Origin of the sequence: Paraburkholderia dinghuensis (genome assembly GCF_003837865.1) — a bacterium.
Classification (GTDB): Bacteria; Pseudomonadota; Gammaproteobacteria; order Burkholderiales; family Burkholderiaceae; genus Paraburkholderia; species Paraburkholderia dinghuensis.
Genome location: NZ_RQIS01000002.1, coordinates 346029 through 397781, shown reverse-complemented (window position 1 = coordinate 397781; position 51753 = coordinate 346029). Strand labels below are relative to the sequence as shown.

Here is a 51753-nt window from a genome sequence, read left to right as displayed (position 1 = left end):
CGACACCGGCCGAGGCCGAGGCCGACACGCTCGTGATATTGCTGTTCGTCGTGGACAGACCGGTCGACAGCGAGTCGACGCTCGTCGATGACGACGCCGACAGGCTGGTGATCGTGCTGTTCGACGTGTCGAGGCTGGTCGACAGCGACGATGCCGCCGTCGACGTGGACGACGACACGCTCGTGAGCACGCTATTAGTCGAATCGAGGCCGGTCGACAACGACGCAACGCCGGCCGACGCCGAACTCGACACGCTCGTGAGCGTGCTGTTCGTCGTGTCGAGGTTGGTCGACAGCGACGCGATGCCAGTCGAAGCGGACGCCGACACCGTGTCGAGGCCAGTCGACAGCGACGTGACGCCGCTCGCCGCACCGGCAACACCGGTCGACAGCGAGCTGACGCTCGCCGCCGTCGACGTCGACAGATTCGAGATGTTGCTGGTGACCGAATCGAGGCCCGTCGACAGCGACGCAGCGCTCGTCGACGAAGATGCGGACAGATCAGCAATGCTGCTGTTCGTGGTCGTCAGACCCGTCGACAGCGAATCGACACCGGCCGACGTGGACGCCGACACGCTCGTGAGCGTGCTGTTCGTCGTGTCGAGACCGCTCGACAGCGACGCGATGCCGGTCGACGCGGACGCCGACGCCGTATTGAGGCCAGCCGACAGCGAAGTGACGCTGCTCGTCGCGCCGGCGAGGCCGGTCGACAGCGAACTCACGTTGGTCGCCGTGGAAGTGGACAAGCCGGTCACATCGCTCGTCAGCGTGTCGACGCTCGTCGACAGCGACGCCGCGCTCGTCGAATTCGAAACCGACAAGCTGGCGACCGTGCTATTCGTCGTGGCGAGGCCACTCGACAACGAACTCACACCGGTCGAAGCCGATGCCGACACAGCCGTGAGCGTGCTTGCAGTCGTATCGAGGCCGGTCGACAGCGAATCGACGCTCGTCGACAGCGACGTGATGCTGCTCGTCGCGCCAACAAGGCCCGTCGACAGCGAGGTCACGCTCGTTGCAGTCGAAACCGACAGGCCGGTCAGGTCGCTGTTGGTCGTGCTGAGGCCGCTCGACAGCGACGCGATGCCCGAGGAACTCGACGACGACAGACTGTCGAGGTTGCTGCTGGTCGCGGACAGGCTGGTCGTCAGCGCATCGGCGCTCGTCGAAGCCGACGCGGACACGCTTGTGATCGCGTTATTGGTCGTGTCGAGACTGCTCGACAGCGACGCGACGTTGCTGTTGGTCGTGACAAGACCGCTGGACAGCGACGTCACATTGTCGGTGACCGTCGACAGGCTGCCCGACAGCGATGCAAGGCCCGTCGAAGCGGAAAGCGACAGCGTATTGACGTTGCTGTTGGCCGAATCGAGCCCGGTCGACAGCGTCGTGAGACCCGTCGACGTCGACATCGACAGCGAATCGATGCCGGTGGACAGCGAACCGATACCGGAAGTCGCGGTGGACAGACCCGACGACAGCGACGCCACACTGCTCGACGTCGAACCGGACAGGCTCGCGAGGTTGCTGTTGGTCGTGGACACGCTTTGCGAGAGCGACGCGCCGCTCGTCGACGCCGACGCCGACACGCTGGCGACGGTGCTATTCGTCGTCGACAGACTCGTCGTCAGCAGATCGATCCCGCTCGACGTCGACGACGACAGGCTGGCCAGATTGCTGTTGGTCGTATCGAGCGACGAAGACACGCTCGATATGTTGCTGTTCGTGGTCGAGATGCCGCTCGACAGACTGCCGAGGCCGCTTTCGACCGTCGAGATGCCGCTCGACGTCGACGCGGACAGACCGTCGATGCTCGTCGACAGCGACATGACGCTGGTCGACGTCGAAGTCGACAGGCTGAACACGTTACTCGTCGTCGTGGCCAGGCCCGTGGACAGCGAGGTCAAACCGGTCGAGCTGGAAACCGACAGGCTGAACACGTTGCTATCGGTCGTGCTGAGCGCCGTCGAGAGCGACGTGACGCTGGTGGACGCGGACACCGACAGGCTCGACACGTTGCTGACCGCCGACGACACGCTCGTCGACAGCGACGAGATACCCGAAGACGTCGAGGTCGACAGGTTCGTCATGTTGGTGTTCGTATCGGCGAGACCCGTCGAGGTCGACGTCGACAGGCTGTCGACGCTCGTCGACACCGACGCAAAGCCCACCGACATCGACTGAGACACGCTCGCGACACTGTTCGACACGTCGACCAGACCGGACGACAGCGAACCGACGCTGGTCGACGTGGACTGCGACATGCTCGTCAGGTTGCTGTTGGTCGTAAAGAGGCCGGCGGACAGCGAATCGACACCGGTCGAAAGCGTTGTCATCGTCGTCGACAGCGAGCCGATGCCGGTCGAACTCGACACCGACAGGCTGCCGATCAAACTGGCGGTCGTGTCGATCCCGGACGACAACGATGCGATTCCCGAGGACGTCGAATTCGACAGGTTCGTCACGCCGGTGCTAAGCGAGCCAGCCGCGTTCGAGGTGGACATCGACAGCGTATTCAAGCCTGTCGACAGCGATGCGATGCCGGTCGACACCTGCGTGTTCACGCCGTCGAGCGCGGTAGACAACGGCGCGATCGCGGAGGATGCGGAAACCGACAACGAAGTGAGGTTGCTCGTCGTCGTCGACAGGCTGGCGGACAAGCCGCTCACCGTCGTCGACACCGACGACACGCCGGACGACAACGAATTAACGCTGGACGACGTGGACGACGAAAGCACAGCCATGCTCGAGTTGGTCGAGCTGATGCTCGTGTTCAACCCTGCAATGCTGGTGGACGTCGAATCGGTAAGATTCAGGAGCGACGAGCTGAGCGCGGAGATACCGTTCGAACTGGACAGCGACAGCGCTGTCAACGAACTGTTGGTGGTCGCGATGCCGCTCGACGTCGACGCGGACAGGCTCGTGATGGAGTCGGTCGTGGTCGAGAAGCTGCTCGACGTCGAACTGGACAGATCGGCCATCGAACTGTTGGTCGAACTCAGGCTCGTGGTCAATGAGCTGATGCTCGCGCCCGCCATCGTGGACAGTGAGGTGAGCGAGCTGTTCACGCCATACAGGCCGGTCGAGGTCGAGTCGGACAACGTGCTCAGGCTGGCGTCGGTCGAATCCAGACCCGAACTCAGGCTCGCAATGCCGCCCGATGCGGACGCCGACACCGACGTGAGCGTGCTGTTTGTCGTATCCAGGCTCGTCGACAGTCCGCTGATTCCAGAGGACGTCGACGCCGTCAGGACCATGATCGAGCTATTCGTTGAGCTGAGGCTTGTATTAAGCGAAGCGATGCCGCTCGACGTAGAGGTCGAGAGCACCGTCATGTTGGAGTTGGTTGTGGAGAGCCCAGTGGAAACCGAAGAGATCGCAGTGGACAGGCTGCTGTCGCTGGTGCTCAACTGGTGGACGGTTACCGCGTCCTGCTGTGCCGAGCCGTCGGCCACGTTCGTGACGCGGCGCAGCGTCGTATCGTTGCCGACCGACACCTCACCGTTAGCCGTCGTGCCGGTCAGATAAGCCGTCGTCATCGGCGCCGTTGCGCTTGTCGTGCTGCCGGCGCCAATCGCCACGCTGTTGGCGTACTGTGCGTTCGCGCCGCTGCCGATTGCGACAGCGTTCGTCGCGGTATTCGTGGTGCCGTTGCCGAGCGCAATCGCCCCAACGGCAGTCGCGGTAACATTGTTGCCCAGTGCAATCGCACCCGCGCCAATAGCCGAGTTCGAGCTACCAAGCGCAACCGCGCCATCCCCATCAGCGAACTGTGCACGACCAACGGCCACCGCACCGCCGTTCACCGTATCGCCGTTCGCATAGGTATTGGCTGAACCGATTGCCACGTTCTGACCGGTTCCATCCGCAACGGAGCTGTCGCCTTCCGCGATCCCGTACGCGCCCTTTACGGTCGCCGCCTGGCCGATCGCGATACCCGAAGTCGCGTCGCTGCCTCCGTCGCCGGCGACAGTCGCGGCCGCGCCGAGCGCAATGCTGCTCGTACCGGCCGCCGTGGCAAGCGTGCCCATGGCGATCGTGTCGGTACCGGATGCGGTTGCGTAGGTGCCGTATGCGAACGAACCCTGCCCCGACGCGGTGGTGTTGATACCGAGCGCTACGGCAGACGTGCCTGAAGCAACGGCACCCCAACCCATCGCCGTGGACCCGATCCCCGATGCCTGCGATCCGCACCCGACCGCAAGCGAGTTCATGCCGTACGCCGTGATATTGGCGCTTGTACCCGACGCATTCGTCGTACTGGCTGCCAATGTGACGTTGCCGATGGTTTGCGCTGCCGACGACGAAGTAAGGAATCCAGTTGTGTTACCGGTAGTAACACCATCGCCCGCGTTGGTGGCCGTCGCGGTCCCGACAGCAGTCGTCTGCGAACCGAACCCATAAAGGCCGCCGGTGTACATCGAGTCGGTACCGTAGATCATCGACGATACGCTGCTGCCGCTCGCCGGAGTCAACATACCGCACGCCGCAGTACCCGCCAGCGCCACACCGTTAAACGACGCCCTCACTGTATTTCCGCCAACGGTGGTGGCAGGCGTCGAACCGTCGATGACGTTGTTCGTCGAGCCCGCTATGGCGACACCGGCCACCGCAGGGGCAATGCCAGTCGTGTAGATCCCCCCCGCCAGTGATGCAGCGATCAGCGCTCGTCCGATGGCTGTGCCGGAAACCACCTTCGATCGGCTCTTTTTGCCTCGCGCGGTTTCGAGTTCACTAACGGCAACCCACGTGCCGAGCGTTTCGTTGTAGATACTACGGTAACTTTTGTTCATTCTGTTTCTTGAAACGTTGAGCCTACCCGGTGACGGTTGTCACGGAACAGCAGGCAGATTCCGGGGTCGGCCACCCGGTTTCCACCTGCATCAAGACGTACAGACCCTTGGCTACGCATTCACAACACCGACAACCCAATTGGGCAACGCGCAAGCACACACCCCGGCCGGAACAACGCGCAGGACCCGGAATGCTTCTCAACCACCAACTATCCACTCATTCACTTCGCTCCCCGAACAGAGAATCGGCTGCATCTGACAGGGCATTCCTGTGTTCGGAGTTTTCTGATTGAAATTATTGGTGATCGCTTTTTAGCGCACAACGATAAGAGTTTTCTTAACTGTCAAATCTGCACACAAGACTGATGGCAGTCAAATTTCGCCTGCCCGAGTGTCTATTTTTCGGTTTCGTCTGCGATCCCATCCCATTAAAAAGATGGACCCAAAAACCAAATTAATGGATAAACACTTAAAAATAGGACGCGTCCTAGATCCTTGCCCGGCGGGCCTTTCAGCCATCATTGAGACAATAAAATTTGGGCGATTTGGATTTTTAGTATTAACCGTCCCATCAGGGCAGGCGCAATTCTTAAATTTTGAAAAATCTCCCCGAAACCACTGGAGGTGAAATTTCGCCTATCTAAAAGTCATACTAATGTCTCAACAAACGATCTCACCCCAAATGACCGCTTAGATACGGATGCCTAATTTTGCGATATTCATTTCCCGGATGGGACTAGTCCGATTTCGATACCAGAAGTCCAGACACTTAGTCCGCGCGACAGTGCCCTTTCATCACTGAGGTGTCCTGCTGCAAAGTTACTGGCAAGGCCATAGGAGAATCCCTACAGCGAAGAATCCGCGGCTCAGCGAAGCGCTGATTACCCAGGAGGTGCAGGAAGCCGGAGCGAGCATGAAAGTCGCGGACATCTGCCGAAAGCCACGTTCCAGACGTGGCGCAGCCGCTGGGGCTGCATGGATGTCTCCCGCACACGACACCTTCGACCGTTGGTGGAGGAAAACCGTCGGCTTTAGCGACGGTTGACCGGCCAGGCGCCGCTCATCCGGGTGTTGAACGATGTTCCCGGGAATAAATAACTTTGCCAGCGCAACGTCCGGAGGTCGCACGGCAGGTGATTGAGCGACGTGGCTATCCGGAGCGACGGGCATACACGCTCATTGGCCTGCTGTGGAGCAATGCGTCGATCTTCGCCGCCTGACGGAGACCATAAGGCCCGGCAATGACTGCGTGAACTGAGGCGGGAGCCGCGGAGCTTTGACTCACCCCGTCTGCATGTTCCGCTGCACCAGTAAGGGCCTGATCCAGAACCACAGACTGACGAGGCGACCGCACCGCGGAGAAGACTTGTCGTTTCACGGACGACAGGGCAGGAAGCGTCCGAGCCATTTACCTGTCGCGATGTTCACACCCGACGGCACGGATATAGTCCGTGCAACGGACTTCGCTGCGGCTGGCCCGATCAATGGTTGGCGCGTTCGGGTGTCGACCGCCATTGATGCGTGGAATCGCGAGTGCCCACACATCGAAGTCCGCTTTTCGTTGCTGGATGCGCGCGTCGTGCGTGCGTTTGCGCAACTACGGCTGCACAGACGGCACTCAAAGTCGATTCAGGTCGACAACAAGTCAGTGGGTGTCAGCAAGACGCTTGAGTCACGGGTGTCCAGCCATGGGCGGTGCGGTTCATTCGTCCGGGCAAGCCGGTCGAAAGCGCCCACAGCGAGAGTTCCAACGTCCGGTCGCACAAAGAAAGTTTGAATCGGCTTGCATTCGCCAGCCTCGACGAAATTGACCTCGTAACAGGTCAGATCTTCCATTCAAATCTGACTGATCTCCACGCATCCGGATCATCGCAGTAGCCCCTCTCGGTCAGGGCGTTCTGCATGCCGGTAACCACTGCTTTTTCCGATGGCACGCAGAGTAGATCAAAAGACCATACACCCTGAAGGAAATTATCAGGATTCTTGGAGAAATTCTGCGGATTGTAGGCCGGACAGATGTAATACCAGAAGCTGTAGTTGAGGTGCTTCAGGCGGCTAATAATTTCCCCGGAACTGTCCAATGTATGGTGATTCAGGTATTCCAGGTACAAGACTGGCCGATGCCGTTCGATGGTCTGCTTCGCACCGTCGAGAACCATGGGTTCATATCCCTCGACGTCCGCCTTGATGAAGTCGACGCGATCCAGCGCATAGGAGTCCAGCGTTCTAACAGTGACGGATTCCGAAGGGAATTTACCCAGATCGTAGAAAGTCGCGGCACCGAAATTGTTCGGATTTCGCGGATCGTAATACGGAAACTCCGTTATTTCGTTTTTATTCCCTAATGCCGCATGAAAGGCCCGGACGTTCAGCAACTCATTCAACGCGAGATTGGCGCACAGCATCTGGAATACGATCCGCTGCGGCTCGAACACATAAAGGCGGCCATCCTCTCCAACCATCTTTGAAAGAGGAACGCTGTGCGCACCAATATTCGCTCCAGCCTCGACCACTACGTCGTTGGGACGGACGATCTGGGAAAACAGGAGCGGCTCCGGTTCAGACCATTCACCGTACTCGTCAAGACACTTGCCAACCGTATTGTCGTTTTCATTAAATAGCATCTTGCCGTAACGACACTGTTTGACTTTGTACATGGGTAGGGGGCCCCTTGCGTTGCCGGTCACTCGCCAGCCAACGCCAAAACAAAAACTCGCTTACGACTGTCTAGCACTGGCGTTTCGAATTCGCACGCTGTGGAGAAACGCTTCAGCGGATCGCACGGCTTCGCGCGGCAGCATGTCCAGATCGGCCTGCGCCGCCGCCGGAGGCACCACACCAACGCCCTGCCCGACTGCAAACCAGCTCGTAGCGTCGAAGTGCAACACGTGCCCCGCGCGATAGGCATTGAAATCCACCGGACGCGGTGTGCGAAGCTGCCAGGCCTTCTTGAGGTCGGAATAGGTCGACGGCACCGCGCGCGACGTGACGTCGCGCCAGAACGGCGTGTCGCGGCGCGGGACATCGTAGTGCAGGCACAGAAAGTCGCGTATTCCGTCCCAATCGAGGCGATTGCGATGATTGAACGTTGAGATCGTCGATTGCGGAACGACGCCGCAGCTCTGCTTCACTGTCTCGCCGAACATCGTGAGCTGGCCGAGCATCTGCCCGATGGAAGTCGCTTCAAGCGGCTCGATGAAACCCGATGCAAGCCCCACCGCCATCACGTTGCCCACCCATACCTCGGGGAAATGGGCGGCATGGAAGCGCAACGTGGGCATCGGCTCGATCTTCTGTCCGAGACGGGACTCGATCTCCGCCAGCGCCTCGTCTTCGCTGAGATACGCGCTCGAATATACATAACCGCATCCGACCCGCTCCCGCACCGGGATCTGCCAGATCCAGCCAGCACTCATGGCAAGCGAACGCGTGACGAGATGCGGGTTCGGGCGAGGATGGGGAATATAGAACGGAATCGCTCGATCGTGACTCATGTAATCGGTGAACGAACGCAGCGGCGAGCCCATCGTCTTCTGCAACGCGATACGCGCGAAACCCGATGCGTCGATCAGAAAATCACATGGCATGGGGAGCTCTTCGCCTTCGAAGCGCAATGCACGCACGTGTCCGCTCTCTGCATCGCGTAACAGCTCGACCACGTTCCCGACACGCGTTTCGATTCCGCGCGCCATCGCGGCCAGTTTAAGCCACGCCGCCACGCGATGTGCGTCGAAGTGAAGAGACCACGGCATCAATCCGCCAGCCGCCTCGAGCGCCTTTCGCACTTCGCTCTGCGACGCATTCGCAAGGACGAAAGGCAGCGAGTAAACCGCGTGATGAATACCAATCCCATGTGCCGCCAGCATCGACCAATATGGGGCGACACCGTCGATCATGCGCCCCTCGCCTTCCGCCGGGAGTCGGTGAAACAGATGATAAAAAACGTCGTCGTCGCGGCCGTTGTTCCATCCGACGTATTCGAACCCAAGCTTGAATACGGCGCCGGTGCCTTCAAGGAAGGCATCGAGGTCGATTCCATAGCGCCCAATGAGTGCTTCCGGAAAATTCAGGATTCCGCCCTCACCCACGCCGATCACACCGACGCGGGGCGATTCGATGACCGTGACAGATACCGCCGGCCCAAACATTCGCCGCAACTCGAGCGCGGCAAACCAGCCTGCCGTTCCGCCGCCGAGTACGACAAAATTCTTCATCTTCCGGAAGTCGAGCATGAAAAGGGCTCCAGAAAAATTGATTGGCCGGGATCGCGCCCGGCCGTCAGGAAGGACGCTTCGTGAGCTTGTCGAGGAACCGTTGTGCGTTGACCAGCCCGGGCCGGAGCGCCAGCGCCCGACGATAGGCCTCTTTAGCCGCAGTGAAGCGCCCGGTCTCCTGCAACAGCATGCCCAGTTGCTCCTGCAGTTCAGCCGCTTCGGGGTGCAGCGTCAGTGCCCGGCGCAACAGGGGCTCGGCCTCAGCAGAATTTCCCTTCTCCCGCAGCAGGCAACCGAGGTTCGCGTGCGCCTCCGGGTGATCCGGATCGCTTTTGACCAGACCCCGCAACAGCGTCTCGGCTTCCTCCAGTGTGCTGGGATCGCGCATCAGCAGTATCGCAAGATTGTTGCAAATGTCTGATCGCGCCGGCTCGGCTTCGTGGGCCTCGCGCAAAACATCGACTGCTTGCGCGCGGCGCTGCGTCCTCTCGAGCAGGAGCCCGAGGTTGTAAAGCGCGTCGACGTATCCGGGTCTTAGCTTGAGCGCATGGCGAAAGCACTGTTCGGCTTCGTCCAGCACGCCCTCGTTCATCAGGACGATACCCAGATCGTGATGAGCTTCGGGATAATCGTTTCGGAGTTCGATGGCCCGGCGAAACGCGCGTACCGCGTCGTCGGTACGGCCAACCTCCCGGTATAGCGAACCGAGGCAGAAGCTGATCTCCGGATGGAACGGTCGAAGCGTTTGCGCGCGCAGATAGGCGGCCTGCGCTGCTTCGAATTCTCCGCAACGGTGATGAAGCACGGCACTGTTGAAATAGGCCTCGACCAGGTCGGGCGCAAGCGCCTGCGCATTCCGGTAAAACTCTTGCGCAGACTCGGCCTTGCCCTCGCATGCAAACAGCAGACCGAGATTACACAGCGTTACGGGGTCGGAAGGTTGTGCCTGACGCGCCCGCGCCAGCAGGTCGTGTGCCTCGTGGAAACGGGCGGCGGCGATGCAGTGAAGCGCCTCTGAGTTAATCATGGCGACATCCTGCGTGCGATCGTCGCTGGATACCTCACGCGCCAGATTCGCTTTGGATTCCTGCTCTACAGTACGTGCCGTGTCAGTGCGTTTCGGGACCATTCAGGCGCCCTCCTTTTTGTCGCGGCGTTGACGGTGGCTCCCGGTAGTTCCGGTCGGAGTGCCCTGGTACAACGCTTCCGCTTCCGTCGGGCGCCCCGCTCGGTGCAGCGCGGAGTACAGCTGATGCCTTCCTCCCTCATTATCGGGCTCGAGCCTCACACCCTGCGCCAGATGCTCAATCGCTTCGTCGACGCGGCCGGAGGCCAGCAGCGCCGAGCCGAGTGTCAGATGAGCCGCCGGAGAGTCCGGATTCAGCTCAAGCGCCCGTATCAGGCTCCGCTGCGCCTGATCGAGACGTCCATTACAGAGGAATAGAGCGCCCAGATTGATATATGCGGCCGCAAAGTCCGGCTGCAGGGAAATTGCCTGATACAGAAAGGCCTCCGCCTCGGTCCGGCGATTCGCGCGAAGCAACAGCAAGCCGAGGTTATAGTGGCTTTCCACGAGGCTCGGACCATGCGCAACCGCAGCGCGAAATTCCGCCTCGGCCTCTTCGAAGCGGCCGGAATCCATCAGCAGACGCCCGAGGTTGTTATGCGCCTGCGCCAGATCCGGCGCCCGCGCGAGCGCCTCTCGCAATGCAGCCTCCGTGCCGTGGCTGTCCTTCCGGAACGACAGAAGGAGGCTCAGGTGGTACCAGGCTTCGGCAATATCGGGATGTTTGTCGAGCAGAGCGCGCAAACCGCGTTCAGCAGCGGCGTGGTCGCCGGTCGCAAACTGCTCCATGCACCGTTGATAGTCGCTCGAGATTGCGTCAACGTCGCTCGTCTTCATTTGCATATTCCATCGCGACTGAATCGCTGTCAGGAATGCCGTCGCGGATTTGGGGTTGTATTCCACATCCCCGTTCGCACTGGAGCGCGAACTACCATCTAAGACCCGACGTTACGTCCCTGACAAAAAACGACCGCCGCAATTCAGGGTTGGCCGACAGGTAACGCGAAGCAGTCGTACGAGCAGACTGCGATAACGCGTGCTGGAAGTATAACGAACGCCCAACAAGCGCAGACTTCGATAAGCATCATTAACTATTGCTCGCACTGATAGCCATCAATTTTCCATACGCCTTTCTTTGGCTACAGGCATACGACGCCACATAATCAGCAAACTCCCAATGATTCGAGACGCCCTGTTGCCAACAGCCGTAAGCTGCACGCTTCAGGCGCGGCACATCGTCACCCGGTCGAACCGCAATGCAGGATCTACGTTCCGTTGAACCCCGCCTTCCCCCGCACTTTCTCACTTTTCTGAGACACGCAGCGGAGGCCAGGAATGCTGGCCAATCCGAAGCAATGGCCATCTGGCTGAAGGCTGCCGCCTATTTGCACGATACGGACACATCCGCAATCGTTGAACTGATGGATGAACTCATTCGTGTGGGCCAACCCTGGTTCTCCGTCGAACTCGGTGAACTGGCTACGCGGCTCGGCTATGACGCCCCGACACTCCAGTTCGGCCTTGGGTACGCCCTGCAGTCAACCGGTCGACATGCCGAAGCCACGGTCGCTTATCGCCGGGCATTAGCCGTCGACCCGGAATACCCGCAACTGCGCAATAACCTTGCGTCCGCCATCCGCATGTCGCACGGGGATCTGCAAGAGGCCTTTGCACTACTGGAAGAAGCGGTGGCAGCGAACCCCGAAGAAGTGAACGCCTGGATCAATCTTGTCAATGCGAGACGCGAACGACACGATCTCGAAGGAGCGCACGCCGCAGGTGTCCGTGCACTGGAACTCGCACCAGGCAATGCGGCCGCAGCGAACAACCATTCGCTCACGCTGAAGGACGCACAACGCTGGAGTGAAGCCGACCAATACGCAAAGACGGCGTGCAGCCTCGATCCGGACAACGCGACGTATCGTTTCAACCAGGGCATCCTGCACCTGATGCAAGGCCGCTACGCGGAAGGCTGGCCGGGTTTCGAGGATCGCTGGCTAGGGGCAATGGAACTGCGCGGGGCGCGCCCCATTTTTCCTGTGCCGCGTTGGAGAGGCGAATCGCTCAAAGGTAAGACGCTTTTCGTGTGGGGCGAGCAAGGTTTCGGCGACGTATTGCAGTTCTGCCGCTTCATCCCCATGCTGGCTGAACGTGTCCACGCGCAGGGCGGCCGCATCATATGGAACTCGTTTCCGCAGGTGGGCAACCTGCTTGTGCGCAGTCTCGGCCGGCATGTCGACGGCTATACGGTCGGCGGCGGAATCGAATCGCTCCCGGCCTGCGACTACGAGTTCCCACTAATGAGCCTGCCGTTTGCGCTCAAGCTCGACGAAGCGACAATCCAGTCCACCGGCCCCTGGCTTGTGTCCGACCCGACGCTGCACGCCGCCTGGAAAACACAGTTGGCGGCGGAGCCACGCCTGAAAGTCGGCCTCGCATGGACCGGAAGCCTGACGCATCGGCGAAACGCGTGTCGGCGCGTCGGCTGGGAACGTTACGCGGCCCATTTCCACGACCTGCAGGACGTGGTGTTTTATTCGCTGCAACCGGGTGCCGCTGCAGACGTTTCAGCAGCCAGGGACGCCGGCCTCGACCTCGTCGACCTGACCGCCAGCTTCGCAACGTTCGACCATACGGCAGCGTTTATCGACTCGCTGGATCTCGTCATTACGGTTTGCACGTCGGTCGCACACTTGAGCGGCGCGATCGGCCAGCGCACGTGGGTATTGCTCGACGCGAACCCGCACTGGCCCTGGCAGCTCGAACGGACCGACAGTCCATGGTATCCGACCGCGACGCTGTATCGTCAGCACGAATTTGCCCACTGGGAGCCGGTACTCGAAACAGTAACGCAAGATCTGCGGAGTCTGGCTGCTGCGCACAAGATACGTACGCAGCGCGTCCTGCCGTAGTGCACCTTCGTAGTTTTGCGCGAAATAACCAGAACCTGACATAAGCAGGTCACACTGAACTGCTTTCGATGCTTGCCGATCCAGCGGTGCCTCACCGCGCGGCCTTCACGAAGCGCGATACGGCTACTGTTGCAGGCAGATGCTGATCCTGCCATGGTGATGATATGAAGAAGCCCGTAGTCGACCCGCAGGGTCCCGAAATCCGTCAGGACATCGCCGATGCGACTCGCAGTCCCGAACTCCTGGTGCCAGGACAGGATCGGATCGCCGAAGCACAAACGGACAGTCCCGAGTCAGCCGGACAGCGTCCGCTCTCGGCCGCTGTGCAAAACGCGCGTGGCACGGCGCTGATGGCGGTGCAGCGCGTGGAGGAAGCGCTTGAATGCTTCCGGGAAGCCATCGAGCTCGATCCAGACAACGCCGAAGCGCAGTACAACGAGGGTGGCGCGCTGCTGTCACTAAACCGCCTCGACGAGGCCACAAAATCACTATTGCGCGGATATGCGCTGGCGCCCGCGCTGCCGGGTGGCCGCCTCATGCTGGGCATGGCTCTGCTCAAGCTCGGCCGGTATCGCGAAGGTTGGCCGCATGCCGAGTACTTCATGGCCCACCGTGGCCCCGGCGAGCCCCGCTCGATATTGGCCAGTCTGCTCCCCGAATGGCAAGGCGAGACGCTTGAAGATCGCTCGCTCGTCGTGCAGTGCGACTATGGATTCGGTGATGCAATCCAGTACGTGCGTTTCATGCCGGCACTGAAGGCGCGTGGACTGGGACACGTCACGCTCGTGTGTCCGCCTGCGCTAAAGACGCTGTTCAAAAGCGCGCGCGAGATCGATACGCTGAAGTCCACCGACGAACACGTCGACCTCCGGAAGGCCGATTACTGGTGCTACCTGTCGAGCGTGCCGCTTCGTCTTGACGTGACACCCGACAGTCTCGCCGCGCAACGACCATACCTCAGCGTACGATCGGCGCAGATCAGGCATTGGGGCCGGCGTCTCGAGCGCAGCTTGCCGGCGGGGCTGCCGCGCGTCGGTCTGGTTAGCGCGGGGAAACGTCGCGCAGACGACTTGCACGCGAAACTAATGGACGAACGGCGCTCGCTCCCCCATGTGTGCCTCTACCGCCCGCTGCTTGCTTTACAGGATGTGGCATTCGTATCGCTGCATAAAGACCCGGACAAGCGCGCGCAATGGCGTGAGTTGCCTGAGGCACAACGGTCATTCGACCTCATGGGTGACGTTGGAGACTTCGCCGATACAGCGGCACTTATGCGCAACCTCGACCTGGTGGTGACCACGGACACATCGATCGCGCACCTTGCCGGGGCACTGGGTACGCCGTGCTGGGTGCTTCTGAATTTTGACTGTGACTGGCGTTGGCTACACGAACGCACCGATTCACCATGGTATCCGGGCACGATGCGCCTGTTCCGGCAGCCGGAGCCAGGCGCGTGGGACGCTGTGATCGGCGAGGTCGCAGGGGCACTGCGGGGATGGGTGGTACAGGCACGCGCACGATGAGCCACCCCTGGCGACCCGCATAAGGCTGGACCAACCACCCCCCACGTTTCCCGGCGTGGTTCACCTGCGTGAACCAACTCTAATTGAGGACCTCCATTCTCCGTTGGAAGCCATTCACGCAAATTCCAACTCGTCCAGAAAACGTCCGGCAGATCACCGTATCGAAGACGTTGCCGACGGCTATTTCTGTGGCCGTGCGCATGGCAGGTTGTGGCGATGGCCGTGTGATGTGCAGCGGCGGCGTGCCGTCCAGCTTCTATATGCAGCAGCCGTCACCAACGGCAACCCAACCATAAAGGTCGACACCCGTTGACCCGTGCCGTCACGCCATTAGCGTTAGTGAAGTGCACCAGACATCAGGACGAGCGCTTTACGGCATCGCAAGCAAACCGCACAACGCACTCCCCTTTAGCCTTCACCCTGTGATTCATATTCGAAGGCAATCCACCTGTGCGTGCTGCTATTGCACTCCCCCATGCGCAAGCTATAACTGGAAGTGCAGTGCGGATAATCTCTGCGCCCTCAGCTCTCCCCCATCTTGCGACGCGCCGCGCTGTGCCGCCCCCAATTGCGTGGGCGCATGCCCGTGGAGTAGTCAGTTAACACGTTCGGCAGCCGGGCCATCGAGCCGGCATCCCGACTTTCCTTTCGAATGCGCGAGACACGAGGGCACGTGCCTCTCGCGTACCTCTCGCGCGCCGTCCGGTATCGCCGCAGGTGAGCGATGCGCGTAGTCGCGCACGGCGCGTCGAAGAAGGAGTGTGGAAATGAAGATCCGTTTGGCGCTGATCGCCTTATGCATCGCAGCAGTGGCCGGTGGGGCGCCCGGCACCGCGCATTCCAGGTCGAAGACCGAACCCGTCGCGGAAGAACAAGCGCGTCAGGCCATGACCCAGAACGCAGACATGTCGGCCCAGGCCACCACCGACATGTCGTACGGCGGCGCAGCCGACACGCACGGCATGTCCGGCACCCGCGTGTCGACCACGCGCACACACACAGGCAAGTTTTGCTGGCCGAACTCGACCTGCGAAGTCCCTGCCGGGCATTGAAGCGCGAGTCTATGGACCCGGCTGCTGCATCGATAAACAACGAACAGGCGCGCAGCCGCCGGGCCCGGTGTCGTAACGACGTACCGGCGCAGTCTGTTACTGCAAGGCGCCCTGCAGCAGAACTGGTACGCGCTGCAGCGGCGCGAGCAGTCCGGCGTCGAGTCCGTAGATCGGGCCGAGCGTCTGCGTGACATCGGCATAGTCCACGTGCGTGCGCCCCTCGTCATCGTCCCAGACCACGAGACGCAGCGGTAATTCGAGTGCCGCATGCGGATTCGCGACCATCACCGGCGTGCCCGCCTTCGGATTGCCGAACAGGATGAGCCGCGTGCGGCGCAGTTCGAGCCCAGCCTGTGCCGCCGCCTCGCGCTGGTCCACGTCGGCGAAGACAGTGGCGCCCGCAGTCACCAGCGCGGTCTTGAGCTTCGCGATGGTCGTGTCGAGGTCGTAGGCGCTCACGAGCGTCAAGACAGATGAGGGATGTTGCGCATGACCGGTCATGGCGAAGCTCCTTCATGGAGGCAGGTGTGCGCACGGCACGGGATCGAACGAATCGCGCGGCTGCAAGGACGCCAGGCGTTGCATTGCACCAGACTGTAGACCAGAACGCGGTCGGCTGAAGCCCGGCCGCACGTCTCGTCCGCTGGCCGGTCGCGGCCCTCGCGCAAAGCCAATGCCGTCGCGCTTTGCGCCGGACACTTCCCGTACAACCGTCCCCAATCCGTACCGCCACACACACTTTAAACTGTACCGGTACTGTACCGAATTCCGAAGATACACTGGCCCGGCATCGTCACCCCGGAGTCTTGCGTCATGTCGCCCATATTGCTCAGCGCCCTTCCCGCCGGCATGCTATACGTCGTCGCCACGTCGATCACGCCCGGCCCGAATAACACCATGCTGCTCGCGTCCGGCGTCAATTTCGGCTTTCGCCGCACCATACCGCACATGCTTGGCATCAGCGCCGGCGTCGTCGTGCTGATGTTGTCGGTTGGCTTCGGCCTCGGTGAAGCGCTCAAGCGCGTTCCGGCGCTCTACAATGCGCTGGAAGTCGCAAGCGTGGCATATCTGCTTTATCTGGCGTGGAAGATCGGATCGTCTGGAGAACTTAAGGTTCGCGACGGCGAGCGTCGGCCGATGCTCTTTCACGAAGCGATCGCGTTCCAGTGGGTCAATCCAAAGGCATGGATGATGGTGCTCACCGCCGCCACCACGATCCGGCTGTCCGCCGATTTCGGCGTCAACACGGTCATCATGGCCACGTTGTTCTATGTGCTCGGCTTGCCGTGCGTCTGCGTGTGGGCCGCCTTCGGCAGCGGCGTGCGGGACTTTCTCTCGAATCCGCTGCGGCTGCGTGCATTCAACATCGCGATGGCCGTGTCGCTCGTCGTGTCGATGTATCCGCTCTTCGCGCACATGATCGGACTGTGATGCCGTTCAACGCACACGCCCGATAAACCGCCACAACGCATCGTCCATCGAATAAGGCGCGTTGAACCGGAACCACGCGCTGGCTTCGTCGTCGGGCCGGAAATACGAGCCCGGCGCAAGCCAGATGCCGTCGCGCAACGCTGCCGTCGTGATCGCGCCTGCGCGCGTCGCTTCGACCGGCAGGCGCGCCCAGACGAAGAGCCCGGCGCGCGGGCGATGAAAGATCTCGAGACCGAGCGCATCGAGCCGCGCCTCCACGGTTTGGTGCGCATCCTTGAGGCGCTCGTTCACGAGCTCGACATGGCGGGCATAGCGCCCTTCCAGCAGCACCTTGTCGACGATGCGCTCGATTGTCTCCGACGACGTGAGCCCCACCGCCATCTTCGCGCGCGCCAGTTCGCGCAGCACGTCGCGCTCGGCAACCACGTAGCCGCAGCGCAGCGAAGGTGTCACCGTCTTCGAGAACCCGCCGACGTAGAGCACGCGCTGCAAGCCCTCCATCGCGGCGAAGAGCGGCGCGCCCGCGCCCGCGAGTTCGCGGCTCACGTCGTCCTCGACCACCCACATCCGCTGGCGTTCGGCGATCTGCAACAGGCGAAACGCGTTCGCCATCGTGAACGTCGTGCCCGTGGGGTTTTGCAGCGTCGTGTTCACGAAGATCGCCTTGGGCTGATGCGCGGCGGCCTGGCGCTCCAGCGCATCGATGTCGAGCCCGGCAGGCGTGCGCGGCACACCGTGGACCGTGAGACCGGCGAGCTTGAGAATCTGCAGGAGATTACAGTACCCCGGGTCTTCCACGAGCACCGCATCACCGGGACGCAGCAGCGTGCGCACGATGAGATCGAGGCCCTGCGTGGCGCCCTGGGTCAGCAGTACGTTGCTCACCTCCACCGGCAGGCCGTGGCGATCGAGCTGCGCGGCGATGCGTTCGCGCAGCGGCGCGAAACCATACGGATGGCCGTAATCGCCGAGCCGCGCGGCCGGCACGCGGCTCGTCGCGCGCAAGGCGTGGTGAAGGCCGGTTTCGTTGATCCACTCGCTCGGCATCCAGCCACAACCGGCCTTGATCGGCACGGAGTGGTCCGCGAAGACGTCCGAGAGCAGCCACGTCGCCGTGAGCGTGGGCGGCTGCCAGAGCGCCGGACTCGCGTGCGCGACCTGTGTACGCGCAGCCACGCGATAACCGGAACCACGCCGCGCGGTCACAAATCCCATCGAAACCAGACGGTTATAAGCTTCGGTAACTGTATAGGTCGAGAGGTCATGCGTTCGCGCGAGTTGCCGCACCGATGGCAGCAGCGCGCCGGCGCGCAGCGAATGGCCCTCGATCGCCCGGGCAAAAGCGCTCACGACTTGCTCAACGAGGGTGGAAGCCGCATGGCGGCCGCGTTCCAGTTCGAATTCGATCATCGGGGATGGACGCGCCAGCGGCGCGCAGCAACCAATACAGTTGACGGAGATAGTCCAGCACGGTTATCTGCGCAGTATAGAGACTGTCTATGCCGCCGTTCAAGCGGGAACGCTACAGTTTCAGGTACCAACCTCAGGAGGAGACCGCATGACTTCGCGCCCCGTCATCGACGATCTGTCGTCGTTCTGGATGCCGTTCACTGCAAACCGCCAGTTCAAGGCAGCGCCGCGCCTGCTCGCATCGGCCAAGGGCATGTATTACCGCACCACCGACGGCCGTGAACTGCTCGACGGCAGCGCGGGTCTGTGGTGCGTGAACGCGGGCCACGCGCGCGATGAAATCGTCGCCGCGATCGCCCAGCAGGCCGCGACGCTCGACTACGCACCGCCGTTCCAGATGGGCCATCCGCTCGCGTTCGAAGCAGCGGCCCGGGTCGCGGAGCTGATGCCCGCCGGACTCGACCGCATCTTCTTCACGAACTCGGGTTCCGAGTCGGTCGACACGGCGCTCAAGATCGCACTCGCCTACCACCGCGCGCGCGGCGAAGGCCAGCGCACCAAGCTGATCGGCCGCGAGCGCGGCTATCACGGCGTGGGTTTCGGCGGCATTTCGGTCGGCGGCATCGTGGCCAACCGCAAGGCGTTCTCTGGCCAGTTGCTGCCCGCGGTCGATCACCTGCCGCACACGCACGACCTCGAACACAACGCGTTCTCGAAGGGCCAGCCAGCCTTCGGCGCGCATCTCGCCGACGATCTCGAACGGCTCGTCACCCTGCACGACGCATCGACGATTGCCGCCGTCATCGTCGAACCCGTAGCGGGCTCGACCGGTGTGCTGGTTCCGCCGCAAGGCTACCTGCAGCGCCTGCGCGAGATCTGCACGAAGCACGGCATCCTGCTGATTTTCGACGAGGTCATCACGGGCTTCGGACGCCTCGGCAAAGCGACGGCCAGCGAGTATTTCGGCGTGACGCCCGATATCCTCACGATGGCAAAGGCGATCAACAACGCCGCCGTGCCGATGGGCGGCGTCGCCGCGAGCCGCGCGGTCCACGACACGATCGTGAACAGCGGCGCACCCGGCGCGATTGAACTCTTTCACGGCTACACGTACTCGGCGCACCCGCTCGCTGCGGCGGCCTGCGTGGCCACGCTCGACCTTTACCGCCGCGAAGGCCTGTTCGAGCGCGCTCACGCACTTGCGCCGAAGTTCGAAGCGGCCGCGCACGCGCTGCGCGACGCGAAGCATGTGAAAGACATTCGCAATCTCGGCCTCGTCTGTGGCATCGAGCTCGAATCGCGCAGCGGCGCGCCGGGCGCGCGAGCTTACGAAGCGTTCCTCAAGTGCTTCGAGGCGGGCGTGCTGATCCGCTTCACCGGCGATATCCTCGCGTTCTCGCCCCCGCTGATCGTGAGCGAAGAGCAGATCGAACGTATCTTCGACACCGTGCGCAACGCGCTCGCCGCCGTGCAGTGACGTAGTGCGATGCGTCAGGCGCGCGCGACGTCTACGACGCGCAGACGTCGCGCCGATCTAAAAGCGCAAAACGGCCCGGAAACGGGCCGTTTTCGCTGCACCGCCGGTTTCGCGGCAACGGTTCCCGCACGGATTCCCATTCGACGGGGAAGCGCAACGCGCGCCAACGGCGTATCGTTAGACTACTAACGATGCAATGCCGCCCTGATGCGGCTCGTGGAGGAAGTCGAATGAAATCGCCGATCCGCGTAGGGACACATATCGAAGGCATCCACTGGGTAGCCGAGTATTTACAGAACACGGGCGCAATCCGCGTGTTTCGCGATGGTCAGGAAATCGAGACGTTCGACGCGCCGACTTCCATGTTCGGCGAAGAACGCGAAGCGGGCTCGGCCAGCGACGCCGCCAGCCGGGCCGAAGAAGCCGCCCTGCTCGCCACGCTGCGTCGCTATGTTGCTGAGGGCGAGCCGGAAGAGTGAACGAAAAACGGCGCGCCTCGTGGGCCCGGCGTCTGTGGATCGCGAGTCGCGCCAATGTCGTACCTGGATCGAACGCCGCGCATCAAATCGCCCGCACCCGGCGAAGCCCCGCCGGGCAAGCGGCTCAGGCCTGCGCACCATCCTCTTCGCTAAAAACGCGCTCGGCGAGGTGGAACGCCGAGTTCGCCGCAGGCACGCCACAATAGATCGCCGTTTGCAGCAGCACTTCCTTGATTTCGTCGCGCGAAACGCCGTTGTTCTTCGCGGCGCGCAGATGCAGCGCGAGTTCTTCGCTGCGATTGAGCGCGACCATCATCGCGATCGTGAGCAGGCTGCGCGTGTGACGCGGCAAAGCTTCGCGCGTCCAGATCTCGCCCCACGCATATCGCGTGATGAGTTGCTGGAATTCCCCGGTGAGTTCAGTGCGGTTCGCGATGGAACGATCGACGTGCGCATCGCCCAGCACCGCGCGCCGCACGCCGAGGCCCGCCTCGTAACGTTCGTCTTCAGTCATCGTGCCTCCAGCAGGAAATCGACTACGGTCTGCGTGAACGCGCCGGCCAGCTCGACGTTCGAGATATGCGCCGCATCGAGCTCGACGTAGCGCGCGCCCAGCACGGACTCCGCGAGTTCGCGGCCTTGCGCCGGCGTTGCGGCGAGATCGTGCGCGCCGGAGATCACGAGCGTCGGCGCCGCGATCGAGCCGGCTTCGCCGCGCAGGTCAGTGGCATTGAGGGCGTCGCAGTTCGACGCGTAGCCCTCGGCATCGGTATGCACGAACACGTCGCGCACCTGCGCGAGTACAAGCGGATTACGCTCGACGAACTGCGTTGTATACCAACGCGACAGCACGGAATCGGCGAGCGCGAGCATGCCTTCGTTGCGCGCACGCGCCGCGCGCGGCTCCCACACCTCGGGCGAGCCGATCTTCGCAGCTGTGTTGCACAACACGAGGCGGTCGATGCGGCTGGCAAAACGCGCGCCGAGGCCCACACCGGTCAGCCCGCCCATCGACAGGCCCACGAAGTGCGCGCGCTCGATGCCGAGGTGATCGAAGAGGCCGATTACGTCGAGCGTCAACTGCGCGATCGTGTATGGACCCGGCGGCACATCCGAATGGCCGTGGCCGCGCGTGTCGTAACGCAGTACGCGGAAGTGCTTCGAAAACGCGGCGAGTTGCGGCGTCCACATCGATACGTCACTGCCGAGCGAATTCGACAAAACCAGCCACGGCGCCGTGACGTTCGCCACGCCGTCGATGCGATAGAACAGTTTCGTGCCGTTGACTGCGGCATAAGGCATGCGAATTACTCCTCGTGAGTCTGCGATGAAGAAGCTGCAACGGATTGCGCATACGACGCGAGCACCGCGTCGACGAACGCTTGTGCCTCGCCCGTGTAGTTTGCCGGATCGAGCAGCGCCGCAAGACGCGCGGCGTCGAGGTGCTTCGTGACAACGGGATCGTCTGCCAGTACCTCGTGAAGCGTGCGACCGGTCTGCACAGCGTTCTTCGATGCCTTTTCGACGAGATGATGCGCGTCGAGCCGGCCGATGCTATCGCCGAGCGCGAGCATGACGGCCTCGCCGAGAATCAGGCCGTGCGTGGCGTCGAGATTCGCTGCGAGCCGCTCGGGGTTGACCTCGAGCCCGCCGGCAATCTGTTCGATATGTGCGAGCGCACCGCCCGCGAGACGCGCGAGATCGGGCAACGCGTCCCACTCGGCCTGCCAGCCACCGAGCGCGCGTTCGTGCTCCTGCACCATGCCCGCGAAGACCGTCGCGACGAGCCCCGGCGCACGCGTCGCGGCAGTGAGCACGGCGGCGCAGCCGACGGGATTGCGCTTGTGCGGCATCGTGGATGAAGCGCCCTTGCCCGCCGCCGCGGGTTCGGCGAGTTCGCCGATTTCGGTCTGCATCTGCAGCGAGATATCGCGCGCGATCTTGCCGAGCGTGCCGATTAGCATGCCGAAAAACGAAGCGGCTTCAGCAATGCGATCGCGCTGTGTGTGCCACGGCAGCGTGGGCTCGGCGAGCGCCAGCGCCTTCGCCAGCGACGCGCTGACCGCCGGACCCGCATCGCGCAGGCTGGCGAGCGTGCCCGCCGCCCCGCCGAACTGCAGCACGAGCGCGCGTTCACGCAGCGCCGCGAGACGCTCGCGGTGGCGCAGCATGGCGTCGAGCCATTGCGCGAATTTCAGGCCCAGCGTGACCGGCAGCGCCTGCTGAAGCCAGGTGCGGCCCACGGCGGGCGTCGCACGATGCGCGCGTGCGAGTGCGGCGAGCGTGGCGCACAACCCATCGAGCCCGCCCTCGATCAGGCCGAGGGCATCGCGCAGCTGCAACACCGTCGCGGTATCGATGATGTCCTGGCTCGTTGCGCCCCAATGCACGTATTTCGATGCTTCGGGATCGGCCGCTTTCACGCGCGCGGTTAGCTGCTTGACGAGTGGAATCGCCAGATTGCCGCCCAAAGCCGCATCGCGCGCGAGCGCTTCGGCGTCGAGCTGCTCCGCATCACACGCGGCAACGATGGCGGGCACGGCGGCTTGCGGAATCACGCCGTGCACCGCCGACGCGCACGCGAGCGCCGCTTCCACATCGAGCATGCGCTGCAGCGTGGCACGCGGCGACCAGACGGCGTTCATCGGCTCGGTTGCGCAGATCAGGCTCGTCAGGCGTTCGGTCATGGTGCTCGGACAAGGGAAAAAGTCATGCGTCGAAACGCACTCGGTGCGACGCTCGCGACGCGAGTCGTTTGATACCGTGCCGTGCCGGCATTTATGCCGCGCACTCGGCCTGCGTGGCATCGATGAGCGGAACGCCAGCCAGCCTCTGAAGTTCGTCGAAGCCGATATCGGAATAAATCTCGCGCACGGCAAGCCCGTTGGGCGTCACGTCAAACACAGCGACGTCGGTATACACGCGGTCCACGCAATGCATGCCGGTCACCGGATACGAACACTCAGCGACAAGCTTGCTTTCGCCCTGCTTCGTGAGCAGTTCCATCATGACGAAGACCTGCTTGGCGCCGATCGCGAGATCCATCGCGCCGCCCACGGCGGGAATGGCGTCCGGTGCGCCAGTATGCCAGTTCGCGAGATCGCCGTTCACCGAAACCTGGAACGCGCCAAGCACGCAATAGTCGAGATGACCGCCGCGCATCATCGCAAACGAATCGGCGTGATGAAAAAAAGCGCCACCGGTGAGCAGCGTGACGTGCTGCTTGCCCGCGTTGATCAGTTCGTCGTCTTCCTCGCCGGACGCAGGTGCGGGGCCCATGCCGAGCACGCCGTTTTCGCTGTGAAGGAAAATTTCCCTGGCAGGATCGAGGTGGTTGGCCACCAGCGTCGGCACGCCTATGCCGAGATTCACATACGCGCCCTCGGGGATATCCTGGGCCACGCGCTGGGCCATTTCGTCGCGATTCAACCGGTTCATGGCTTACCTCCTCACGCTGCGTGGCAGTTTTGCTGCAGCTGATGCGCCGGCTGCGGCACCTCGATCACGCGCTGCACGAAAATTCCCGGCGTGACGATCGCTTCGGGATCGAGTTCGCCGAGCGGCACGACTTCCGACACCTGCGCAATCGCGACCTTCGCCGCACTCGCCATGATCGGGCCGAAGTTGCGCGCCGTCTTGCGATAGACGAGGTTGCCCCAGCGATCGCCCTTGTACGCTTTGATGAGCGCGAAATCGGCGTGGAGCGGCAACTCGAACACGTACTGGCGGCCGTCGATCAAGCGCGTCTCTTTGCCCTCGGCGAGCTTCGTGCCAAAGCCCGTGGGCGTGAAAAAGCCTCCGATGCCCGCGCCCGCTGCACGAATGCGTTCCGCCAGATTGCCCTGCGGCACCAGTTCGAGTTCGATTTCGCCTGCGCGGTAAAGCGCATCGAAGACGTGGGAATCGGCCTGGCGAGGGAACGAGCAGATGATCTTGCGCACCCGTTTCGCCTTTAACAGCGCGGCCAGTCCGATGTCCCCGTTGCCGGCGTTGTTGTTGACGATCGTGAGATCGCGCGCACCCTGCTCGATGAGCGCGTCGATCAGTTCGGACGGCATACCCGCCGTGCCGAAACCGCCAATCATCACCGTGGCGCCGTCATGCACATCGGCGACGGCCGCTTGAAGCGAGTCGAAAATCTTGTTGATCATGCCTCTTCCCGAAAGCGGCGAGCTCGACAGCAGAAGTCTGCCGTTCGATGGACAAAGTTCTATATGCGAACACAGATTCGTATATAGAACTTCCAGCGAATTATCGGAGTCGCCCCAGCGGGCTGTCAAGGTGGCATCACCCTGAGACGAAAGGCAATCCGGAAAGCGTCCAGATAAGTGACCCTGACTTTATAAAAACCTCCACCATTTAGCGTTGGTCGGCGCGCAACATCGGATGTGTACTCGCGCGCTTGTCAAGGCAAGCCTCCGGGCAGTTGCAGCCGACTTCATGGTGTGCCGGTCCAGGTCCGTGCTTGCGCCGTCCGACCGGACCGCGGCCGCGCAAGTGCTCAACGACGCCCTCGCAGCGTGACCGACGTAAATAAACCAGTGCCCGACGAGCCCGCTGAAAACGTGAAACAATGCGCGTTCGTGGTACGCGCTGCGCAAACGCGCCGACCACATGAAAGGAGCCGAGGTATGCCTGACGAGAAGAATGCAGAAAAGTCAAAAAAACGGAAATCGCAGCCGGCCCCGGTGGCCGCGGAGCGCCCCTCACGCGCTGAAGCCGAGGACGCCGTGCGCGTGCTGCTGCGCTGGGCGGGTGATGACCCGTCGCGCGAAGGCCTGATCGACACACCTGCACGTGTGACACGCGCCTACGAGGAGTTCTTTGCAGGTTACGCGGTGGATCCACGCGAGATCCTGTCACGCACGTTTTCGGAAGTGGATGGTTACGACGAAATGATCGTGCTAAAAGACATCCGTTTCGAGAGCTACTGCGAACACCACATGGTGCCGATCATCGGCCGTGCGCATGTCGCGTATCTGCCTGAGCATCGTGTGGTGGGCATCTCGAAGCTGGCGCGGCTCGTCGACGCCTTTGCGAAGCGTCTGCAGATCCAGGAGAAAATGACCGCACAGATCGCCGACACGCTCAACGAGGTGCTCCAGCCCAAGGGCGTGGGCGTGATCCTCGAGGCAGCGCATCAATGCATGTCCACACGCGGCGTGCACAAGGCCGGTGTGGAGATGGTCACGTCGCGCATGCTCGGCACCTTCCGGACCGACCCGTCGACGCGTCGAGAATTTCTCGCCATCGTCGGAAATTCCGCGGTGATGTCCGTTCCCAACAGCTGAGCCGGTCATCCGCAAAGGAAACGGGAGGCGCACCGTGCGTGCGCCCTCCGTTACGTCAACTGGCCTTCGTCACCGCGTTCGATCTCACGAATCTTGCCCTGCCGCACGCTGCTGTCTGGCGGCACGCTATGCGTTAGCCACACGTTGCCGCCGATCACCGATCCGCGCCCGATCGTCACGCGACCAAGAATGGTCGCACCCGCGTAGATGACGACGTCGTCCTCGACGATCGGATGGCGCGCGCTTCCTTTCACCAGCGTGCCGTCGGGTTCCGCGGCAAAGCTCTTCGCACCGAGCGTCACGGCCTGATACAGGCGCACGCGCTCGCCGATGATCGCCGTCTCGCCGATCACGACGCCCGTGCCGTGATCGATGAAGAAACTCGAACCGATTTGCGCGCCCGGATGGATGTCGATGCCGGTGGCCGAATGCGCGATCTCATTGATGAAGCGCGCCAGCAAGGGCACACCGGCCCGGTACAGCGCATGCGCGAGCCGATGATGCGTCATCGCCCATACCCCCGGATAGCACAGCAGTATCTCGGTGGTGTGCTGCGCGGCCGGGTCGCCGGTGAAGGCAGCCTGGATATCGCTCACCAGCAGTGCGCGAATGGCCGGCAACTGCTTGCCGAAATCGCGCGCAATAGAAAACGCACGCGTGCGCAGGACCTCTTCGGTAGCTTCGGCGTTTTCCGGCAGGAAGCGTAGTGCACGCCGGATCTGTTCCGCCAGCAGACGTAACGTGCTTTCCAGCGTATGACCGACGTAGTAGTCGACGCTCTCGTCAGTCAGGTCCGGTGCGCCGTAGTGCGTGGGGAACAGCGCGGCACGCAGGCCCGCAACGATGCTGACCACGGCGTCACGCGAGGGCAACTCGCGGATGCCGAGCGGATGGCGCGTGCGATGCAGTTCTTCGCGCGACGCGCGCAGATCGGCAACGATCTGCGCAAGACCCCAGTCGGGGGAAGCGGGGTTTGACATGATGAAGCAGCAGCAACAAGAGCCGCGCGGGAGTGTACAGACCCCGGAGATTACCGCGTTTTGCACAAGTTCGCCCGGGCACCCTCGACACGGCGCCCAACCGGAACCGGCCCGAAACCCGCGGCGCGCGCCGCTCTAAAGGGTGACGCTGCTCGCGTCGATCCAGCGTACGGCCCAGTCGCGCGCGTGCGCAATGGCGGCGCCTTCATCGCCGAATCGCAGGTCGGCAGGAAAAAAACGATTGGCAACCAGTTCGCCGTCGCTGGAACGGGAGATCACGACATAAGGTTGCCAGCTACCGTCGCCGGCGCGCGCCGGTGCGCAATTGAGCAGGTAGCCGCGATGCGTGAATGCAGCGTCGAAGTGCATGTGAGTCATCCGCCCCTGACTGCCATGTCCGTTTTCGGTGGGCGCGTCCAGGTTCGTGCCGCAAAGTCACAGCACGGCCTTTCGCTCAGGCCGTTGATTGACAGCGCGCCAACTCGATGAAAGAGGATCATACTCCGAGGAAAAACGACGATCCAAAGAAAAAAAGCAAAATCGTCGAAGTCGTTCTCCTGGCGAACCGCCTTGCGCTTGACCCCGGCCCGAGCCCGGCCCGAGCCCGGCCCGAGCACTGCGAGACACGCCGCGGGACAGGACTTGCCGCGACTGGAGCGTATCCCGAACCTCCCTAAAGGAATCACCATGAACCGCAGCGACGAAAGCAATGAAAGCGTCGAACTGGAGCGTGAGATCCGGGCTCGCGCCGCCGACGCGAACATGAGCCCCGACGAAGACACGACGAGCGACGCATCGCTCGACACGAGCGTCCCTGAAGCCAAGGACGGGCTGGCCGGATTCGACAGCCGCAAGGGGGGACCTCGTCTCCTCTTTGCGCTGCAGCCTGGCTACGAAATGGTGGACAAGGGCATGGCCGAACCGCAGGTGCCCTACGACTTCGACTGGCAATTCCGCGATCCGCGTTTGCCCGGCCAACGTCGCAGTCCAGGAAGGCTCCACTACTCGCTCAATCACCTGCGACCGACACGCATCGTCGAACTGCAGCGCAAGACCTGAAGTCCGCTCGCAATAACGCGCACTTCAATGGGTGGTTTGCGCGCGGGCGGGATCGCCATCGTTGGTTCCGCGCGCACGCCCGGTACGTCACATCCGACCGATTGCGCGAATCTCGTGCCGGCATTTCGAGTAGAACGGCAATCGGCGCTCGCATGGCAATGCAGCACAAAGCGCAATCCGGCCTTATTTATCGGATACCTGAAGGAAAATAAAGCCGGATTTACGCCCGAATTGAAGAGCGCAGTTGATTAGCGGCGCTTGCGCGAATTGCGAGCGTCAAATTGCCTGACGCAGCCGATATAACTCCGTTACCCGGAACACAAGCCCGACACCCACGTCCGCGCTTACAGCGCGCTTGCGTGCTGTATTTTTCTTTACCGAAGGCGACTCGCACTTCCCGGAATAAACCCGAATTGACGTCGAAATCCCTATTTACTGACAGAGAATAGGAACAGAAAAATAAACGGGATGAAAAATAGTGATAAATTGCTACACCAAAAGAAGCCAGCCAGCTCATCGTAGGGACTTTGCCCGCGACCTGGCACGCCGCCGACGGAGAGTGTTGAAGTGCCTCTACATTTCATTGAGCAGATGTCGTCCGTGCTTGACGCGCCCGAAGATGCGGCGTGGTTCGACGCGGTGACTCAGCTCTCGAGTTCGTGGGGATTCAGTCAGGTCATGATGGCATTTTTGCCGCGCCCCGGAATGCGACTCGAAGACGCGTTCATCCGGACGAACTATTCGTCCGCCTGGAGGCAAAAGTACAACGATCAGAACATGGCGTATTTCGACCCGACGGTCGCGCATTGCTTGACGCGGTCGGCGCCGCTTGTCTGGTCGCCAGAACTGTTCGCAACGGAACAGCAGCAATCGATGTACGAGGAAGCCCGTTCCTACGGACTGCGGGCGGGCATCACCCTGCCAATCCACGGCCCGCGCCAGGAAGTCGGCCTGCTGTGCTTCGTCAACGACTCAGACCCGGCCGGAGACTTCAGCGACGACCTCAACCGTGCCCTGCCGAATCTGGTCTTGCTGCGCGATCTCGTGCTGGACACAAGCCAGCGACATTTGAACGGTCACGCCCAGTCGCTGATCCCGAAACTCACACCGCGTGAAAAGGAATGCCTCAAGTGGACCGCCTTCGGCAAGTCCACCTGGGAAATCTCGCATATCCTGAATTGCTCTGAGGCAGTGGTGAACTTTCACATGAAGAACATTCGTGCGAAGTTCGGCGTCAACTCGCGGCGCGCGGCAGCCGTGATCGCCACCCAGATGGGGCTTATTGACCCGGGTTAAGCAGCATCGGCGCGCCGGAGTGGCGCAGGACACGCTCGGCGCGGCCGAGGTCACCATCCGAAACTGTCTTGTTGAAGTACAAACCCAGCAGGATTGACACCGGCGGCGGAATCTCCGCGCCTGCCTCGAAGCGGCTACCGCGCGACTGTGTGACACCGAAGCGGGCCCAGAAACGACGCTGGCTTTCCTTCTTCTTCTTGCGATACTCGACGATCAGGAATCGGTCGATTGCCGACGACAGATCCCCTGACGGGAGTGAATGCATTTGCGTTCCCGCCGACCATTGATTGCCCATCAGTTCCATGGTGTACCTCGCTGTCAGTTATGCCGGATGAGTGACTGCCGCCCGTGTCATTCTCCAGAACTGCCATCCCTTGCGCACCTACCTATGTGGATAGGTGTCTTTTCATATTCATGGCGCATAGGTTTCGATCCACATTGCTGCCGTATCACGCGCATAAGGGAGAGTTGCCATGCAAACGACAATCCGTACCGGACTCAGCCAGGAGTTCGACAAGAACGAGATTTACGGGATGTACCGCCTCAGGGCCCGGGTATTTTGCGACCGTATGGGGTGGGACATACCGACTATCGACGGGATGGAGATCGATGGCTACGACGCGCTCGGCCCCCATTACATGCTGATCCAGGATCCGTCGCGCCGCGTGCTCGGCTGCTGGCGCACGATGCCCACCGACGGGCCGAATATGCTGCGCGACACCTTCGGCCAGCTGCTCCAGGGCAGCAGCGCGCCCGCCGGCCCGCATATCTGGGAATTGAGCCGGTTCGCGATCGAGTCCAATAACGATCAGGCGTTCGGTTTCGCCGATCTCACGACGCAGGCAATCCGCACGGCCATCGCCTTCGCGGACCGGATGGGCATCTCGCGCTACGTTACCGTGACCACCACGTCGATGGAACGCATGCTCCGCCGCACCGGCATGGAGGTATCGCGGATTGGGCAGCCGCAGCGAATCGGCGTCGAGAACGCGGTCGCGCTGGATATTGCCATGAGCCCCCAGACCCACGCGGCCATGTTCGGGCCTTTGTTGGCCACTGCCTGACGCTGTATGGGGCGGTTCGAACTCGCCAGGTGCGACGAGGCTGTCGCCCCTGTCTGATGCCTGGCGCTTGCAGCGAGTGCCGCAACATCGGCGGCCAGTAACCGGAAACTGAGGGAACGGCTGGCGGGGTGTCGCTGGCCCGCCAGGTGCAGATGACCGGACGCCTCGCCCGATGAACCGCTCCCCGCCCCCAGGACGGCCGGCAGTCGAAAACTTGACGTTTCTCCTTGCGCCTTCCATCTTTCATCTATATGTGGCGCATTATTTGTCCCCGATCAGTTAAGCTCGTGCCCATAGCAGACGGCACGTCGCCTCACCCGACGCAGTGTCGGGACCAGGCCGTGCCCTTACCGGGTCCACTCAAGCGGAGGTTCCATGTACAAACGCATCCTGGTCGCAGTCGATGGCAGCGACACGTCGCGCCGCGCATTCGACGCCGCGCTCGAACTCGCCAAGGCGATGGGCGCGAAGCTCCAGCCCTACTACGTGGTCGAAAACACGCCAATGTATTTCGACGCCCCCGGCTACGATCCGTCGATCCTGCGCAACCAGATGATTGCGCAGGGCAACGAGCTCGCCGAGCAGATGAACAAGGCCATGCAGGAACGCGGTGTCGAGGGCGAGATGGTGACCGGCGAGGCGTCGTCGCTCGACGACGTCCCTACACTTGTGCTGAACGCCGCCAAAACGGCGAACGCCGACCTGGTGGTGATGGGCACGCACGGGCGGCGCGGTTTTCAGCGGCTGATCCTCGGAAGTGTGGCAGAGCGCTGCGTGCGCCAGTCGACGCTGCCTGTCCTGCTCATCCCGTCCGCGGCTGGCGCGACTGTTGCTGTGTAACAATTAAATAAGAGCGACACTTGACAATGGGCCGCGTCTTCAATCCCTATGATGTACGCGGCTTCTGACCAGGCTCAAGGGCACTCATCTCAAAAGCGCGTCGTTTTGCCGCCAATCAAAGTTTCAAACACGGTGGACAATGTTCCCGCATAAGTAAATCAGAGGAAGGAGCAGGCAGATGTTGACCCCCACCGTCGTGTCCAATAGCAGCGTGCGCCGCGCAAGCCGTACACCCGTGGCCAACCCGCGCAGCTCTGCGCGCTGCTCCAGTTGTGCAATGCGTCATCTGTGCATGCCACAAGGCCTCGCAGTGGACGACATGCCGAAGCTCGAAGCGCTCATCTGCACGGCGCGCAGCGTGCGCCGTGGCGAGGCGCTCTATCGCGCCGGCGATCCGTTCGACAATCTCTATGCCGTTCGGTCAGGATCGCTCAAGACCGTCATGGCTCACCGCGATGGGCGCGAACAGGTCACCGGCCTGCGTCTTGCGGGCGACCCGCTCGGGCTCGACGGCATCAGCACCGATAGCCATACCTGCACCGCCGTTGCGCTTGAAGATAGTTCGGTGTGCATCGTCCCTTACGCCGCCCTCAAACACATGTGCCGCGAAACGGGCACGATGCAGGACCGCCTGCACCGCCTGATGAGCGAACAGCTGATTCGTGAATCGTCGCAGATGATGGTGCTCGGTTCGCTTTCCGCCGACGAGCGCGTCGCCGCCTTCCTGCTCGACGTATCCGACCGCAACGGTCAGCGCGGCTACTCGCACGCGGAGTTCAACCTGCGCATGACGCGTGAGGACATGGGCAGCTATCTCGGCATGACGCTCGAAACAGTGAGCCGCACCCTGTCCCGATTCCAGAAGCGCGGTCTGATCGACGCGCAGGGCAAGCTCATTCGCATCATCGACCTCGAAGGCCTGCGCCACGTCTAAGCGTAGCGCCAGCATTTCCCGCAATACCCCGAGGCCCGCGCGTCGTCCTTCCTGACGCGTGGGCCTTGCTTTCTGCACACCCCTCCTTGCGCGCCTGGCAGGGCGCTGGCACGCCTTCTGCGGCAGCGGTAAAGTCTCGTTCACCGCCCAAGCAAGGAGAATCGCTGAAATGCCTCTCTTGCCTCCGTCCACGCTCGCCGAGCGGCTGGTTAGTGCGCGCGCCGCCAGCGACGCACTCTTCGGCATCGTCAAATCCGATTTCCTCTATGAACGCCCGATCCGCGAGCGGCACCGGATCGTGTTCTACATTGGCCATCTCGAAGCGTTCGACCGCAATCTCTTCGATCAGCGGTTGTTCGACCTGCCGTCCTCCGATCCCCGGCTCGACCGGCTGTTCGCGTTCGGCATCGATCCGGTGGACGGTGCGTTGCCCACCGACACACCCGCGGACTGGCCGCGCCTCGACGCGATCCGCGACTACTGCCGCAATGCGCGGGTACAGATCGACACGCAGCTTGCGACACTCGACGTGCCACCCGACGCCCCGAATGACAATACCGCGGCCCAGTTGCTTAACGTCGCGATCGAACACCGGCTGATGCACGTCGAAACGCTCAGCTACATGCTGCATCAATTGCCGTTCGAGCAGAAATGCGAACCAAGCGGCACGACCACCCCGCCGGATCACCGCTACACGGTGACACCGTCGATGATGCCGGTTCCCGCGGGGCGCGCGGCACTGGGCATGACCGCCGAGCGCGGTGTGTTCGGCTGGGACAACGAATTCGGCGAGGTGCAGATCGACGTCCCCGCATTCGAGATCGATCGCTTTATGGTCACTAACGGGGCGTTTCTCGAATTCCTCGACGATGGCGGCTACGTGGATAAGGCCTGGTGGAGTGACGAAAACTGGGCGTGGAAGGAAGCGGAGAGTGTCGCGCATCCGGTGTTCTGGACGCGCGGCGCGGACGGCTGGCGGCTGCGGACGATGTTCGACGAGATCTCGCTACCGCTCGCGTGGCCGGTTTATACGAGCCATGCCGAGGCGAGCGCCTTTGCCCGCTGGCGCGGTGCGCGCCTGCCGAGCGAAGCGCAGTGGCAACGCGCAGCACACGGCGCGCTGCCCGGCCCGGGCGACAACTTCGATTTCCGCAACTGGAACCCGGTGGCCGTGGATGCGACGCCGGGCAGCGCCAGTACGTGGGGCGTCGAAGGGTTATACGGCAACGGCTGGGAATGGACGTCGACGATATTCGGACCACTGCCCGGCTTCAAGGCCTTTCCGTTCTACGAAGGCTATTCGGCGAACTTCTTCGATGGCCGTCACTTTGCGATGAAAGGCGGCTCCGCGCGAACAGCCGGATGCATGCTGCGGCCGACTTTCCGCAATTGGTTTCAGCCGCACTATCCGTATGTCTATGCGGGGTTTCGGTGCGTGAGGTAGTAACCGATCGATGAATACTTTGGCATTGACTTAACGTGCCGGTCGATTTTTTGTGTCGGTCATCGGTTAATTCCTCAAATCGAAGACCCGCCAAAGGTGCCCGCCGACCTGTTTTCCCTATTCAACGTCTCGTCGCTGAATCTGCAGACATACCAGGCACGATGCCATCAGGTATTTCCTGTGCACTGTCCATGCGTTCGGGCGGCGCAAAGACAGGCGACTTCACCCTTCCAACATCTTCGGCCGCCTTTAGCGTAGCCGAACGACGAGCAGGACCAAAACAAAGAGGCAGGATCGAACGGGTTGCGTGGCATGGCGTCGCGCAAGGCGCGGAAGACTAACCAAACGAGCATCTCAAATTTATACTCAAGCAATTTTGCGATAACTGCATTCAGTTCGCCTGTTCGTAACCCCCGCTCGTGACTAACCGATTCCGCACACACCTGACCGCATGGCTTGGCTTGCTTGCCATGTGGCTCATTGTGTCCGCGCCGATCGTAAGTCAACTCGTTGAACGGGCCCGCTCGCACGAGAACCCCGCCGTCGCGCTCATGGAAATGAACATGAGCGAAATGAGCATGGGCGATATGCGCATGGGCAACATGCCCATGCACAAAGCGCACATGAAAGCGGCTGCCCGCGGGGTCAACGACGGCAGTCATCATGCCTCGAAGCCGTCGATGGCGGCATGCGACTACTGCAACCTGCTCGCAACCCACGCCGCAATGCCGGCGCTCAGGCACGTCGCAGAATCGGCGCACATGTTCATCATGTTCGCTGCCACGCGCGTCCTTTCCACCCGATTCACGCCAATAGGCGCTTTCCCCGCCGGGCGCCCACGCGCGCCCCCCGTCGTTTCCTGATCGCAAGCGTTTGAGAAGACCTCGATAAACGTGCGTCGTTGACACACGCGATGTCGTTCGTCCATCGATTTCAGGAATTGATATGATTTACTTCGTATTACGAAGCGTATTCGCTCGTCCGTACAAAATGGCACGGTATGCCCCGCTGGGTATGCTTCCCTTTTCACTGTTTACACCTTACGCCCACGCTGACAATACGCAGGGCGAAATGACCCTGCCGGCCGTCACTGTTCAAGCGAAGAGTGATTCGACCAGCACCGTCCAGCCCGCGGTCGATCCCAACCTGCCCGCGTCCGTGGAAACCGTCACGCGCGACCAGTTCAACAACTGGAACGTGGTCAATACCGAAGACACGCTGAAGTATCTGCCGAATCTCGCGGTGCGCAAACGCTTCATCGGCGATTTGAACTCGATCATCGCGGTGCGTGGAACGAGCAATACGCAAAGCGCGCGCGGTCTCGTCTATGCCGACGGCCTGCTGCTCAGCAACCTGCTGGGCAACAGCTACTCATTTCCGCCGCGCTGGTCGATGGTCTATCCAGATGAGATCCAGCAGGTCGACGTGATCTATGGACCGTTCTCCGCGCTCTATCCGGGCAATTCGCTCGGCGCGACGGTGCTCATTACGACACGCATGCCGACGAAGTTCGAAGCCACCGCGGACGTAAAAGCGTTCACGCAGCATTTCAGCCTCTTTGGCGTCAACCAGAATTTCAACGGTAGTGAAGCCACGGCGACGGTCGGCGACAAGATCGGCAATTTCTCGTTCCGGCTGGGCGTCAACCACCTCGAGAACACCAGCCAGCCGTTGAGCTTCGCGACGCTTGCGAAGTCGTCGACGCCCGCGAAGCCCGGCGATGTGCCGGTAACCGGTGCGCACTTCTACAACAACCAGACCAATACGCCGACCGCCGTGATCGGCGTTAACGGCGAAGGGATCGAGCACACGGTTCAGGACCAGTTCACGCTGAAAACACAATACGATTTCACGCCGACCGTTCAGGGCGCCTTCACGCTCGGCTACTGGCACCAGACTTACGACAGCCAGACCTCGACGTTCCTTACCGACGCGAACGGCAATCCGGTGTATAGCGGCGCAGTCAGTATCGGCGGCTACCACTACACGATTCCGGCCGTCGCGCTCGCGCCCAGCCGCGGCTACAACGAGAACTGGTTGTACGGTCTGTCGTTGCGCACGCATCAGGCGACCGGCTGGAATGCGGAAGCGATCGCATCGTATTACGACATATCCAATAGCGTGGCGCGCACGGCCAACGCGGGTGGTCCAGGCAACGGGCCAGGCGTTGTGACCTTCGGCGATGGCACCGGCTGGAAGACCCTCGACCTGAAGGCGACGTGGACACCGCAGTCGCCCGCACCCGGATTGCTGAACCACTGGCTGACATTCGGCTATCACTACGACAACTATTTCCTCGACAACGAGAGCTACAACACGGCGAACTGGCGCGACGGTGCGGCGAGTTCCTTCGCTAATTCGTTCAGCGGCAGAACCCAGACCCAGGCGGTGTACGCGCAGGATGCATGGCGCTTCCTGCCGCGCTGGAAGTTCGTCTACGGTTTGCGCTACGAGGACTGGAACGCGTACGACGGCCAGCAGACGGTCGGCGCGACGCGTCTGCCGTATCCCGAGTCGAGCCAGCACCATGTGTCGCCGAAGGCTTCGCTGTCCTATGACGCAACCGAAGACCTGACGTTGCGGGCATCGATCGGGCGCGCGTACCGTTTCCCGACCGTCAGCGAGCTTTTCCAGGGGAAGATCAACGGCTCGACGATCATCAACAACAATCCCAACCTTCAGCCGGAAGACGACGTGTCGAAGGAGTTGGCGGCCGAATGGGCGCACTGGAATGGCCTGTGGCGCCTTTCGGTGTTCCAGGACGACGTCAGGAACGCGATCTTCAGCCAGACCGACACGACCGTGATTCCGAACGTCACGAGTTTCCAGAACATCGGCAAAGTGCGCTCGCGCGGCGTGGAGTTGAGCTATCAGGGCGAGAATGTCGTCATTCACGGACTCGATCTGATCGCCGGCGTCGCGTACACGCAGTCGAAGATTCTCGAGAATGCGCAGAACCCCGCCACCGTTGGCAAGTATTTCTACCGGATTCCGTTGTGGCGCGCCGATCTCGCGGCGAGTTACCACATCGATGAGCGCTCGACGGTCATGGTGGGTGCGCGTTATTCGGGCCGCCAGTACAACACGCTGACCAATACCGATTCGAATCCGAACGTATTCGGCGGCACGAGCACGTTTACGGTGGCCGACGCGAAGTACACGTTCAGCCCGACGAAATCGACCCGTCTTGCTGTCGGGATCGACAACATCTTCGATGCGCGGTACTTCGTTTATCACCCGTATCCGGGACGGACGTTCTACGTCGAAGCCAAGGTCGGGGTATGACCGTGAGCGAGCAACTCGCCCTTCCATCGCCCTGGTTGCCGGCGCACCGGCCGGCGATGCGGTCCCGCAGGCAAAAGCGCTATGTCGTGGGTGCTGCCGTACTCGTTGGCGCGCTGCACGCCGCCGTGCTCGCTTTCGTGATGTCGCGGCCCGAACCGCGACGAGACGCGGCTCCGCTCCATGTCGTCGCGGCCGAACTCATAGCAGCCTCACCCGCAACATCCGCCCCGCCGCCGCCAGCCACTCCGCCGCGCCCGCAACCGCCAGCACATGAGCGGCCGACGCGCGCGCCGCATCCGGTTGCCCGTTCCGTGGCACCCACGCCGCACGAGCAAGTCGTAGAACCTCAGCGACAGCCGACACCCGCCGCAGCGGCCGCACCGTCTGTCTCGCCCGCTCCGCAGCCGGAAGTTTCGCAAGCAGTGCCGCAGGCGTCATCGACACAACATGCCGTTACCGGCAACGGCGAACAGCACCCGCGAGCCGTCGCACAACTCGATTGCACGATCGCCAAACCGGCTTATCCGTTGCTGTCACGGCGCAACAGGGAAACGGGCACGGCGCTCGTCGAGCTACGTATCGACGTCACGGGTCACATCGATTCGGCACGCGTTGTCGCTTCGAGCGGGTATCCAAGACTCGACGCCGCTGCGCTCGATGCCGTAGAGGCCAGCGCGTGCGTGCCTTACAAAGAGAACGGCAAGCCCGTGCCCGCGACCGCAAAAGTACCGGTCGTGTTCAATCTTTCCGAATAAAGGAGTTCGAAAATGCAAACGTATGGCCTGCAACATGTCTGGCATCAGGGCGACCCCGTCACGCGAGCGACCGCGCTGTTGCTCGCTGCCATGTCGATTGTGACGTGGACGGTGATATTGCTGAAGTCCATCGAGCTGCGTCGCATGGGAAAACGCGCGGCGCGTGCCGAGCGACAGATCCGGGACACGGACTGGACGGAGTCCGGTGCACCAGTGTTCGGCGCGCCCGGTTCGCCGTTCCACGACGTGGCCGAAGCTGGGCAACGCGCGCTCGCCCGACTTGAGTCGAGCCGGCATCGCAATGCAAATCTTGTCGACTTGACCGACTGGCTGACGCAGTGCCTCAAGGCCGCGACTGCCGACGCTTTGGCACCGATGCAGCGTGGGCTCGCATTGCTTGCGTCGATCGGGGCGATTGCACCGTTCGTTGGATTGTTCGGCACCGTGTGGGGCATTTATCACGCGCTGATCGCGATCGGCGCGAGCGGCGACGCCAGTCTCGATCAGGTTGCCGGCCCGATCGGTGAAACGCTCGTCATGACCGCGTTCGGCCTTTTCGTCGCCATTCCTGCCGTGGTCGGCTACAACGCACTCACGCGCATGATGCACAGCGTCGTCGCCAGGTTGAACCGTTTCGGGCACGACGTGCTCGCGGCGTTGTTGACCGGCACTACGGCGTCGGTCACGCAATTGCACACCTCGACGGCGCGGAGGCAAGCATGATTGGCGATCACACGAACACCGGTTCCGGGGGCGGCCTCGCGGCGGAAATCAATATGACGCCACTCATCGACGTCATGCTCGTCTTGCTCGTCGTGTTCATGGTGACGTTGCCGGTCGTCCATCATGCAGCGAAGATCGCGCTGCCTCAAGCGAGCAGCCAGCGCGAAGATTTGCGCGTTCCGCATGTGGACATCACGCTCGATGCGAGCGGACAGATTCGCTGGGATGGCCGGGTCATGACCGGGCAATCGCTCGAAACAGCCCTTGTTTCCGCTGCGAAACAGAACCCGCAGCCCGAAATTCGCCTCGTCGCGGACCACATGGTGCGCTACGGCGAGGTCGCCAGCCTGCTCTCGCAGGCGAGCGCTGCAGGCGTCGCCAAAGTCGGTTTCGTCACCGATCCCGTTTCCTCACATTGAGTAGACCGACCATGCCACATTTTTTCATGCGCGCCATGCTTGCCGGTCTCGCGTTGACGATCGGAAACCTCGCATCGGCACATAGCGCCGACACTATGCCGGCGATGCATCATCACGACGCGTCGCCGGCCGCTCAATGTGCGAGCCTCGCGCTCGACTGCGCGACTGTCGCGACCCCGTTCCTCGACGCGCACGGCAGGCTCTGGGTCGTCTGGTCGGCCGACGGTGCCGTGTCCGTTTCCGCCTCGAACGATGCAGGCAAGCACTTCGACGCGCCCGTAGTGATCGGGCGATACGGTGCGCGGCTCGACACCGGCGCGGAGTCGCATCCCCAGATCGCCGTCGACGGCAAGGGGCGCATCGTTGTTGCCTACAGCGTGTTCAAGGACGACAACTGGAACGCCGAGGTGCTGGTGTCGCGCTCGGGCGACGGCAAGACATTCTCGCCGCCGCACGCGATCTCGTCGGACGCGGCGAGCCAGCGCTTTCCGGTCATCGCGTTCGGTGCGCACGATACGCTTTTTGCGGCGTGGCTTGACAAGCGCACGGTCGCTGCCGCGCACGAACATGGCATGCAGCAGGCGGGCGCTGCGCTCGCTTACGCGTGGTCCGACGATGCCGGGGCGACCTTCAAGGGAGAAGCGATCGCCGAGGATCATACGTGCGAATGCTGCCGCGTCGATCTCGCGCTCGACGGGAAGCAGAACCCAGCCGTGCTGTTTCGCAAGATCTACGGCACGAACGAACGCGATCACGCGGTGCTGGCGTTCAACGATCAGCATGTACCGACGAGTTCACATCGCGTCGCGATTGATCACTGGGCGATAGATGGTTGTCCTCATCATGGCCCTGCCCTGGCCGTGTCATCGGACGGGACGTGGCATGCCGCCTGGTTTACGGCGGGTGAAGCGCGCGAGGGTCTCTACTACGCGCGTTCCACCGACCAGGGGCAGAGCTTTTCGGTGCCGCAGAGCGTGGGAGAGGCGGCGTACCAGCCTGGACGGCCTTCGCTTCTTGCGCGGGAGAAGTCCGTGTGGCTTGCATGGAAGGAGTTCGATGGCGAGCACATCCTCGCCCGGGTGCGTCATTCGAGCGACGGCGGTTTGACGTGGTCCGCCGACCGCACGATCGGAACGGCGGAAGGCCAGACCGACCGGCCGATGCTCGTCGCCGACTCGCAGCACGTCTACCTGTCCTGGCTCAGCCAGGAACACGGCTATCAATTGATCGTATTGGACGCGTCATGAATCACTATTTCCGGCCCTTCTTCAGCGTCACCGTCGCGTTCGTATTGGCGTGTTCGTCCGCTCTTGCTCTTGCTGCGTCACCGCGTCCCTTCACGGCTCACAGCCTGGCCGATATTCGCGCGCACCATGCGGGCAAACCGCTCGTCGTTCATATCTGGGCGATGAGTTGCGGCCCCTGCATAGGCGAATTGCCGAAGTGGGGCGAGTTCACGCGCACGCATCGCGGTGTCGATCTCGTGCTGGTGCGATTCGATCAGGCTCCGTCCGACGCAACCGCATCGCGGCTCGCACAGGCGGGCCTGGGTGCCATCGAAAGCTGGGGTGTCGTGTCCGAGCCCGACGAATATCTGCGTGCGAGCGTTGACGTGAAATGGTTCGGCGATGTGCCGAGAACGCTGCTCATCGCGCCGGACGGCGCGGTGACTTCGATTCGCGGCGTCGCCGATCCGCAGAAGGTCACCGCATGGCTCGACTCGGTAGAGGCGGCATCGCGCCATAACGCACGCTGACGCAGGCACACGCGTCGTTGTCTAGCCGCCGGGGACGTCGGTGACGGTATTTGTTTCATTCATCCGATGAATAGCGCAATCGGCGCGACCTGAGCATTTTCGGGTATCGCCACGCGCCGCGATTTATTTTCAATTTTTTCCGCGTTTTGATCGTCTACCGTCATGGCAACCGGATGGCGTTCGCCATTCCAACCTCTCCATCTTCCGTGAGCAAAGGAGCAGGCACATGGCGACAGAAACCAAAGTCTCGATTTGTTTGCCTACGTGCAACCGTCCGGACCTCCTGATCCGATGCATCGAATCGTGTCTCGCGCAGACGCACGCGAACATCGAAATCGTGATCGGCGACGATTCGCCGGACGAGCGGACCGAACGCATGATCGCTCAGTGCTACCCAGACGATGCGCGCATCGTCTATCGACGCCACACACCCGCGCTCGGTCAGGCGCGCAACGTCGCGAGTCTCTTTGCGCGGGCGACGGGTAACAAGATCCTGCTCATCCACGACGACGACTATCTGGCCACGACGGGTATCGAGCACCTGCTGGCGCAGTGGGACCGCTATCCCGGTCTACAGGTCGCGTTCGGCAATCAATACGAAGCCGACCAGAACGGCGCTGTCGATCTTGTGGCAAGCCGGCGCATGAATATCGCCTTTCACCGCACGCCAGGGGCGGCGGGTTTGCAGGCGTTGCCAGGGCGTGTTGGCATCGTGCAGATGTTTCCGAACAACGGCTGGCTCGCAGATGCCGCAATCGTCAAGCAGATCGGCTACGACGAGCACTATGGCGTGTGCTGCGATTTTGTTTTCGGCGTCCGGTTGTGCCTTGCGGCTCGACGTGTGTGTTACGTCGACGCCTATATCTCGTACTATCGGAAAAGCGATGTCTCGGTCTCGCAGGCTACGCGGCAAACGACGAGCGCAGCATCGCTTGCCGCGTGGCATTTCCTGAACGGACTAGCGTTGCCGCCCGAACTCGAATCCGCGCGCAAGCTCGCGTTTCGACGGCTTGTGCCTATCGTGGTATCGCTCCATGCGCGCAACGATGATGCGCGCACCGGGTTGAATCTTGTGCTCGGGAATCTTTACGCTTACCGGTTTGGGTTCAGTCCACGGCTTTATTATCACTTGCTCATGATCTGGAAAAGTGCGCGGCGGGCAAGGAAACAGCCGCGGGCATTCGTATTCGAGGCAAATGAACAAGTTTCCGATCAGAATCGTCAGCGTATTCCTTAGGATAACGGTCTCTACTTCAGAGGCAATTCATTTGTCATTCAGCGTCAGCAAGATCGCCTGTTTTCGCACTGCGCGGCGCACGACAGCAAGTTGGGGAATCTGGCGCCGCCGCGTGGCCGAAGGTACAGTTTGACCATCAACGATGGGAGGTGCCATGAACCAGGGAATCAGCGTCGTGGGCTTGTACGTCGACGATCAGGACGAGGCGCTCGCGTTCTACGTCGACAAGCTCGGATTTCGCGTCCACACGGACGTGCGCAACGGAACCTACCGCTGGCTCACGGTCCAGCATCCGGATCAGCCCACATTCCAGCTCGGCCTGTTCACACCCGGCCCGCCCGTCCACGACGAGGCGACCGCGCAAACCCTGCGTGCCGTGGTCGCCAAGGGGGCCATGCCGCCCCTCATCCTCGCGGTGGCCGACTGTCGCGCAAGCTACGCCCAGCTGAAAGCCAAAGGCGTGGAATTCACCCAGGAGCCGATGGACCGCTTCGGCAGCGTCGATGCCGGCTTTCGCGACCCCGCCGGAAATGGCTGGAAGATGATCCAGTCCCCCAAAGACGCGACATAAGCACGGGCACGCGTATTCATCGATAGCGGTTGCCGCGCAGCGCGTCGAGTTTGTACGCGGAACATGTCGACGAACTCGATATCAGCGCGAATCGTCTGCCCACGCTTTCGCAGTACGCACCGCGCGTTGCCAACCCGCACGGCACGTATCGACCGCGCGGGCGTCCATCGACGGATCGAAGCGTCGATCGAGCCGCCACTGGCTGCGCAGTTCGTCGACGCTCTTCCAGTAACCGGTCGCGAGTCCAGCGAGATACGCGGCGCCTAGCGCCGTGGTCTCGGTGATCTGCGGACGCACCACGTCCACGCCGAGAATATCGGCCTGGAACTGCATGAGCAGGTTGTTTGCACTCGCGCCGCCGTCCACGCGAAGCTCGCCGATGCGCACGCCCGAGTCCGCTTCCATCGCAGAGAGCACGTCGAGCGACTGATACGCGATCGAATCGAGTGCCGCGCGCGCGAGATGCGCCGAGGTCGTGCCGCGTGTCACGCCGAACAACGAGCCGCGCGCGTGCGCATTCCAGTGCGGCGCGCCGAGACCGGCGAACGCGGGCACGAGATACACGCCATCGGTGTGCGGTACGCTCGCCGCGAGCGCTTCGATTTCTCCCGCGCTCCGGATGATGCCCATGCCATCGCGAAGCCACTGCACGACAGCGCCCGCAATGAAGATGCTGCCCTCGAGCGCGTAGTTCACCTCATTGCCGATTTGCCAGGCGATCGTCGTGACGAGGTTGTTCTTCGACTCGATCGGCATCGTGCCGGTATTCATGACGAGGAAGCAGCCGGTGCCGTACGTGTTCTTCACCATGCCGGTGGCGGTGCACATCTGTCCGAACAGCGCGGCCTGCTGATCGCCGGCGATGCCCGCAAGCGGAATATTCGAAGCGTACGCCGCGCTCCGCGTCTGCCCGTAGATCTCCGACGACGAACGCACTTCAGGCAGCATGCTGCGTGGAATATCGAGCGCGTCCAGCAGATCGCCGTCCCACTCGCGCGTGTGAATGTTGAAGAGCATCGTGCGCGACGCGTTGGTCACGTCGGTCACGTGCAGTTCATGCTTCGTGAAGTTCCAGACTAGCCAGCTATCGACGGTGCCGAATGCGAGCAGGCCGCGCCTCGCCTTTTCGCGCGCACCTTCGACGTTGTCGAGAATCCAGCGGATCTTGGTGCCCGAAAAATATGAATCGATGGGCAGACCCGTCTTCGCGCGCACCGTCGCCTCCAGGCCCTGCGCCTTCAACTGGTCGCAGAAGTCCGCGGTGCGGCGGTCCTGCCAGACGATCGCGTTGTAGATCGGCTGGCCCGTCTCCCGATCCCAGACGATGGTCGTCTCGCGCTGATTCGTGATGCCGATGGCGGCGATGTTCGCGCCGCTCATGCCGGCGCGCGTAACGGCTTCGGCCGCGACGCCGGCCTGCGTCGACCAGATTTCCAGCGGATCGTGTTCGACCCAGCCCGGCTGCGGGTAGATCTGCCCGAATTCCTTCTGCGCCATCGAAACGACGTTGCCCTGGCGATCGAACAGCAAGGCGCGCGAACTCGTCGTGCCCTGGTCGAGCGCGAGAATGAACTGATCCTGCATGTGTCTGATCTCCATCCGTCGGTAGTTGTGATCGGCGCTGCGTTGCGGCATCGAGTATCTGGCCGCGTGCCGCATGTCATGCGATGTCCGGCCGATCCTCAGTGTGCCGTATGCGCGCTCGTTGCGTGCGAGCCGGCGAACCAGCCATCGATCGCGGTCGTCACCGCGTCCATCGTACCCGGTTCGACGTGCAAGCCGAGCTTCGAGCGGCGCCACAGGACGTCCTGCGCGCAGGTCGCCCATTCTGCATCGCGCAGATAGCGCAGTTCCGCTTCATAGATGCCCGGCGCAATGGCCTGGCCCAGACCGTCCAGCGACGTCGCATTGCCCACCACACGGCTCGCGCACGTGCCGTAGGCGCGCGCATAGCGGCGCGCGAGTGACGCGGGCAGCCACGCGTGACGCTTCGCGAAGGCATCGGCGAACGGCTCGAAACGCGCGTGCGCGATGTCGCCGCCCGGCAGCGGCACGCCGGCCGTCCACGCACCGGCGCTCGAACCAAGCGCGCGGCACAACACGTTTGACGCTTCCTCGGCGAGCTTGCGGAACGTCGTGATCTTGCCGCCGAACACGGAGATGAGCGGCGCACCGTCGCCCTCGTCCATCTCCAGTTTGTAGTCGCGCGTGACGGCGGACGGGTTGTCGGCGTTCTCTTCCTCCAGCAGCGGACGTACGCCGGAAAAGGTCCAGCACACATCCGCAGGCGTGATCTTGTGCTTGAAGTAGCGGTTGATCGACTCGCAGAGATAACGCGTTTCGTCGCCGTCGATCGCGACCTTCGCGGGATCGTCGCGGTACTCCACGTCGGTCGTGCCGATCAGCGTGAAGTCGTGTTCGTAGGGGATCGCGAAGATGATCCGCTTGTCCGGATTCTGGAAGATATACGCGTGGTCGTGATCGAAAAGGCGTTTCGTCACGATATGGCTGCCCTTGACGAGGCGCACGGCGTGACGCGCGTCGCGGCCAAGCGCGCCGTGCAGCACGTCGGCCACCCACGGCCCTGCCGCGTTTGCGATCGCGCGGGCGCGGACTTCGAAGGTCGAGCCGTCCGGGCGCATGAGCCGCGCGTGCCACTCGCCGCTGTCGCGCCGCGCCGCCACGAGCTTCGTGCGCGTGAGGATCCGGGCGCCGCGCTCCTTTGCGTCGAGCGCGTTGAGCACGACGAGGCGCGCATCGTCCACCCAGCCGTCCGAATAGACAAAGCCGCGCCGGATCGAATCGACGAGCGGCGCGCCCGCCGGATGGCGGCGCATGTCGATGCCGCGCGAGCCGGGCAGCAGTTCGCGCTTCGCGAGGTGATCGTAGAGGAAGAGTCCGGCACGGATCAGCCACCCCGGACGAAGATCCGGCATGTGCGGCATCACGAAGCGAAGCGGCCACATGATGTGCGGCGCCGCGCGCAGCAGCCTCTCGCGCTCCTGCAGCGCCTTGCGCACGAGGCCGAATTCCTTGTACTCGAGATAGCGCAGGCCGCCGTGGATCAGCTTCGTGCTGGCCGACGAGGTGTGCGACGCGAGATCGTCCTGTTCGCAAAGGATCACCGAGAGACCGCGCCCGGCCGCGTCGCGCGCGATACCGACACCGTTGATCCCACCACCGACCACGAGCAAGTCGTACCGATTCTGTTCGCTCACCTGCTGTTCCCGGAAATTTGATGAAGGCGTCATGTTCGCAATCGAACTTTAATGAACAAATTCGAAAATGTACGTTCGATGCGGGCGTCCAAGAGCTGTTCTATTGTAAGAGGAGCCGCCCGACACCCGAAACGTCGCACACGCAACGTGCCGCGCGCCGTTCGTGGCATATCGGCGCAGCAGGGCTCGCTCGAACTCACCGGAGAGACGATATGAATCGACCGCCCCTTCAGCGCGTGCTCGTTGCCGCGTTCGCGGCGCTGGCGACCTCGGCCGTGCTGGCGCGGGGAATCACCCTGGCGCCTCCGCCGCCGCGCGCCGAAGAGGTGCCGCAAGCGCGCGCGGGCTACGTGTGGGACCCGGGCCACTGGAACTGGGTCCGCGGGCGCTACGTCTGGGCGGACGGCCGCTGGCTGGAGGATCGCCCCGACCATCACTGGACGCCGGGGCAATGGATCAGTGAAGGCCGGACCTGGCGATGGGAACCCGGGAAATGGGATTGAACCACTGCGGCTGAGCCTCTTCCGGTGCAACCCCGTTCCCCAGTGAAAACGCCGCGGCTTCAAAAACCCGCAGCGAGGCCATCACGCCGCGAATCGCTCGCCGCGACGTAGCCGCGCTCGGAATCGTTGCGGTCGAGCTTCCAGATGAACTGGCCCGAGCCGAAATCCATGTACGGATCGTCAATGCTCTTGATCTTGTGGCCGAGGTCCTGCAGCGCGCGCGTGGTGTCCGGATTGAAGGTCGATTCGAGGTCGACGGTGAAGTCGCGATTGACCTTCCACCGCGGTGCGTCGCATGCGGCCTGCGGCTGCTGGCCGTAGTCGAGCATGCGCACGACGGTCTGCAGGTGGCCTTGCGGCTGCATGTCACCGCCCATCACGCCGAAACTCATCACCGCCTCCTGGCGGCCGTCCACCTGCTGCGTGAGGAACGCAGGAATGATGGTGTGGAACGGGCGCTTGCCGCCCGCCACCACGTTCGGCGACGCGGGGTCCATCGAAAAGGCGCAGCCGCGGTTCTGCAGGGCGATGCCGGTGCCCGGCACGACCACGCCCGAACCAAAACCCATGTAGTTCGACTGGATGAAGCTCACCATCATGCCGCGCTCGTCCACGGCCGACATGTAGATCGTGCCGCCCGACCTCGGCATGCCGAAGTCGAAATGCGTTGCGCGCTTCGGATCGATCAGCTTTGCGCGCGACTTCAGGTACGCGTCGTCGAGCATCTGCTCGGGCGTCACGTCCATCGAGCGCGGATCGGCGACGTAGCGATAGACATCCGCGAACGCGAGCTTCATCGCTTCGATCTGCAGGTGCTGCGCCCGCGCGCCGTCGAGCGGCAGCGAAGCCATGTCGAACTGTTCGAGAATGCCGAGCGCGATGAGCGCCGCGATGCCCTGCCCGTTCGGCGGAATCTCGTGCACCGTATAGCCGCGATACGCCTTGCCGATCGGCTCGACCCAGTCCGCGCGATAGTTGCGCAGATCGTCCTGCGACATCGCTGCGCCGCACTCGCGCGAAAAGGCCGCGATGCGTTCGGCGATCTCGCCTTCGTAAAAGGCGCGTGGTCCCTGCTCGGCGATGAGGCGCAGCGTCGCCGCATGGCCCGGGAAGCACACGCGCTCGCTGACCTCGGGCGCACGGCCGTGCGGCATGAAAGTCGCGGCAAAGCCTGGCTGATTCTGCAGTTCGGGAATCGCAGCCTTCCATTTGCGTGTGACGATGCTCGCGACGGCATGGCCACGTTCGGCGATCTCGATGGCGGGCGCCATCAGATCGGCGAACGGCAACGAGCCGAATTTCGCGTGCAGCGCTTCCCAGCCTGCGATCACGCCAGGTACGGTCGCGGCGTCCCAGCCGCGCAAGGGGTTTTTCGCGAGCCCGTTTTCCTCGCCGTAGCGCTTGCGGAAGTAATCGACGTTCCAGGCAGCCGGCGCGGTGCCCGACGCGTTCAGCCCGTGCAGACGGCTGCCGTCCCACACGATCGCGAACGCATCGCCGCCGAGTCCGCACGATACCGGCTCGACGACCGTGATGGCGGCCGCCGCGGCAATCGCGGCATCGACGGCATTGCCGCCCTTCCAGAGCATGCGCAGGCCGGCCTGCGCGGCGAGCGGGTGCGACGTCGACACGATGTTGCGGGCGAACACCGGCACGCGCGGCGTCGGATACGGGTTTTGCCAGTCGAAACGAGTCATGTAGGGAAGTCGGTCAGCGATAAAAGGCGAGCCGGCAGGGGGCCGGTGGTTGCTCCAATTATGTTGAAGTTTAAAACAAGGAAATATTAGTAGTTCAATCGAGACGATCGTCACTCTCGTGCGCAGCGACGTCGGCGTGAGCGTGCTGCCCGCAGTGCACAGCGGCAACTAGCGGTACGGTCCGAATCCGCGGCTGCTTGCTCAACCGGGCGCCCCCTTCATGCGCACGGTCCGAATGATTCACCGGAATGCACAACGACACACGCCGCTCGCCGACACCCTCACCCGAATGCGGCGGCCGGCCACCTGAACGTCTTCACGTGGCGCACGGCGGTATAGTGGAACGCCTATGCGAATAACGACCTTCCGGTTGCAGGCGATCCGCGCGACGCCAACGCAGCGCGCCATCGCGCTGATGCTGCTGTGCGCCACGGCGCTTGCCGGGTGCCAGTTACCGCCGCTCGGCCACCGCACGGAATCGTCGGCGCTGAACGCGCAGGACGCGCAAGCCACGCCGCTCGGCCATGCGGTTGCCGGCGAGCTGGCCGCGCATCCCGGCCTCACGGGCATCGACCCGCTGCCCGATCCGCTCGACTCGTTTGCAGCGCGCGTGGATCTCGTCCGGACTGCGCAACGCACGATCGACGTCCAGTACTACATCTGGCGCAACGACCTCACTGGCACACTGTTGCTCGAAGCGCTGCGCGAGGCGGCGGATCGCGGCGTGCGCGTGCGCCTCCTGCTCGACGACAACGGCACGGCGTCGTCGCTCGATCCGACGCTCGCGGCGCTCAACGCGCATCCCAACATCGAAGTGCGGCTCTTCAATCCGTTCGTGGTGCGCTCGCCGAAATTCATCAGTTTTCTCTGGGATTTCCCGCGCCTGAACCGACGCATGCACAACAAGTCGCTCACGGCCGATAGCGCGGCGACGATCCTCGGCGGCCGCAACATCGGCGACGAGTATTTCGCCGCAACCGATGGCGTGGTCTTCGCCGATCTCGACGTGCTCGCGATCGGCCCCGCGGCGGCTGACGTGGCGCACGATTTCGACCGCTACTGGGCGAGCGCGTCGTCCTGGCCCGTCAACCAGCTCCTCCCGGCGCCCGCGCCGGACGGGCTCGACACCCTCGACCGTGCAGCGAAGGCCGTCGAGGCCGACCCGGCCGCCGCGGCTTACGTGCAGTCGCTGGAGAAAGCGACGGACGTGCGCCGGCTCATGGATGGCACGCTGCCGCTCGAATGGGCGACGGCACGTCTCGTCAGCGACGATCCCGTGAAAGCGAAGGGAAAAGCCGAGCCGGAGTCGCTGATACTCGCGCAACTGCACGCCATCCTCGGCGACCCGGACCACGAACTCGATCTCGTCTCGCCTTACTTCGTTCCCGCTGAATCGGGCACCCGCTATTTTTCGGATCTCGCGGCGAAAGGCATCAAAGTCCACGTGCTCACGAACTCGCTCGAAGCCACCGATGTCGTGCCCGTTCACGCAGGCTACGCGCGGCGGCGCAAGGCGCTGCTGGCAAGCGGCGTCGAACTGTTCGAGCTGCGCAGGACGCCGGGCGCACCGACCAGCAAAACCGCGGGCAAGGGTAAGGACTCGGGGGGCGTCGTGTTCGGCAGCTCAGGGTCGAGCCTGCACGCAAAGACCTTCGCGCTGGACGAGCATCGCGTCTTCGTCGGCTCGCTGAATTTCGATCCGCGCTCGGCCAACCTCAACACCGAACTCGGACTCGTGATCGACAGCCCCGAGCTCGCGCTGCGCATCGAATCCATGTTCTGGACGCAAGTGCGGCAGCTTGCGTACGAGGTGAAGCTCGATCACGACGGCTCGCTCTACTGGATCAAGCGGACCGGCGACGTCACCGAGCGCTTCGACACCGAGCCCAACACGACATGGGGCAAGCGCTTCGGCGTGTGGTTCTTCTCGCTGCTCCCGATCGAGTGGTTGCTTTAGGTTACGTCGTGCGGTTCAGCGCCTTGACCGCGTCGAGCGCGCCGGTCACCATTTCGCGCAAGACAGGCTCCACTATCGCGGCGAGCGCAGGTTCGTAGTCGAACGGGGCCACCTCGTGCATGTAGGTCGACTGGCACATTTCAAGCTGGATCGCGTGCACCCCATCGTGCGGAGCACCGAAATGCCGCGTGATGTAACCACCTTTGAAGCGGCCGTTCGCGATCCACGTGTATGCGCTGGCCGCCGCTGCACGCTCGGCGCGCGCCTGTACTTCGGCGGCGACGGTGCGGCCTTCCTGCGTGCCGATGTTCAGGTCCGGCAGCTTGTTGTCGAAGAGACGCGGCAACACGCTCGCTATCGAGTGCGCCTCCCATAGCAGGACGTTCGCGTGCTGCGCGCGCAGGCGTTGCAACTCGGCGCGCAGCGTGTCGTGATACGGCTGCCAGTAAGCCGTCACGCGGCGCTGGCGCTCGGCCGCATCCGGCGCGTGGCCGTCGCGATAGATCGGCTCGCCGCGAAACGTTTCGGTCGGGCACAGCGATGTCGTCGTCTGCCCCGGATAAAGGCTTTCGTCGTTCGGCGGCCGGTTCAGATCGATCACGTAGCGCGAGATACGCGCGCCGAGGATCGTCGCACCCAGTTCCTTCGCAAACGCGTAAAGCCGGTCGAGATGCCAGTCGGTATCGGCCACGGTTAGCGCGATGTCGGTGTACTGGCCGCGCAAGGCGTCCGGAATGTCCGTGCCGAGATGCGGAATCGAAATCAGGAGCGGCGCGGTGCCGCGCTCAAGCGTATAGAGGTCGGTCATGGCTTTGGGCGTTCGAGATTGTGCGCGTGAGTTCACGCGTCGGCGAGCAGGCGCTTGAGCGCCTTGCGATAGTCCGCGTAAAGACGGTCTTCGTCGCGATGGCGGCGTTGGGCCACCACGCGTTCGCCGCCCGTGTAGACGTCGAGGACCGGCGTCTCGCCATGCTCGCAAAACACGATCGACGAAAGCCAGGTTTGCGGAGTCTGTTCGGCGAGATTCGGATGCCCGGCGTCGAGCACGATCCAGTCCGCCCGCGCGCCTCGTTCGAGCGCGCCGGTCGCGCGACCGGTTGCACGCGCGCCACCCGCGAGCGCTGCGTCGAACAAACGGTCGGCGACGTGCGCCGTGTTCGGGGCTGCCAGCACGTTGCGCTGGCGGCGCGCGAGCCGCTGACCGTATTCGAGCAGTCGCAGCTCCGCGCGCCAGTCAACGCCGATGTGGCTATCCGATCCAACGCCAAACACGCCCTGCGCGTCGAGATAATCGTGCGCCGGGAAAATGCCGTCGCCAAGGTTCGCTTCGGTCGTCAGACACAGCCCCGCTACCGCGCCGCTCTTCGCCAGCGTGACGGTCTCGCTCGCATCGATATGGGTCGCATGAACGAGACACCAGCGATGGTTCACGTCGAAACACTCCAGCAACCATCGCACGGGACGTGCGCCTTCCGTCGCGATACACGCTTCCACTTCTGCCGTTTGCTCCGCGATGTGAATATGCACCGGCGCACCGGGCAACATGGCGTCGAGCCCTTCGAGCAGCGCTCGCAGCGACGCCTGCGAAACGGCGCGCAGAGAATGCGGCGCCACGCCGTAACGCAGCGCGCCGTGTTCGGGCCGCGCACCGCGCAGCGTATCGATGAGCGCGAGCAACTGGTCCGGCGAATTGATGAAGCGCCGTTGATCGTCGCGCGGCGGCAGCGCGCCGAAACCGCTGTACTGATAGAGCACCGGCAGCATCGTCATGCCGATGCCGGTCTCGCCCGCCGCATCGACCACGCGCTGCGCCAGCTCCGCCGGATTGCCGTAACGCCTTCCGTCCTGTGCGTGGTGCACGTAGTGGAATTCGCAGACGGACGTATAGCCCGCCTTCAGCATTTCGACGTAGAGCCAGCGCGCGATCGCGCCGAGGTCATCGGGAGTGATGCGCGCCGCGAAGCGGTACATGAGATCGCGCCAGCTCCAGAAGCTATCGGTGGGTTTCGCGCGATACTCGGTGAGGCCCGCCATTGCGCGCTGGAATGCGTGTGAATGAAGATTCGGAATGCCAGGCATCAGCGGGCCGGATGCCTGCGCCACGCCTTCGGGCGCGTGCGGCACATCCGGCGTGACAGCCCGCAGCGTGCCCATCTCATCCCATTCGAGCAGCACATTCCGGCGCCAGCCGTCAGGAAGATACGCATACGCTGCGAAAAGTGCGCGTGTTGTTGTGTTCGTGTCCATGGTTTGCGTCATGCCGCCAGGTTGCGCCGGAAAACGGTCTCGCCGCCACGCACTACGCGCTCGCACAACGGGCGGCCGATCCAGTACGCGAGTTCGGCGAGCGATTGCACGCGCCATACCG

General features: G+C 62.7%; 47 protein-coding genes and 1 pseudogene (1 of these 48 cut by a window edge). 27 read left to right on the top strand and 21 right to left on the bottom strand.

Going from position 1 to position 51753, the window contains the following annotated elements:
* Both D1Y85_RS27445 and D1Y85_RS27440 read left to right on the top strand, forming a co-directional pair.
* Nucleotides 1–2183, top strand: a 2183-nt coding sequence (locus D1Y85_RS27445; RefSeq protein ID WP_246024778.1) for a hypothetical protein, incomplete at its 5' end; no start/stop codon positions are given.
* Nucleotides 2184–2261: 78 nt separating this feature from the next.
* The gene (locus D1Y85_RS27440; protein ID WP_246024777.1) at nucleotides 2262–3527 is read left to right on the top strand and encodes a hypothetical protein; all 1266 of its coding nucleotides are present in this window, start codon (nucleotides 2262–2264) and stop codon (nucleotides 3525–3527) included.
* A 44-nt stretch (nucleotides 3528–3571) separates the two neighbouring features.
* Here the strand turns inward: D1Y85_RS27440 and D1Y85_RS28050 are convergent.
* The 5 genes and pseudogenes from D1Y85_RS28050 to D1Y85_RS04595 form a co-directional block, all read right to left on the bottom strand.
* Nucleotides 3572–4792: pseudogene (locus tag D1Y85_RS28050) on the bottom strand (ESPR-type extended signal peptide-containing protein); the annotation flags it as partial.
* A 1823-nt stretch (nucleotides 4793–6615) separates the two neighbouring features.
* The gene (locus D1Y85_RS04610; RefSeq protein WP_124149847.1) at nucleotides 6616–7449 is read right to left on the bottom strand and encodes an FkbM family methyltransferase; all 834 of its coding nucleotides are present in this window, start codon (nucleotides 7447–7449) and stop codon (nucleotides 6616–6618) included.
* 60 nt (nucleotides 7450–7509) lie between these two features.
* Complete coding sequence (locus D1Y85_RS04605; RefSeq protein WP_124149846.1) at nucleotides 7510–9024, bottom strand: tryptophan 7-halogenase; 1515 nt, start codon at nucleotides 9022–9024, stop codon at nucleotides 7510–7512.
* 46 nt (nucleotides 9025–9070) lie between these two features.
* On the bottom strand, nucleotides 9071–10135 hold the full coding sequence (locus tag D1Y85_RS04600) for a tetratricopeptide repeat protein (protein WP_124149845.1): 1065 nt from the start codon (nucleotides 10133–10135) through the stop codon (nucleotides 9071–9073).
* Nucleotides 10136–10909: a tetratricopeptide repeat protein gene (locus tag D1Y85_RS04595; RefSeq protein WP_185218905.1), complete on the bottom strand. Its 774-nt coding sequence runs from the start codon at nucleotides 10907–10909 to the stop codon at nucleotides 10136–10138.
* 518 nt (nucleotides 10910–11427) lie between these two features.
* On the opposite strand from D1Y85_RS04595, the gene D1Y85_RS04590 reads away from it, so the two are divergent.
* The 3 genes from D1Y85_RS04590 to D1Y85_RS04580 all read left to right on the top strand — a co-directional run bounded on the left by D1Y85_RS04590 (nucleotide 11428) and on the right by D1Y85_RS04580 (nucleotide 15559).
* Nucleotides 11428–12984 carry a tetratricopeptide repeat protein gene (locus D1Y85_RS04590; protein WP_246024776.1) on the top strand — a complete coding sequence of 519 codons (1557 nt, stop codon included), beginning with the start codon at nucleotides 11428–11430 and terminating at the stop codon, nucleotides 12982–12984.
* A 164-nt stretch (nucleotides 12985–13148) separates the two neighbouring features.
* Nucleotides 13149–14507 (top strand): tetratricopeptide repeat protein, encoded by a 1359-nt coding sequence (locus tag D1Y85_RS04585; RefSeq protein ID WP_124149842.1) that lies wholly within the window; start codon nucleotides 13149–13151, stop codon nucleotides 14505–14507.
* Between the two features lie 767 nt (nucleotides 14508–15274).
* Nucleotides 15275–15559 carry a hypothetical protein gene (locus D1Y85_RS04580; RefSeq protein WP_124149841.1) on the top strand — a complete coding sequence of 95 codons (285 nt, stop codon included), beginning with the start codon at nucleotides 15275–15277 and terminating at the stop codon, nucleotides 15557–15559.
* 96 nt (nucleotides 15560–15655) lie between these two features.
* Here the strand turns inward: D1Y85_RS04580 and D1Y85_RS04575 are convergent, their stop codons facing one another.
* Nucleotides 15656–16060 (bottom strand): DUF302 domain-containing protein, encoded by a 405-nt coding sequence (locus tag D1Y85_RS04575; protein ID WP_124149840.1) that lies wholly within the window; start codon nucleotides 16058–16060, stop codon nucleotides 15656–15658.
* 312 nt (nucleotides 16061–16372) lie between these two features.
* Between D1Y85_RS04575 and D1Y85_RS04570 the strand changes: the two genes are divergently transcribed.
* Complete coding sequence (locus tag D1Y85_RS04570) at nucleotides 16373–16990, top strand: LysE family translocator (protein ID WP_124149839.1); 618 nt, start codon at nucleotides 16373–16375, stop codon at nucleotides 16988–16990.
* Nucleotides 16991–16996: 6 nt separating this feature from the next.
* Here D1Y85_RS04570 and D1Y85_RS04565 read toward each other — a convergent pair whose 3' ends face one another.
* A complete protein-coding gene (locus D1Y85_RS04565) occupies nucleotides 16997–18400 on the bottom strand; it encodes an aminotransferase-like domain-containing protein (RefSeq protein ID WP_124149838.1) in 1404 nt (467 codons plus the stop codon).
* Between the two features lie 148 nt (nucleotides 18401–18548).
* Here D1Y85_RS04565 and aptA point away from each other — a divergent pair, with 148 nt between their 5' ends.
* Nucleotides 18549–19877 (top strand): omega-aminotransferase AptA, encoded by a 1329-nt coding sequence (gene aptA, locus D1Y85_RS04560; RefSeq protein WP_124149837.1) that lies wholly within the window; start codon nucleotides 18549–18551, stop codon nucleotides 19875–19877.
* Nucleotides 19878–20107: 230 nt separating this feature from the next.
* Nucleotides 20108–20356 (top strand): hypothetical protein, encoded by a 249-nt coding sequence (locus D1Y85_RS04555; RefSeq protein WP_124149836.1) that lies wholly within the window; start codon nucleotides 20108–20110, stop codon nucleotides 20354–20356.
* A 124-nt stretch (nucleotides 20357–20480) separates the two neighbouring features.
* Here the strand turns inward: D1Y85_RS04555 and pcaC are convergent, their stop codons facing one another.
* The 5 genes from pcaC to D1Y85_RS04530 all read right to left on the bottom strand — a co-directional run bounded on the left by pcaC (nucleotide 20481) and on the right by D1Y85_RS04530 (nucleotide 24507).
* Nucleotides 20481–20870, bottom strand: coding sequence for a 4-carboxymuconolactone decarboxylase (gene pcaC, locus D1Y85_RS04550; RefSeq protein WP_124149835.1), 390 nt, complete (start codon nucleotides 20868–20870; stop codon nucleotides 20481–20483).
* A complete protein-coding gene (gene pcaD, locus D1Y85_RS04545) occupies nucleotides 20867–21658 on the bottom strand; it encodes a 3-oxoadipate enol-lactonase (protein ID WP_124149834.1) in 792 nt (263 codons plus the stop codon). Before pcaD ends, pcaC begins: the two co-directional genes overlap by 4 nt.
* Before the next feature lie 5 nt (nucleotides 21659–21663).
* On the bottom strand, nucleotides 21664–23043 hold the full coding sequence (locus tag D1Y85_RS04540) for a 3-carboxy-cis,cis-muconate cycloisomerase (RefSeq protein ID WP_124149833.1): 1380 nt from the start codon (nucleotides 23041–23043) through the stop codon (nucleotides 21664–21666).
* Between the two features lie 91 nt (nucleotides 23044–23134).
* On the bottom strand, nucleotides 23135–23794 hold the full coding sequence (locus tag D1Y85_RS04535; RefSeq protein WP_124149832.1) for a 3-oxoacid CoA-transferase subunit B: 660 nt from the start codon (nucleotides 23792–23794) through the stop codon (nucleotides 23135–23137).
* A gap of 11 nt (nucleotides 23795–23805) precedes the next feature.
* Nucleotides 23806–24507 carry a 3-oxoacid CoA-transferase subunit A gene (locus D1Y85_RS04530; protein ID WP_124149831.1) on the bottom strand — a complete coding sequence of 234 codons (702 nt, stop codon included), beginning with the start codon at nucleotides 24505–24507 and terminating at the stop codon, nucleotides 23806–23808.
* A 480-nt stretch (nucleotides 24508–24987) separates the two neighbouring features.
* On the opposite strand from D1Y85_RS04530, the gene folE reads away from it, so the two are divergent.
* Nucleotides 24988–25647, top strand: a complete 660-nt coding sequence (gene folE / locus D1Y85_RS04525; protein WP_124149830.1) for a GTP cyclohydrolase I FolE — start codon at nucleotides 24988–24990, stop codon at nucleotides 25645–25647.
* Nucleotides 25648–25697: 50 nt separating this feature from the next.
* On the opposite strand, the gene epsC is transcribed toward folE, so the two are convergent.
* Together epsC and D1Y85_RS04515 are read right to left on the bottom strand one after the other, a co-directional pair.
* Nucleotides 25698–26627, bottom strand: a complete 930-nt coding sequence (gene epsC / locus D1Y85_RS04520; protein WP_124149829.1) for a serine O-acetyltransferase EpsC — start codon at nucleotides 26625–26627, stop codon at nucleotides 25698–25700.
* Nucleotides 26628–26762: 135 nt separating this feature from the next.
* On the bottom strand, nucleotides 26763–26996 hold the full coding sequence (locus tag D1Y85_RS04515; RefSeq protein ID WP_124149828.1) for a hypothetical protein: 234 nt from the start codon (nucleotides 26994–26996) through the stop codon (nucleotides 26763–26765).
* Nucleotides 26997–27314: 318 nt separating this feature from the next.
* On the opposite strand from D1Y85_RS04515, the gene D1Y85_RS04510 reads away from it, so the two are divergent.
* The 3 genes from D1Y85_RS04510 (at nucleotide 27315) to D1Y85_RS04500 (ending at nucleotide 28982) form a co-directional block, all read left to right on the top strand.
* Entirely contained in the window at nucleotides 27315–27686 is a 372-nt protein-coding gene (locus tag D1Y85_RS04510) for a DUF3005 domain-containing protein (protein ID WP_124149827.1), read from the top strand.
* Nucleotides 27687–27713: 27 nt separating this feature from the next.
* Complete coding sequence (locus D1Y85_RS04505; protein ID WP_124149826.1) at nucleotides 27714–27938, top strand: hypothetical protein; 225 nt, start codon at nucleotides 27714–27716, stop codon at nucleotides 27936–27938.
* Nucleotides 27939–28277: 339 nt separating this feature from the next.
* Nucleotides 28278–28982 (top strand): helix-turn-helix transcriptional regulator, encoded by a 705-nt coding sequence (locus tag D1Y85_RS04500; protein WP_124149875.1) that lies wholly within the window; start codon nucleotides 28278–28280, stop codon nucleotides 28980–28982.
* On the opposite strand, the gene D1Y85_RS04495 is transcribed toward D1Y85_RS04500, so the two are convergent.
* Nucleotides 28966–29286: a helix-turn-helix domain-containing protein gene (locus D1Y85_RS04495; protein WP_124149825.1), complete on the bottom strand. Its 321-nt coding sequence runs from the start codon at nucleotides 29284–29286 to the stop codon at nucleotides 28966–28968. The two genes, D1Y85_RS04500 and D1Y85_RS04495, sit on opposite strands and share 17 nt — an antisense overlap.
* Before the next feature lie 169 nt (nucleotides 29287–29455).
* Between D1Y85_RS04495 and D1Y85_RS04490 the strand changes: the two genes are divergently transcribed.
* From D1Y85_RS04490 to D1Y85_RS04430, 13 genes are all read left to right on the top strand, one after another.
* Nucleotides 29456–30046: an acyl-homoserine-lactone synthase gene (locus tag D1Y85_RS04490; protein ID WP_124149824.1), complete on the top strand. Its 591-nt coding sequence runs from the start codon at nucleotides 29456–29458 to the stop codon at nucleotides 30044–30046.
* Nucleotides 30047–30421: 375 nt separating this feature from the next.
* Complete coding sequence (locus tag D1Y85_RS04485) at nucleotides 30422–30886, top strand: universal stress protein (RefSeq protein ID WP_124149823.1); 465 nt, start codon at nucleotides 30422–30424, stop codon at nucleotides 30884–30886.
* Nucleotides 30887–31064: 178 nt separating this feature from the next.
* On the top strand, nucleotides 31065–31820 hold the full coding sequence (locus D1Y85_RS04480; RefSeq protein ID WP_124149822.1) for a helix-turn-helix domain-containing protein: 756 nt from the start codon (nucleotides 31065–31067) through the stop codon (nucleotides 31818–31820).
* A gap of 169 nt (nucleotides 31821–31989) precedes the next feature.
* The gene (locus D1Y85_RS04475; RefSeq protein WP_124149821.1) at nucleotides 31990–33264 is read left to right on the top strand and encodes an SUMF1/EgtB/PvdO family nonheme iron enzyme; all 1275 of its coding nucleotides are present in this window, start codon (nucleotides 31990–31992) and stop codon (nucleotides 33262–33264) included.
* A 419-nt stretch (nucleotides 33265–33683) separates the two neighbouring features.
* Complete coding sequence (locus D1Y85_RS04470) at nucleotides 33684–34127, top strand: DUF2946 domain-containing protein (RefSeq protein ID WP_124149820.1); 444 nt, start codon at nucleotides 33684–33686, stop codon at nucleotides 34125–34127.
* Nucleotides 34128–34278: 151 nt separating this feature from the next.
* Nucleotides 34279–36549 carry a TonB-dependent receptor gene (locus D1Y85_RS04465; RefSeq protein ID WP_425466876.1) on the top strand — a complete coding sequence of 757 codons (2271 nt, stop codon included), beginning with the start codon at nucleotides 34279–34281 and terminating at the stop codon, nucleotides 36547–36549.
* A 422-nt stretch (nucleotides 36550–36971) separates the two neighbouring features.
* Nucleotides 36972–37304 carry an energy transducer TonB gene (locus D1Y85_RS26960; RefSeq protein WP_185218904.1) on the top strand — a complete coding sequence of 111 codons (333 nt, stop codon included), beginning with the start codon at nucleotides 36972–36974 and terminating at the stop codon, nucleotides 37302–37304.
* A gap of 12 nt (nucleotides 37305–37316) precedes the next feature.
* Complete coding sequence (locus D1Y85_RS04455; RefSeq protein WP_124149817.1) at nucleotides 37317–38027, top strand: MotA/TolQ/ExbB proton channel family protein; 711 nt, start codon at nucleotides 37317–37319, stop codon at nucleotides 38025–38027.
* Nucleotides 38024–38446: an ExbD/TolR family protein gene (locus D1Y85_RS04450; RefSeq protein WP_124149816.1), complete on the top strand. Its 423-nt coding sequence runs from the start codon at nucleotides 38024–38026 to the stop codon at nucleotides 38444–38446. The genes D1Y85_RS04455 and D1Y85_RS04450 overlap by 4 nt, the downstream gene beginning before the upstream one ends.
* Nucleotides 38447–38457: 11 nt before the next feature.
* Nucleotides 38458–39693 (top strand): sialidase family protein, encoded by a 1236-nt coding sequence (locus D1Y85_RS04445; RefSeq protein ID WP_124149815.1) that lies wholly within the window; start codon nucleotides 38458–38460, stop codon nucleotides 39691–39693.
* A complete protein-coding gene (locus D1Y85_RS04440) occupies nucleotides 39690–40202 on the top strand; it encodes a TlpA family protein disulfide reductase (RefSeq protein ID WP_124149814.1) in 513 nt (170 codons plus the stop codon). The genes D1Y85_RS04445 and D1Y85_RS04440 overlap by 4 nt, the downstream gene beginning before the upstream one ends.
* A 226-nt stretch (nucleotides 40203–40428) precedes the next feature.
* Complete coding sequence (locus tag D1Y85_RS04435) at nucleotides 40429–41439, top strand: glycosyltransferase family 2 protein (RefSeq protein WP_124149813.1); 1011 nt, start codon at nucleotides 40429–40431, stop codon at nucleotides 41437–41439.
* A gap of 154 nt (nucleotides 41440–41593) precedes the next feature.
* Nucleotides 41594–42010 carry a VOC family protein gene (locus tag D1Y85_RS04430; RefSeq protein ID WP_124149812.1) on the top strand — a complete coding sequence of 139 codons (417 nt, stop codon included), beginning with the start codon at nucleotides 41594–41596 and terminating at the stop codon, nucleotides 42008–42010.
* Between the two features lie 81 nt (nucleotides 42011–42091).
* Here the strand turns inward: D1Y85_RS04430 and glpK are convergent, their stop codons facing one another.
* Both glpK and glpD read right to left on the bottom strand, forming a co-directional pair.
* The gene (gene glpK / locus D1Y85_RS04425) at nucleotides 42092–43594 is read right to left on the bottom strand and encodes a glycerol kinase GlpK (RefSeq protein WP_185218903.1); all 1503 of its coding nucleotides are present in this window, start codon (nucleotides 43592–43594) and stop codon (nucleotides 42092–42094) included.
* Nucleotides 43595–43692: 98 nt separating this feature from the next.
* Nucleotides 43693–45228: a glycerol-3-phosphate dehydrogenase gene (gene glpD, locus D1Y85_RS04420; protein ID WP_124149873.1), complete on the bottom strand. Its 1536-nt coding sequence runs from the start codon at nucleotides 45226–45228 to the stop codon at nucleotides 43693–43695.
* Nucleotides 45229–45440: 212 nt separating this feature from the next.
* Between glpD and D1Y85_RS04415 the strand changes: the two genes are divergently transcribed.
* Nucleotides 45441–45731, top strand: coding sequence for a YXWGXW repeat-containing protein (locus D1Y85_RS04415; protein WP_124149811.1), 291 nt, complete (start codon nucleotides 45441–45443; stop codon nucleotides 45729–45731).
* Between the two features lie 59 nt (nucleotides 45732–45790).
* Here the strand turns inward: D1Y85_RS04415 and D1Y85_RS04410 are convergent, their stop codons facing one another.
* Nucleotides 45791–47428 (bottom strand): gamma-glutamyltransferase family protein, encoded by a 1638-nt coding sequence (locus tag D1Y85_RS04410; RefSeq protein WP_124149810.1) that lies wholly within the window; start codon nucleotides 47426–47428, stop codon nucleotides 45791–45793.
* Nucleotides 47429–47777: 349 nt separating this feature from the next.
* On the opposite strand from D1Y85_RS04410, the gene D1Y85_RS04405 reads away from it, so the two are divergent.
* Nucleotides 47778–49385, top strand: a complete 1608-nt coding sequence (locus D1Y85_RS04405; RefSeq protein WP_221410264.1) for a phospholipase D family protein — start codon at nucleotides 47778–47780, stop codon at nucleotides 49383–49385.
* A 1-nt stretch (nucleotide 49386) separates the two neighbouring features.
* On the opposite strand, the gene hutG is transcribed toward D1Y85_RS04405, so the two are convergent.
* The 3 genes in view from hutG to hutI are tightly spaced (at most 32 nt apart) and all read right to left on the bottom strand, a layout consistent with a single transcriptional unit that may run on beyond the window.
* Complete coding sequence (gene hutG, locus D1Y85_RS04400; RefSeq protein ID WP_124149809.1) at nucleotides 49387–50193, bottom strand: N-formylglutamate deformylase; 807 nt, start codon at nucleotides 50191–50193, stop codon at nucleotides 49387–49389.
* A 32-nt stretch (nucleotides 50194–50225) separates the two neighbouring features.
* A complete protein-coding gene (locus D1Y85_RS04395) occupies nucleotides 50226–51632 on the bottom strand; it encodes a formimidoylglutamate deiminase (RefSeq protein WP_246024774.1) in 1407 nt (468 codons plus the stop codon).
* 8 nt (nucleotides 51633–51640) lie between these two features.
* Nucleotides 51641–51753, bottom strand: the 3' portion of a protein-coding gene (gene hutI / locus D1Y85_RS04390; RefSeq protein WP_124149807.1) for an imidazolonepropionase. Its footprint extends 1111 nt past the window's final position; the window shows 113 of its 1224 coding nt (coding positions 1112–1224); the start codon falls outside the window, past its right edge; the stop codon is at nucleotides 51641–51643.

What these genes read in the sequence shown, in the direction of transcription:
- D1Y85_RS27440 (WP_246024777.1), top strand. Translation starts at nt 2,262, where the DNA reads ATGCTCGTCAGGTTGCTGTTGGTCGTAAAGAGGCCGGCGGACAGCGAA.
- D1Y85_RS04610 (WP_124149847.1), bottom strand. Translation starts at nt 7,449, where the DNA reads ATGTACAAAGTCAAACAGTGTCGTTACGGCAAGATGCTATTTAATGAA.
- D1Y85_RS04605 (WP_124149846.1), bottom strand. Translation starts at nt 9,024, where the DNA reads ATGCTCGACTTCCGGAAGATGAAGAATTTTGTCGTACTCGGCGGCGGA.
- D1Y85_RS04600 (WP_124149845.1), bottom strand. Translation starts at nt 10,135, where the DNA reads ATGGTCCCGAAACGCACTGACACGGCACGTACTGTAGAGCAGGAATCC.
- D1Y85_RS04595 (WP_185218905.1), bottom strand. Translation starts at nt 10,909, where the DNA reads ATGAAGACGAGCGACGTTGACGCAATCTCGAGCGACTATCAACGGTGC.
- D1Y85_RS04590 (WP_246024776.1), top strand. Translation starts at nt 11,428, where the DNA reads ATGGCCATCTGGCTGAAGGCTGCCGCCTATTTGCACGATACGGACACA.
- D1Y85_RS04585 (WP_124149842.1), top strand. Translation starts at nt 13,149, where the DNA reads ATGAAGAAGCCCGTAGTCGACCCGCAGGGTCCCGAAATCCGTCAGGAC.
- D1Y85_RS04580 (WP_124149841.1), top strand. Translation starts at nt 15,275, where the DNA reads ATGAAGATCCGTTTGGCGCTGATCGCCTTATGCATCGCAGCAGTGGCC.
- D1Y85_RS04575 (WP_124149840.1), bottom strand. Translation starts at nt 16,060, where the DNA reads ATGACCGGTCATGCGCAACATCCCTCATCTGTCTTGACGCTCGTGAGC.
- D1Y85_RS04570 (WP_124149839.1), top strand. Translation starts at nt 16,373, where the DNA reads ATGTCGCCCATATTGCTCAGCGCCCTTCCCGCCGGCATGCTATACGTC.
- D1Y85_RS04565 (WP_124149838.1), bottom strand. Translation starts at nt 18,400, where the DNA reads ATGATCGAATTCGAACTGGAACGCGGCCGCCATGCGGCTTCCACCCTC.
- aptA (WP_124149837.1), top strand. Translation starts at nt 18,549, where the DNA reads ATGACTTCGCGCCCCGTCATCGACGATCTGTCGTCGTTCTGGATGCCG.
- D1Y85_RS04555 (WP_124149836.1), top strand. Translation starts at nt 20,108, where the DNA reads ATGAAATCGCCGATCCGCGTAGGGACACATATCGAAGGCATCCACTGG.
- pcaC (WP_124149835.1), bottom strand. Translation starts at nt 20,870, where the DNA reads ATGACTGAAGACGAACGTTACGAGGCGGGCCTCGGCGTGCGGCGCGCG.
- pcaD (WP_124149834.1), bottom strand. Translation starts at nt 21,658, where the DNA reads ATGCCTTATGCCGCAGTCAACGGCACGAAACTGTTCTATCGCATCGAC.
- D1Y85_RS04540 (WP_124149833.1), bottom strand. Translation starts at nt 23,043, where the DNA reads ATGACCGAACGCCTGACGAGCCTGATCTGCGCAACCGAGCCGATGAAC.
- D1Y85_RS04535 (WP_124149832.1), bottom strand. Translation starts at nt 23,794, where the DNA reads ATGAACCGGTTGAATCGCGACGAAATGGCCCAGCGCGTGGCCCAGGAT.
- D1Y85_RS04530 (WP_124149831.1), bottom strand. Translation starts at nt 24,507, where the DNA reads ATGATCAACAAGATTTTCGACTCGCTTCAAGCGGCCGTCGCCGATGTG.
- folE (WP_124149830.1), top strand. Translation starts at nt 24,988, where the DNA reads ATGCCTGACGAGAAGAATGCAGAAAAGTCAAAAAAACGGAAATCGCAG.
- epsC (WP_124149829.1), bottom strand. Translation starts at nt 26,627, where the DNA reads ATGTCAAACCCCGCTTCCCCCGACTGGGGTCTTGCGCAGATCGTTGCC.
- D1Y85_RS04515 (WP_124149828.1), bottom strand. Translation starts at nt 26,996, where the DNA reads ATGCACTTCGACGCTGCATTCACGCATCGCGGCTACCTGCTCAATTGC.
- D1Y85_RS04510 (WP_124149827.1), top strand. Translation starts at nt 27,315, where the DNA reads ATGAACCGCAGCGACGAAAGCAATGAAAGCGTCGAACTGGAGCGTGAG.
- D1Y85_RS04505 (WP_124149826.1), top strand. Translation starts at nt 27,714, where the DNA reads ATGGGTGGTTTGCGCGCGGGCGGGATCGCCATCGTTGGTTCCGCGCGC.
- D1Y85_RS04500 (WP_124149875.1), top strand. Translation starts at nt 28,278, where the DNA reads ATGTCGTCCGTGCTTGACGCGCCCGAAGATGCGGCGTGGTTCGACGCG.
- D1Y85_RS04495 (WP_124149825.1), bottom strand. Translation starts at nt 29,286, where the DNA reads ATGGAACTGATGGGCAATCAATGGTCGGCGGGAACGCAAATGCATTCA.
- D1Y85_RS04490 (WP_124149824.1), top strand. Translation starts at nt 29,456, where the DNA reads ATGCAAACGACAATCCGTACCGGACTCAGCCAGGAGTTCGACAAGAAC.
- D1Y85_RS04485 (WP_124149823.1), top strand. Translation starts at nt 30,422, where the DNA reads ATGTACAAACGCATCCTGGTCGCAGTCGATGGCAGCGACACGTCGCGC.
- D1Y85_RS04480 (WP_124149822.1), top strand. Translation starts at nt 31,065, where the DNA reads ATGTTGACCCCCACCGTCGTGTCCAATAGCAGCGTGCGCCGCGCAAGC.
- D1Y85_RS04475 (WP_124149821.1), top strand. Translation starts at nt 31,990, where the DNA reads ATGCCTCTCTTGCCTCCGTCCACGCTCGCCGAGCGGCTGGTTAGTGCG.
- D1Y85_RS04465 (WP_425466876.1), top strand. Translation starts at nt 34,279, where the DNA reads ATGCTTCCCTTTTCACTGTTTACACCTTACGCCCACGCTGACAATACG.
- D1Y85_RS04455 (WP_124149817.1), top strand. Translation starts at nt 37,317, where the DNA reads ATGCAAACGTATGGCCTGCAACATGTCTGGCATCAGGGCGACCCCGTC.
- D1Y85_RS04450 (WP_124149816.1), top strand. Translation starts at nt 38,024, where the DNA reads ATGATTGGCGATCACACGAACACCGGTTCCGGGGGCGGCCTCGCGGCG.
- D1Y85_RS04445 (WP_124149815.1), top strand. Translation starts at nt 38,458, where the DNA reads ATGCCACATTTTTTCATGCGCGCCATGCTTGCCGGTCTCGCGTTGACG.
- D1Y85_RS04440 (WP_124149814.1), top strand. Translation starts at nt 39,690, where the DNA reads ATGAATCACTATTTCCGGCCCTTCTTCAGCGTCACCGTCGCGTTCGTA.
- D1Y85_RS04435 (WP_124149813.1), top strand. Translation starts at nt 40,429, where the DNA reads ATGGCGACAGAAACCAAAGTCTCGATTTGTTTGCCTACGTGCAACCGT.
- D1Y85_RS04430 (WP_124149812.1), top strand. Translation starts at nt 41,594, where the DNA reads ATGAACCAGGGAATCAGCGTCGTGGGCTTGTACGTCGACGATCAGGAC.
- glpK (WP_185218903.1), bottom strand. Translation starts at nt 43,594, where the DNA reads ATGCAGGATCAGTTCATTCTCGCGCTCGACCAGGGCACGACGAGTTCG.
- D1Y85_RS04415 (WP_124149811.1), top strand. Translation starts at nt 45,441, where the DNA reads ATGAATCGACCGCCCCTTCAGCGCGTGCTCGTTGCCGCGTTCGCGGCG.
- D1Y85_RS04410 (WP_124149810.1), bottom strand. Translation starts at nt 47,428, where the DNA reads ATGACTCGTTTCGACTGGCAAAACCCGTATCCGACGCCGCGCGTGCCG.
- D1Y85_RS04405 (WP_221410264.1), top strand. Translation starts at nt 47,778, where the DNA reads ATGCGAATAACGACCTTCCGGTTGCAGGCGATCCGCGCGACGCCAACG.
- hutG (WP_124149809.1), bottom strand. Translation starts at nt 50,193, where the DNA reads ATGACCGACCTCTATACGCTTGAGCGCGGCACCGCGCCGCTCCTGATT.
- D1Y85_RS04395 (WP_246024774.1), bottom strand. Translation starts at nt 51,632, where the DNA reads ATGGACACGAACACAACAACACGCGCACTTTTCGCAGCGTATGCGTAT.